Genomic DNA, 57,671 nt, shown 5'->3' with positions numbered 1-57,671 from the left:
CACGTCCGCTGCCGCCCGGCACCGGGCCCGCTGCGCGTGTCGATCACCACCCGCAACCTGGCCGGCGGCTTCCTGGAGGAGGACGCCGAGGTCTGGGACAGCGCCGACCGGCTGGTGGCCCAGTCCCGCCAGCTCGCGCGCGCACGGCTGGGCTGAGCCGCAGGCCTCCGGCCCGCCTCCCGCACGAGCCCGCACGACGGCCGTCCCGCTCCCGGGGCGGCCGTCGTCACGAGGCGGTGCGCGTCGTGGCGACGGCCGTCGTCAGGCAGCGGCGCGCGTCAGGAGGCGGCGAGGCCGTCCCCGGCCGGTCCGTCCAGCCAGTGCCGGCGGCCGATGCCGATCAACCGCAGCTGACGGGTCGCCAGCCGCGTCACACGCTCCCGCTCCTGTTCCCGCTTCCGCGGGCCCGCCTCCGCTTCCGTTCCCGCCTCCAGCGCCTCCAGGAAGAGCGAGGCCGTGACGAGCATCTGGTCGACGTAGAGCTGGGCCAGCATCAGCCGGTCGTCCTCGCTCCAGCCGGCGGAGACCGGGTCCTCGGCCAGCGCCTCCCCGACCTCCCCCGCGAACCGGGCGAGTTGCTCCCGTATCGCCTCCCGGACCGGCTGGACCCCGCCGTGCCGCTCCCGGGCGATGAAACGGACGTGCGCGGGATGTGCGTCCACGTGGTCGGCGATCAACTCGACGGCACGCGCGATGCGTTCCTCGCTGTCGCCGGTGGTGGACACCGTCGTCCGGATCGTCGGGTGCAGACTGCCCAGCGCCTCCTCGACCAGCGCCACACCCAGGTCCGCGGTGGACCGGAAGTGCCGGTAGAAGGCGGTCGGGGCGACCCCCACGGCGCGGGTGACCTCACGCAGGCCCAGGCTGCTCAGGCTCTGCCCCTCGAGGAGTCCCAGGGCCGCGTCGAGGAGCGCCCGCCGGGTCTTCTGCTTCTGGGCCTGCCGGACGCCGAGGGTGTGACTCATGCCATGCAGTTAACAACTGTTCTCCGGAATTGGAAAGGTGCGCAAACGGCTAGACTGGGTAGTCAGTGAACAGATGTAACCGCAACCGTTCACCGACACGTGGGGGATCCGACCCGTGCTGTTCCTCGTCGCCGCCCTTCTGCTGCTCGGCGTGCTCCTGGGCACCGTGGCCCACGCGCCGTTCTCCTTCTCCGCCGTCGCGGGTGCCGTCATCGCCGTCTGGCTCGGCGTCTTCGCCCTGCGCGAGCGCCACGGCCGCGGACGCGGCTCCTCGGCGCGCTGACCTCCCGGCCGCGAGGCCGCCCTCCGTCCGACCGCCCCGACCGTGGGAGTCGATCACCATGCAGCTCACCGCACCGGCGAACCGGCGCACCGGTCCCCGGGACGCCGACGGCATGGCCGTCGCGTCGTTCGTCCTGGGCCTGCTGGGCCTGCTCGTCCTCAACGTCGTCCTCGGCCCGATCGCCGTCGCGCTGGCGGGCGTGGCGCTGTGGCGGGGCACCGCCCGCCGCGGCCGTGCCCTCCTGGGGCTCGGCCTCGGCGTCGCCGACCTGCTGGTCCTGGCGGCGTTCGTCCAGGCCGACCACACGGTCTCCTGGAGTTTCTGAGCCCCGGAGCCCCCGAGCCGGCGTCGCATTCCGGCCGACCGCGGCCCGGAGCCGGTGCACCGGGGCCCGTAGAATCGGCCCCACCATGGCTTACCTCGACCACGCCGCGACCACCCCGATGCTTCCCGAGGCAGTCGAGGCACTCACCGCGCACCTGGGCGTCACCGGCAACGCCTCCTCCCTCCACGCGGCCGGCCGCCGGGCCCGCCGCACCGTCGAGGAGGCCCGCGAAACCCTCGCCGAGGCTTTCGGCGCCCGTCCCAGCGAGGTGGTCTTCACCTCCGGCGGCACCGAGGCCGACAACCTCGCCGTGAAGGGCCTGTACTGGTCCCGCCGTGACGCGGACCCGGCCCGCACCCGGGTCCTCGCCAGCCCCGTCGAGCACCATGCCGTCCTCGACGCCGTCCACTGGCTCGGCGAGCACGAGGGCGCCACCGTCGAGTACCTGCCGGTCGACTCCCACGGCCGGGTCCACCCGGACGCCCTGCGCGAGGCCATCGCCCGCGACCCCGACGACGTCGCCCTCGCCACGGTCATGTGGGCCAACAACGAGATCGGGACCATCCTGCCGGTCCGCGAACTCGCCGAGGCGGCCGCCGAGTTCGACGTCCCACTGCACTCCGACGCGGTCCAGGCCTTCGGTCAGGTCCCGGTGGACTTCGCCGCCTCCGGGCTCGCCGCGATGACGCTGTCTGGTCACAAGATCGGCGGCCCGTACGGCATCGGCGCGCTGGTCCTGGGCCGTGAGCACACCCCCGTGCCGGTCCTGCACGGCGGCGGCCAGGAGCGCCACGTCCGCTCCGGCACGCTGGACGTGCCCGCGATCGCCTCCTTCGCCGTCGCCGGGCGGCTGGCCGCCGAGCAGCAGGAGTGGTTCGCCCGCGAGATCGGCGCCCTGCGCGACGACCTGGTCGCCGCGGTCCGCGGCGCCGTCCCCGACGCGATCCTCGGCGGCGACCCCGCCCCCGGGGGACGACTTCCCGCCAACGCGCACTTCACCTTCCCCGGCTGCGAGGGCGACTCCCTGCTCCTGCTGCTGGACGCCCAGGGCATCGAGTGCTCCACCGGTTCGGCCTGCACCGCCGGCGTCGCCCAGCCCAGCCACGTCCTGCTGGCCACCGGCACCGATCCCGAGCTGGCCCGCGGCACCCTCCGCTTCTCCCTCGGCCACACGTCCACGGAGGCCGACGTGGAGGCCCTGGCCAAGGCCATCGGCCCGGCGGTGGAGCGGGCCCGGGCGGCGGGACTGACCTAGGGGCGGTCCGGCCGGGTGAGTCGCCCGGGGCGAGAGACCGGGCTCCCCCGGACACGACGAAGGACCCGGACACGACGAAGGACCTACGAGACGGGTTCCCTTCGCCGGTATGACCCGGATCAGGTGACTAGGGGTCGCCTTCCGGTCTTGCGACCTTCCGGCCTCTCAGCCCGACCGTCGACGTCGGCACCAGCGGAAGCCGAGACTTCTCGCCGAAGTCGGCTACTCCGGTCGAACTCCCTCACTCGTCCCGTAGGCCTGTTTCCAGGATAGAACGTCCAGTTCCGGATGGAAGGGGGTGAAGGATGATTTTTTGTCCGGATTATCCGGGTGGCGGTCTCAAGCCGTCCCCGTGCGCGCCCGACGCACGAGCTGCATGTAGCGGTCCCAGTCCCAGTGCGGGCCGGGGTCGGTGTGGTCCGTGCCCGGCACCTCGACGTGGCCGATGATGTGCTCCCGGTCGACCGGGATGTCGTAGCGCGCGCATATCCGGGCCGTGAGCCGTGCCGAGGCCTCGTACATCTCGTCCGTGAAGTCCTGGGGGCGGTCCACGAAGCCCTCGTGCTCGATGCCGACGCTGCGCTCGTTGTAGTCGCGGTTGCCCGCGTGGTACGCCACGTCCAGCTCGCGGATCATCTGGGTGACGCGCCCGTCCTGGCCGACGATGTAGTGCGTGGCCGCCTTGTGCCCCGGGTCCTGGAACGCCTTCACCGCGCTGTCGAAGCTGCCCTGGGTGACGTGGACGATCACCATGTCGATGCCGAAGTCGTCCGGCCGGTCCGCGCCGCGCCAGTTGGCGTCCGAGGCCGCCACCCAGCGGGCGCCCGCGTGGTCGACCGCACCCGGCTCACGCGGCTTCTCCACCCCGGGCACGCGCCACCACAGCCGGGCCAGCTCGTCCCGCGCCAGCACCGCCGTGCCCGCCGCGGCCGCCGCCCCGCCCACGATCAGGGCCCGCCGCCCGATGCGCCGGTCCCCGTCCTTGTTCCCGGATGCTCTTCTCGCCCCCATGCGATCTTCAACGCATACGCGGCGGCCCCGGTTCCCGCGCCCCGTACCCTGGAAGGGCTATGACTGACACCCCGCAGCCCTCCCGCCCCCTCCGCGTCCTGGCCGCCATGTCCGGTGGCGTCGACTCCGCCGTCGCCGCCGCCCGCGCGGCCGAGGCGGGCCACGACGTGACCGGCGTCCACCTCGCGCTCTCCGCGAACCCGCAGTCGTTCCGTACCGGCGCGCGGGGCTGTTGCACCATCGAGGACTCGCGCGACGCCCGCCGTGCCGCCGACGTCATCGGCATCCCGTTCTACGTGTGGGACCTCGCCGACCGCTTCCGCGAGGACGTCGTCGAGGACTTCGTCGCCGAGTACGAGGCCGGCCGCACCCCGAACCCCTGCCTGCGCTGCAACGAGAAGATCAAGTTCGCCGCGCTGCTGGACAAGGCGCTCGCGCTCGGCTTCGACGCCGTCTGCACCGGCCACTACGCCAAGGTGGTCCTGCGCGAGGACGGCACGCGCGAGCTGCACCGCGCCTCCGACATGGCCAAGGACCAGAGTTACGTCCTCGGCGTGCTGGACGACCGCCAGCTCGCCCACGCGATGTTCCCGCTCGGCGACACGGTCACCACCAAGGAGGAGATCCGAGCGGAGGCCGAGCGCCGCGGACTCGCCGTCGCCAAGAAGCCCGACTCGCACGACATCTGCTTCATCGCCGACGGCGACACCCAGGGCTTCCTCGCCGACCGCCTCGGCAGGGCGGAGGGCGACATCGTCGACGAGTCCGGCGCCAAGATCGGCACGCACGAGGGCGCGTACGGCTTCACCATCGGCCAGCGCAAGGGCCTCAGGATCGGCACCCCCGCCCCCGACGGCAAGCCGCGCTACGTCCTCGACATCTCCCCGGTGACCAACACGGTCACCGTCGGCCCGGCGGCCTCCCTGGACGTCGGCGCCCTGACCGCGGTCAAGCCCCGCTGGTGCGGCGCCGCCCCGGCCGGTCCCGGCACCTACACGGCCCAGCTGCGCGCCCACGGCGGCGAGACCGAGGTGACGGCGGAGCTCGTCGACGGCGAGCTCCGGGTCCGCTTCACCGAGCCCGTCCGCGGCGTCGCCCCCGGCCAGGCGATCGTGCTGTACGACGGCACGCGCGTGGTCGGCTCGGCGACCATCGCGTCGACGGTCCGCGCGACGGCGGACGCGGTCTGACGCCGGCCGGGCCCCCGCCCGGCGCCGGCCCGCCGCCTCACCGCGCGAAGAACTCCGCCAGCACCGGCGCCAGGACCTCCGGGTCGGCCATGTGGGTCTGCCCCTCCAGGACGCGGTACGCCCCCCGGGGCACCGCGTCCGCGACCGCCCGCGCGGCCTCGCGCATCCACGCCGGGCTCCCGTCGCCCGCGATCGCCAGCACCGGCACGCGGATCGACGACAGCAGCTCCCGGGGGACGCTTCCGTCGCCCATGACGGCGTCGTCGTACGCGAGGCTCGGGGCGAGGGACTCCATCCCGGCCCACAGGGGGGACTGCCGGGCGCCCTGGATCACCGCCTCGTCCAGTCCGGTCAGCCGCAGGAAGAGCTCCACCGCGTCCCCGCGCCGCCCCTCGGCCAGCGCCGCCGTCAGCCGCTCGGTGTACTGCGCACGCTCCCGCAGGGCGTCCCCGGACATCGCGTACGGCGTCTCGTACACGGCGACGTGGCGCACCGGCAGCCCGCTCGCCGCCGCCCTGAGCGCCAGCGCACCGCCCGAGGAGACGCCGTACAGCGACGCCTCGCCGCCCATCGCCCCGATCACCGCCGCCAGGTCCTCGACCTCGCGCTCCACCGCGTACGGCGCGGTGTCCCCGCTCGCACCGCGGCCCCGGCGGTCGTACACGGCGACCCGGAACCGCTCCGAGAGCGGCGCGGCCAGCGGCGCCACCGTGGCGCCCGTCGACATCGCACCGCTGACGAGGACGACCGCGGACCCCCGCCCGGCGCTCTCGTACCCGAGGGAGGTGCCGTCGCGCGAAAGGATGTTCTTGTCCATGCCTCACCAGACTGCCGCACGGCGCGGAATTAGTCGGTGAGGCGGACGGCGCGTCCGCCGATCGCAACCCTTCCACGCGATCAGCGCACTTCCACCTCGTAGAAGCAGAGGTGGTCCTTGATCTCCGCGACGTCCGGCTTCGGCTCCGGGTACGCCCAGACCAGATCGGCCGCGTCCGGCAGCGACCAGTAGGACGCGGTGCCCTTGAAGGGGCAGTGGGTGTGCGTACCGGAGGGCGTCAGCAGGTCGAGGCGCACGTCCTCCGGCGGGATGTAGTACCGGTCCGGGCAGCCCGTCTCCTTCAGCACCAGCGCCCGGTCGCTCTCCGCCAGCACCTGCCCGCCGTGCACCGCGCGCACGTGCCGGTCGCTCTCCTCGACGGTGATGCGGTGGCCTGTGGTCACGATCGAACCTCCTCGGGTGGCCGGGCTGCCTGATACAGCGCACGCTGAAGCCGAGTTCTTCCCGAGGAGGCCGGATGGGAACCACGCACACCGGCAGGAACCGCGGAACCCTCGCCCACCGGGTCCGTTACGCCCTGCGCCATCCGCGGCGCGTCCCCGCCCACGCGCGGCGCGCCCTGCGGGACGCCTGGCTGCGGCTGCTCCACCGCGACCACATCGCCTACTACCGCGCGGTGATGGCCTCCGACGCCGCCCGCAGCGCCGAGGCCGCGGTGGGCCACAACCCCTCGCGCGAGCAGTGGGCCAGGATCGGCCGGATGCAGTTCGACTACCTGGTGCGGCACGGCCTGGAACCCCACCACCGGATGCTGGAGATCGGCTGCGGCAACCTCCGCGCGGGCCGCCTGTTCATCGACCACCTGGAGCCCGGCCACTACTACGGCATCGACATCTCGCCGCACATCCTGCTCGCCGCCCAGGACACCCTCGTCCGCGAGGGACTCCAGGCCAAGCTGCCCCACCTGACGCTCGCGAACGACCTGACCCTCGCCTTCCTGCCCGACCACCACTTCGACGTCGTGCACGCGCACAGCGTCTTCTCGCACTCGCCCCGGCACGTCATAGAGGAGTGCTTCGCCCACGTCGGCCGGGTGCTCGCACCGGGCGGGTTCTTCGACTTCACCTTCGACCGCACGGAGGGGGAGGAGCACCAGGTGCTGCACGAGGACTTCTACTACCGGACGGAGACGCTCGTCGAACTGGCCGCGAAGCACGGCCTGGCGGCGCGGTTCATGGACGACTGGGAGGAGCTGCCGCACCGGCAGTCGAAGATACGGCTGACCGCGATGTCCGACCGGGCCCGTACTGTGGGGCCGTGAACATCTGTGTCTTCCTCTCCGCCGCCGACCTCGACGAACGCTACACACGCCCCGCGCGGGAGTTCGCGCGGCTCCTGGGCAAGGGCGGGCACACGCTCGTCTGGGGCGGTTCGGACACCGGCCTGATGAAGGTCGTCGCCGACGGGGCGCAGGAGGCGGGCGGCCGGCTCTGCGGGGTATCGGTGGAGTTCCTCGCGGCGAAGGCGCGCGACGGCGTCGACGAGATGGTGATCGCGAAGGACCTCGCCGAGCGCAAGAGGCTGCTGCTGGAGAAGGCCGACGCCGTGGTGATCATGGTGGGCGGCACCGGCACCCTCGACGAGGCCACCGAGATCCTGGAGCTGAAGAAGCACGGACACACCGACAAGCCGGTGGTCCTGCTCAACACGGCGGGCTTCTACGACGGGCTGAAGGAGCAGTTCCGCCGCATGGAGGACGAGGGCTTCCTGCCCCGCCCGCTGGCCGAGCTGGTGTTCTTCGCCGAGGAGCCGGTGGGCGCGCTGGCCTATCTGGAGGAGAGCCTGGGCGTGGAGTGACCGCGCGGTGATGCGAGCATGGCGGGCATGGCTACACATGTGATCACCGGGGCCGGCTCCGGCATCGGCGCGGCCGTCGCCCGCCGCCTGCACGCGCGCGGGGACGAGCTCGTGCTGCACGCGCGGGACGCGGGCCGCGCGAAGGAGCTGGCGGCCCAGTTCCCCGGCGCCCGCACCCTCGTCGGCGACCTGGCGGACCCCGACCGGCTCAGCTGGGCCTTCTCCCACCAGTCGCTCCCGGACCGGGTCGACTCCCTGCTGCACATCGCCGGCGTGGTGGACCTCGGTCCGGTCGGCGAGCTCACCCCGAAGACCTGGCGCCACCAGCTCGACGTCAACCTGATCGCCCCCGCCGAGCTGACCCGGCTCTTCCTGCCCCAGCTCCGCGCGAGCCGCGGCCACGTGGTCTTCGTCAACTCCGGCGCCGGTCTGAACGCCCACGCCGACTGGTCCGCGTACGCGGCCTCCAAGCACGGGCTGAAGGCCCTCGCCGACTCCCTGCGCCACGAGGAGCACGGCAACGGCGTCCGCGTGACCTCGGTCTACCCGGGCCGCACCGCCAGCCCCATGCAGGCCAAGGTCCACCGGCAGGAGGGCAAGGACTACGACCCCGCCCGGTGGATCGACCCCGAGTCGGTCGCCACGACCGTCCTCATGGCCCTCGACCTGCCCCGGGACGCGGAGGTCAACGACCTGACGGTGCGCCCGGGGCGATGAGCCGGGCCCGTCCGTTCCGTAGTCTTCTCGGGTGAGCGAAAACAGCCAGTTCAGGTTCGGGCCCGCCACCGGGATCGGGTCCATGCCGGGCGGGGACGCCCGCGAGGCCGCCAAGACCGTCACCGGGAGCTTCGAGGACTTCCCGTTCCTGCCCGAACTGCCCGCCCGGGGGCCCGGCGCGGACATGATCGGGCGGACCACCGGGATGCTCGTCGAGCTGTACGCGCGCGTGGAGCCCAGCGGCTGGCGGATCGGGGACCGGCCGGGACGGGACACCAGGCGGGCCCGCTCCTGGCTCGGCGAGGACCTCGACGCGCTGGAGGAGTTCACCCAGGAGTACCAGGGGCCGCTGAAGGTGCAGGCGGTGGGGCCCTGGACGCTCGCCGCCTCCCTCGAGCTCAGGAACGGCGAGGCCGCCCTGTCCGACCCGGGCGCCTGCCGCGACCTCGCCGCCTCCCTCGCCGAGGGGCTGCGCCTCCACCTCGCCGAGGTGGGGCGGCGCGTGCCCGGCGCGCAGCTCGTCCTGCAGCTCGACGAGCCCTCCCTCACCGCCGTCCTGCGCGGACGGGTGAGGACCGCCAGCGGCTACCGCACCCACCGCGCGGTGGACCGGCAGACCGTCGAGGCCACGCTCCGGGACGTCGTCGGGGTGCACGGGGGCGGGCCCGTCGTGGTCCACTCGTGCGCACCGGACGTCCCGTTCGCCCTGCTGCGCCGCGCGGGTGCGGCGGCGGTCTCGTTCGACTTCTCCCTCCTCACCGAGCGTGACGACGAGGCGATCGGGGAGGCGGTGGAGAACGGCACCCGGCTGTTCGCCGGTGTCGTCCCGGGCACGGACGCCCCGTTGTCAGACCCTGCCGGTAGCGTCATGGGGGTCAGGACGCTGTGGCGCAGGCTGGGGCTGCGGCCGGGACTCCTCCCGGAGGCGGTCACGGTCACCCCGGCGTGCGGACTCGCGGGGGCCTCCCCGGAGTACGCGCGCACGGCCTACGCCCACTGCGTCCGGGCGGCGAGATCCCTCGCGGACAACCCTGAGTAACGGGAGGACACACGGTGGCCGGCGACCAGCAGGCGGAGACGACGAGCGTGCCCGCCGAGGCACGGGAGAAGCACGCACAGCTCGCTGAGCAGATCGAGGAGCACCGCTTCCGGTACTACGTGAACGACGCCCCCGTCATCAGCGACGCGGAGTTCGACGAGCTGCTGCGCTCGCTCGAAGCGCTGGAGGAGGAGTACCCGGAGCTGCGCACCCCGGACTCGCCGACCCAGAAGGTCGCCGGGTCGTACGAGACGGAGTTCACCTCCGTCGAGCACCGCTCGCGCATGCTCTCCCTCGACAACACCTTCAACGACGACGACCTCGCCGCCTGGGCGGAGCGCGTCCAGCGGGAACTGGGCACGCAGAAGTACCACTTCCTGTGCGAGCTGAAGGTCGACGGCCTCGCCGTCAACCTCACCTACGAGCGCGGCCGGCTCGTCCGTGCGGCGACCCGCGGCGACGGCCGCACCGGCGAGGACATCACGCCCAACGTCCGCACCATCGCCGAGGTCCCGGACCGCCTGAGGGGCGACGAGGTGCCCGACCTCGTGGAGATCCGCGGCGAGGTCTACTTCCCGATGGAGAAGTTCGAGGAGCTCAACCGCCGCCTGGTGGAGGCCGGGGACAAGCCCTTCGCCAACCCCCGCAACGCGGCGGCCGGTTCACTGCGCCAGAAGGACCCGCGCGTCACCGCCACCCGCCCGCTGCACATGGTGGTCCACGGCATCGGCGCCCTGGAGGGCTTCGACGGCGTGACCCGCCTCTCCGAGGCGTACGGCCTCCTCAAGACCTGGGGTCTGCCGACCTCCGAGCACAACAGGGTGGTCGACGGCCTCGCCGGCGTACGCGAGTTCATCGCGCACTACGGCGAGCACCGCCACTCCGTGGAGCACGAGATCGACGGTGCCGTCGTCAAGCTCGACGAGATCCGCCTCCAGGGACGGCTCGGTTCCACGGCGCGCGCCCCGCGCTGGGCCATCGCGTACAAGTACGCCCCCGAGGAGGTCAACACCAAGCTGGTCAACATCCGCGTGGGCGTGGGCCGTACGGGCAGGGTCACGCCGTACGCCCAGGTCGAGCCGGTCACGGTGGCCGGCTCCGAGGTCGAGTTCGCCACGCTGCACAACCAGGACGTGGTCAAGGCCAAGGGCGTCCTCATCGGCGACACGGTGGTGCTGCGCAAGGCCGGTGACGTGATCCCGGAGATCCTCGGACCGGTCGCCGACCTGCGGGACGGCAGCGAGCGGGAGTTCGTGATGCCGGCCGAGTGCCCGGAGTGCGGCACGCCGCTCAGGCCGATGAAGGAGGGCGACGTCGACCTGCGCTGCCCGAACGCCCGCACCTGCCCCGCCCAGTTGCGGGAGCGCCTGTTCTACCTCGCCGGCCGCAAGGCGCTGGACATCGAGCACTTCGGCTATGTCGCCGCCGCCGCCCTCACCAAGCCGCTGGAGCCCGCGGAACCGCCGCTGAAGGACGAGGGCGACCTGTTCGACCTCACCGTCGACCGACTGCTGCCCATCAAGGCGTACGTGCTGGACCAGGACAGCGGTCTGCCCAAGCGCGACCCGAAGACCGGCGAGGAGAAGATCGCCACCGTCTTCGCCAACCAGGAGGGCAAACCGAGGAAGAACGCGCTCGCCATGCTGGAGAACATCGCGGCGGCCAAGGAGCGGCCGCTCGCCCGTGTCCTCACCAGCCTGTCGATCCGCCACGTCGGCCCCGTCGCCGCGGAGGCGCTGGCCCGCGAGTTCCGCTCGATCGACCGCATCGAACAGGCCACCGAGGAGGAGTTGGCCGGCACCGAGGGCGTCGGCCCGACCATCGCCGCCTCCCTCAAGCAGTGGTTCGCCGAGGACTGGCACCGCGAGATCATCCGCAAGTGGAAGGCGACCGGTGTCCGTATGGAGGACGAGGGGGCCGGAGAGGACGAGGGCCCGCGTCCGCTGGAAGGGCTCACCGTCGTCGTGACCGGCACCCTGGAGCACTTCACCCGGGATGGCGCGAAGGAGGCGCTGCAGAGTCGGGGAGCGAAGGTGACCGGTTCGGTTTCGAAGAAGACGTCCTTCGTCGTCGTGGGGGACAACCCCGGGTCGAAGTATGACAAAGCGATGCAGCTCAAGGTGCCGGTCCTGAACGAGGAAGGCTTCAACGTCCTTCTGGGGCAAGGGCCGGAGGCCGCGGCGGAGGTCGCCCTTTCGGCCGAGGAGTAGCGGTTGAAGCCCGTCCGATCGGCGCATACCAGATGCATACGGGTGACCGGGGCGCATTCGGGCAACCGTCGGCGACCGGTGCCCGTGGAAGCCTTCTGCGGCCTACTGTTGAGATGTGCGCCTGCCGTGCCCAGTTGCGGTCGGGGCAACTCCGCACTCGTGAAGGGTTCGGGGAAGGGCTTTCCACCGCGGAGCCGCTGAGGGTTGTCAGGCATCGGGCCGCGTGGCGTGGGCACCGCCGGCTGTGAGAGGGACGGGAATGGAACCGACCGAGAGCGCCGCCCCGGGCTCACGGCTGCGTCTGCGCCGCATGGCGGTCGTATGGCGGCGCGGCGGTGGGGACGGGCGGCCCGCGGGGCGGCCGGGCGCGCGGGAGCGCACCGCAGCGGGCTCCGCGGACGCGGCCGGCGCCGGGCGGCCGGCCGTCGGGCACGGCCCCGCGCTGTCCGAGGCGGACACGGAACGGCACCCGTCCTGGCCCGCGTTGCCCACGGCGGTCGTCGCGGCGGCCGGCTTCGTGCTGGGCGCCGGCTTCCTGCGGGCGTTCACCGGCGGCCACGCGCTCTTCCCCTCCGGAACCGTCGGCTGGTCCCTGGCCGTGCTGACCGGGATCATCGTCGGCCACCTGGTGATGCTGGGCCGCTCCCGCTGGTGGGGCGGCACCGGCTCGGGCGCCGCCCTCACCCTCGCCGTGCTGCTGCTGTACGGCTGGGTGCCGGCCGGCATGGTCAGCCTCACCGTCGTGGTGCTGGTCGGCGTGGCACGCAGGGGCCGCTGGCGGCAGGGCGTCCTGCACGGCTCGGTGGACCTGCTCGGCATCGGGGCCGGCGCCCTGGTACTGGCCGCCTTCGGCTGCGTACCGTCCGTCGAGTCCCCGGCCACCCCGGACACCTGGACGCCCTACACCGCCCCCGGCGTGGTGCTGGTCGCCGCCGCGTACCTCGCGGTGACCCGTTCCCTGCTCTGGTACCTGCACTCCCCGCGCACCGGGCTCCCCACGGTCGCCCGCACCGCACTGGTCAGACAGGGCCTGGTCGCGGTCGCCCTGCTCGGCATAGCGCCCCTGGTGTGCGTGGTCGCGGTCGCCAAGCCGGTGCTGCTGCCGCTGTTCTCCATTCCGCTGATCGCCCTCGACTCCACCCTGTGGATAGCCCGCGCCCGGGCGGAGGAGCAGCTGCGCGACCCGCTGACCGGGCTGCCCAACCGGCAGTGGCTGCTGGAGCGCATCTGGACCGCGCTCGACGACGCCGAGCGCATCGACGCCCGCGCCGCCCTGATGCTGATCGACCTCGACCGCTTCCGGTCGGTCAACGACACCCTCGGCCATCTCGCCGGCGACCGGTTGCTGCTCCAGATCGCCGACCGGCTGAGGGCGGCCCTGCCGCGCGGGGCGGAGGCCGCGCGGCTGGGCGGTGACGAGTTCGCCGTCTTACTGCCCGTCGCCGACTCCACGACGTCCGCGACCCGCATCGCCCGCAGCCTGGTCACGGCCCTCAGCTCCCCGCTCGACCTGGACGGACTCACCCTGGTCCTGGAGGCGAGCGCGGGCGTCGCCGTCTTCCCCGACCACGCGGTCGACGCGGAAGGACTGCTGCGGCGGGCGGACGTGGCGATGTACCAGGCCAAGCGGGACCGCACGGGCGTCGAGGTCTACGAGTCCAAGCGCGACTCCAACACCCCCGACCGGCTCGCCCTGCTGGGCGACCTGCGCCGGGCCCTGGACGCCCGCGAGGTCCAGCTCCACTACCAGCCCAAGGTCCGCTTCGACGGCCAGGTCGCGGGCCTGGAGGCCCTGGTCCGCTGGGTGCACCCGGAGCGGGGCAAGGTGCCGCCGGACGAGTTCATAGCGATCGCCGAGTCCTCGGGACTGATGCCGCACCTCACCGAGTACGTGCTGGAGACCGCGCTCGGACAGGTCGCCGAGTGGCGTGCGCAGGGCCTGTTCGTGCCGGTCGCGGTCAACGTCTCCCCGCGCGACGTCCACACCCCAGGCTTCGCCGGCTCCGTCGCGGCCCGGCTGGCCCGGCACGGCGTCCCGGCGGGAGCCCTCCAACTGGAGATCACCGAGCACGTCCTCCTGGAGGACCCGCAGCGCGCCGCCGACACCCTGAACGCCCTGACCGGGCACGGCGTGAAGATGTCCCTGGACGACTTCGGCACCGGCTACTCCTCCCTGGTGCACCTGCGGCGGCTGCCGGTCAGCGAGCTGAAGATCGACCGCTCCTTCGTGGCCCGGCTGGCCGTCGACACCGAGGACGCCGAGATCGTGCGCTGCACCGTCGACCTCGCCCACTCGCTCGGGCTGCTCGTCGTCGCCGAGGGCGTCGAGGACGACGAGACCTGGGAGCGCCTGCGCGACCTCGGTTGCGACGCGGTCCAGGGCTGGCTGGTCGCGGCCGCGATGCCGCCCGACGAGACCACGGCCTGGCTCCTCGCCCGCGGCTCCCGCGGCTGGCAGCGCCCCGCGGCGGCGCTGCCCGCCGCCGCGGGGGACGACACGGGACGGGTCGGCTGACGCCTCCGCCCCGCGGTGCGGACACCGCGAAGCCCGCCGCTTCGGTGGACGGAGTCCCCGGGGGACCGCGGTGTGCGCGGCCCGCGGGAAGAGGCCTTGCCGGCGCGGCCGGCCCCGTACGCTCCGCCGACCGGGCGGCTGCCGCAGGAGGCGGCCCGAAACCTCGGAACCCGCGATGCGCCACCGCGGTGCCCCCGGCAGCCCCGGCAGCCTCCCGGCGGGCCGGTGGCGGCCCTCGGCGGGTCCTGGCAGTCCTTTGGCGGGTCTCGGCGGGCCGGTGGCAGGCCCCTGGCAGCTCCCGGCAGGTCGGCGGCAGCCCTTCCGGCGGGCCGAGGCAGGGCGGTCGGCAGGCCGTCGGCGGACCCTCCCGCGCGACCCCGGGCAAACCGTTTCACGGGCACGGCCTCCCGCCCCATAGGATGGGAGGCTGGCATCACATTCCCGCCTGTCCCGCGACGCCCGGCACGCACGCTCGCCGCGGGACCCGCCCTCCGGGCGGACGGCGGGAGTGTGACGTCAGCCTCCGGCCAAACCACACACTCACCCCAGAGGATCGCTGCATGCCTGGCATCACGCGCGAGGAGGTCGCCCACCTCGCCCGGCTGGCGCGTCTGGAGCTGAAGCCCGAAGAGCTCGACCACTTCGCAGGCCAGCTGGACGACATCATCGGCGCGGTGGCCCGCGTCAGCGAGGTCGCCGACCAAGACGTACCGCCGACCTCGCATCCGCTCCCGCTGACGAACGTCATGCGCCCGGACGAGGTCCGTCCCTCGCTCACCCCCGAGCAGGCGCTCTCCGGCGCCCCGGCCCAGGAGCAGCAGCGTTTCAAGGTGCCGCAGATCCTGGGGGAGGACTAAGCAGTCATGACCGACATCATCAAGCTCACGGCCGCCGAGACCGCCGAGAAGATCGCCTCCGGCGAGCTCACGGCCGTCGAGGTCACCGAGGCGCACCTGGCCCGCATCGAGGCCGTCGACGAGAAGGTGCACGCCTTCCTGCACGTCGACCGCGAGGGCGCCCTCGCCCAGGCCCGCGCCGTCGACGCCAAGCGTGAGCGCGGCGAGAAGCTCGGCCCGCTGGCCGGCGTCCCCCTCGCGCTCAAGGACATCTTCACCACCGAGGGCGTCCCGACCACCGTCGGTTCGAAGATCCTCGAGGGCTGGATCCCGCCGTACGACGCGACGCTCACCAAGCGCCTCAAGGCCGCCGACGTCGTCATCCTCGGCAAGACCAACATGGACGAGTTCGCCATGGGGTCCTCCACCGAGAACAGCGCCTACGGTCCGACCGGCAACCCGTGGGACCTGACCAGGATCCCCGGCGGCTCCGGCGGCGGTTCCTCCGCCGCGCTCGCCTCCTTCCAGGCCCCGCTCGCCATCGGCACCGACACCGGTGGCTCCATCCGCCAGCCGGCCGCCGTCACCGGCACCGTCGGCGTGAAGCCGACGTACGGCGCGGTGTCCCGTTACGGCATGGTGGCGTTCTCCTCCTCCCTCGACCAGGGCGGCCCCTGCGCCCGCACGGTCCTGGACGCGGCCCTGCTGCACGAGGTGATCGCCGGTCACGACCCGCTCGACTCCACCTCCATCGACGAGCCGGTCCCGCCGGTCGTCGAGGCCGCCCGCAACGGCAGCGTCGCGGGCATGCGCGTCGGCGTCGTCAAGCAGTTCCGCGGCGAGGGCTACCAGGCCGGCGTCGTCCAGCGCTTCGACGAGTCCGTCGAGCTGCTCAAGGAGCTCGGCGCCGAGATCGTCGAGCTGGACTGCCCGTCCTTCGACCTCGCGCTGTCGGCGTACTACCTGATCGCCCCCTCCGAGTGCTCCTCCAACCTCGCCCGCTTCGACGGCCTGCGCTACGGCCTGCGGGCCGGCGACGACGGCACGCACTCCGCCGAGGAGGTCACCTCGCTGACCCGCGAGGCCGGCTTCGGCGACGAGGTCAAGCGCCGCATCATGCTCGGCACCTACGCGCTCAGCTCCGGTTACTACGACGCGTACTACGGCAGCGCGCAGAAGGTCCGCACGCTCATCAAGCAGGACTTCGACAAGGCCTTCGAGCAGGTCGACGTGATCGTCTCCCCGACGACCCCGACCACCGCCTTCCCGATCGGCGAGCGCGCCGACGACCCGATGGCGATGTACCTCGCCGACCTGTGCACCATCCCGACCAACCTGGCCGGAAACGCCGCCATGTCGCTGCCCTGCGGCCTCGCGCCCGAGGACAACCTGCCGGTCGGACTGCAGATCATCGCCCCGGTCATGAAGGACGACCGCCTCTACAAGGTGGGTGCCGCCGTCGAGGCCGCCTTCGTGGAAAAGTGGGGCCACCCGCTGCTCGAGGAGGCTCCGTCGCTGTGAGTGCACTGACCAAGGCCAAGGGCTTCAAGAAGTCCCGTTCCGGCCTGTACATCTCGATGGCCACGTCGGCGTTCGGCGCCGTCGGTGTCTACAAGCAGATCAAGAAGGCCCGTGGCGAGAACGACACGCTGCGGCTGCTCGACGCCGTGGTGACCGGCGCCGCGGTCGTCACCAACCTCGCCATTCTCTACCGCGAGCTGAAGCGGCTGGGCGACGACGACGTCCTGCTGGGCTGAGAGGGAAGTTTCACCGTGACCACCACGACCGACCTGGTGTCGTACGAGGAAGCACTCGCGTCGTACGACCCCGTCATGGGCCTCGAGGTCCATGTCGAACTCGGCACCAGGACCAAGATGTTCTGCGGCTGCTCGACCACGCTCGGCGCCGACCCGAACACCCAGACCTGCCCGGTCTGCCTCGGCCTGCCCGGCGCGCTCCCGGTCGTCAACGCGACCGGCGTCGAGTCGGCGATCAAGATCGGTCTCGCGCTGAACTGCGAGATCGCCGAGTGGTGCCGCTTCGCCCGGAAGAACTACTTCTATCCGGACATGCCGAAGAACTTCCAGACCTCCCAGTACGACGAGCCGATCGCCTTCAACGGCTACCTCGACGTGCAGCTGGAGGACGGCGAGACCTTCCGCGTGGAGATCGAGCGCGCCCACATGGAGGAGGACACCGGCAAGTCGACGCACGTCGGCGGCGCCACCGGCCGTATCCACGGCGCGTCCCACTCCCTGCTGGACTACAACCGCGCCGGCATCCCGCTCATCGAGATCGTCACCAAGCCGATCGTCGGCGCCGGCGAGCGCGCCCCCGAGGTCGCGCGGGCGTACGTCCGCGAGCTGCGCGAGCTCATCCGCGCCCTCGGCGTGTCCGAGGCCCGCATGGAGATGGGCCAGATGCGCTGCGACGTGAACCTGTCGCTGATGCCGAAGGGCGCCGACAAGTTCGGCACCCGCTCCGAGACCAAGAACGTGAACTCGCTGCGTTCCGTGGAGCGCGCCGCCCGCTTCGAGATCCAGCGGCACGCGGCCGTGCTCAGCGGCGGCGGCACGGTGGTGCAGGAGACCCGGCACTTCCACGAGGACACCGGGTCGACGACCTCGGGCCGCGTGAAGGAGGAGGCCGAGGACTACCGGTACTTCCCGGAGCCCGACCTGGTCCCGGTCGCCCCGTCCCGCGAGTGGGTCGAGGAGCTGCGGGCCGCGCTGCCCGAACTGCCGCTGGTGCGCCGCAACCGGCTCCGCGAGGAGTGGGGCGTCTCCGGCACCGACATGCAGGCGATCCTCAACGCCGGTGCGCTGGACCTGATCGTCGCCACGATCGACGCCGGTGCCGACGCGGCCTCCGCCCGCAAGTGGTGGATGGGCGAGCTGGCCCGCAGCGCCAACGAGTCGGGCAAGGCCCTGGACGAGCTGGCGATCACTCCGGAGCAGGTGGCCCGGGTGACCGCGCTGGTGGCCTCCGGCGACCTGAACGACAAGCTGGCCCGCCAGGTCATCGAGGGCGTCCTCGCGGGCGAGGGCACCCCGGACGAGGTCGTGGAGAAGCGCGGTCTGAAGGTCGTCTCCGACGAGGGCGCGCTCACCGCGGCCGTGGACGAGGCCATCGCCGGCAACCCGGCCGTCGCGGACAAGATCCGCGGCGGCAAGGTGGCCGCGGCCGGTGCGCTGGTCGGCGCGGTCATGAAGGCCACGCGCGGCCAGGCGGACGCGGCCCGGGTGAAGGAGCTGATCCTCCAGAAGCTGGGTGTCGCCGAGGGCTGACCCCCGTACGGAACCGCGAGGAGGGGGACGCATCGGACTCGATGCGTCCCCCTCCTCCCATCCGGTCGGGCTCTTCTCACCCGGTCACGAGCGACGCCCCACCACGCGTGCGAAGCCGAGCGTGCGGCCCTCGTCCACGCGCAGCATCCGCGCGCTCTCCCGGCTCATCCGCACGTGGAAGTCGTCCGTGCTCTCCTCGGCGACGACGTCGCACCACAGCAGCCACTCCCGCCAGCCGTCCGGCAGCCAGTCGGCCTCCTCGACCTCCACCGCCCCGCTGCGGGTCCAGTGGCGGCGCCACCAGCCGGGGGTGTGGAAGCACCAGAAGGCGGGGTCCCAGAAGGGCTTCAGGTGCTCCGGCGGCTCGCTGCCCTCGATCTCCTCGCGCAGCGCCGGGACGACGACACCGATCCGCCCGCCGGGCTTCAGCAGCCGGGTCAGCGTCGGCAGGTACAGGTCGTCGGTGCCGAAGTACTGGTACGCGTCGACGGAGACGATCGCGTCGAAGCTCTCCTCCCCGAAGGGCAGGTCGTGCGCCTCGGCGAGGACCGGCAGCACCCGGTCGGCGACGCCCGCCCCGGCGATGCGGCGCGCGTTCTCGTCGGGCTTGATCCACAGGTCGGCGGCGGTGACCTGGACGTCGTACTCCCTGGCCAGGAAGATCGACGTCATGGCACGTCCGCAGCCCAGGTCGAGCACGCGTGCGCCGGGGCGCAGGGCGTCGAGTCCGAGCGCCGGCGCCAGCCACTCCAGCAGCCACAGCGCGTGCGGGCCCATCTGGTTCTCGACGGTCCAGCGGGCGTCGTAGGCGCTGCTGCGCGGGTAGTGGGGCAGGGACAGGCGGCTAGCGAGGTCGTCGTGCGGGGTGTTCGGAGTGATGTCCGACATCGGTGAACGGGCTCCTTGGGTCCGTGAAGGGGTACAGGGGTGCGTCGGAGCTCGGTCGGACCGTCATCAAAGCACCTGCTTCGGCCGGGCGGCGGGCTGCCGCGGAACGTCGGACCGACGGACGCTAGCAGGCGGCCCAGCGCCCCCGCACCCGGATTTCCGATCCCGAAGCGCTACGCTCCCGCGCCATGAGTGGACGTGCTGATTCCGACACGCCCCCGGACACTCACGCCGAGGACCCGGAGGGTCTGGAGGGCCCGGAGGACCCGGAGGACACCGGGGAGGCCGACGACGCCGAGGGGGACGCGCGACGGGCCCGGTGAGGCGGAGCAGCGCCGCGGCCGGCGCCGGGGCCGTGCTGGCCCTGGCGGGCGCGGCCGCGGCGCTGCTCCGCCTCACCGGTCCCGCGCCGGTCCTCGTCCCCGCCGCCTACGCCTGCGGGGCCGCCGCCTGCGCCCTCGCCGCGCTCCTGGGCTCCCGGGGGCGCACCCGCAGGGCGCTGTGGCTGCTGGTCGCGGGGCTCATGGTCATGGCACTGGGGGACCAGTTCGACTGAACGACCCCGAGGAGCTCCCGGCGCGGCGCCCGGCCCGGGTGAGGGACGCCACATCCGGCGAGAGGGCTGACGCGACCGTCGTGCGATGTGCCTGTCGTCACTGTGAATAAGCCCACGAATCAGGCAAACGATCACTCTTGCCTGCAAGAGTGGCAGTGCATTGCTCATGCGTTCTTTGCGGGTCGTACGGTCCATGCTCGACTGTTCCCGATCAAAGATCCACACGCAGTCACTCCGGGAGCACGTTCGTGGCAGCCCTCGCACGCTGGTGTGTCCAACGCCGTCTCATCACGGTCCTCCTCTGGCTCCTCGCCCTCGGCGGGGCCGCGGCCGGTGCCGTCGCCGCCGGGTCCGCCTACTCGAACGACTACGAGGTCCCCGGCACCGAGTCCGGACGGGCCACCGAGCTGCTGCGCGAGGGCTTCCCCGGCCTCGGCGGCGACAGCGGCACCGTGGTGTGGCACACCGCGTCCGGCACCGTCCGGGACGCCGACGTCGAGCAGGCGATGACCCGCACCCTGGACCGGATCGAGGACCTGCCCGGGGTCACCGCCGTGACCGGTCCGTACGACGATCACGGGGCCGGCCGGATCAGCGGGGATGGCCGTACCGCCTACGCCACCGTCACCTTCGCCGACCAGGCCGAGGACATCGACACCGGTGAGGTCGCGGCCGTCGTGAAGGCCGCCGAGGCCGCCGAGACCGACGGGCTCCGGGTCGAGCTGAGCGGCAGCGCCGTCGGGCTCACCGAGTCCCCCGGCGGGCACCTCGCCGAGGCCGTCGGCGTACTGGTCGCCGCCGTCGTCCTCTTCCTCGCCTTCGGCTCGCTCGCCGCCTCGCTGCTGCCCATCGCCACCGCCCTGGTCGGCGTCGGCACCGCCTACGCCGGGATCGTGCTGCTCGGGCACGCCATGACCGTCGCCGACTTCGCGCCCATGCTCGGCATGCTGGTCGGGCTCGGCGTCGGCATCGACTACGCGCTGTTCATCGTCACCCGGCACCGGCGCGGACTGAAGCGCGGCCTCACCGTCACCGAGGCCGCCACCCACGCCGTCGCCACCACCGGACGCGCGGTCGTGTTCGCGGGTGCCACCGTTTGCATCGCCCTGCTGGGCATGCTGATCCTCCGGCTGAACTTCCTCAACGGCGTCGCCGTCGCCGCCTCGCTCACCGTGGTGCTGACCGTCGCCGCCTCCGTCACCCTGCTGCCCGCCCTGCTGTCGTTCATCGGCGTGCGCGCGCTCAGCCGCCGCGAGCGGCGCCGACTGGACGAGTACGGACCCGAGCCGGAGCTGCCGACCGGGTTCGCCGCCCGCTGGTCGGCGTTCGTGGAGCACCACCCCAAGCTGCTCGGTGCGATCGCGGTGGTCGTCATGGCCGTCCTCGCGCTGCCCACCCTCTCCCTCCACCTGGGCACCTCCGACCAGGGCAACAACCCGGAGACCTCCACCACCCGCCAGGCCTACGACCTCCTCGCCGAGGGCTTCGGCCCCGGCGTGAACGGTCCCCTCACCCTCGTCACCGAGGTCGACGGCGCCGCGGACCGGCTCGCCCTGGGCAACCTCGACACCACCCTGCGCGAGACCGAAGGCGTCGCGTCGGTCTCCCCGGTGGCCTACGGTGCGGGCGGCGACACCGCGTACCTCACCGTCGTACCGGAGTCGTCCCCGCAGTCCGAGCGGACCAGCGACCTGGTCGACCGGCTGCGCGCCGACGTGCTGCCCCGGGCCGAGGCGGGCACCTCGCTCGACGTGCAGGTCGGGGGTGTGACGGCCGGCTACGACGACTTCGCCGACGTCATCGTCGCCAAGCTGCCCCTCTTCGTCGGCGTCGTGATCGGCCTGGGCTGTCTGCTGCTCCTGCTCGCCTTCCGGTCCATCGGCATCCCGCTGAAGGCCGCCGCGATGAACGTGGCCGCCGTCGCCGCCGCCTTCGGCGTCGTCGTGGCGATCTTCCAGTGGGGCTGGGGCAGCGAACTGCTCGGTCTCGGCCGGGCGGGTCCCATCGAACCCTTCCTGCCCGTGATCATGGTCTCGGTCCTCTTCGGGCTCTCCATGGACTACCAGGTCTTCCTGGTGAGCCGGATGTACGAGGAGTGGCTGGAGACCGGCGACAACCGGCGCGCCGTCCGCGTCGGCCTCGCGGAGACCAGTCGGGTGATCAACTCCGCGGCCGTGATCATGATCTCGGTCTTCCTGGCCTTCGTGCTCAGCGGCGACCGCGTGATCGCCATGTTCGGCATCGCGCTCGCCGCGGCCGTCGCCCTCGACGCCTTCGTGCTGCGCACCCTGCTCGTTCCCGCCCTGATGCACCTGCTCGGCGGCGCCAACTGGTGGCTGCCGCGCTCGCTGGACCGGATCCTGCCCCGGATCAGCATCGAGCCGCCCGAGGCCCGCGCCGCCCATGAGAGGCTGGCCGCCGCCACGGACGCCGAGGTGGCGGACGTGCTCGCGAAGGAGGAGCGGCAGCGGGATGTACGCGATACGACTGGGTGACGACGGAGCCGAACTGCGCCCCCTGGAGCCCTGGCACGCCGAGGAGTTCCTCGCCCACCTGGACCGGGGCCGGGAGTTCATCAACCAGTACGTCCCCTTCGGCTCCAAGGCCACGGACCTGACCGGAGCCCGCGAGGTGCTCCAGCGCTACGCCGACCGGCGCGCGGCCGACACGGCCTCGCTGCACGGACTGTGGCTGGACGGCACGCTGGTGGGCGGGGTGCTCACCCTGAACTTCGACGCCGGGAACGGCACCTGCGAGGTCGGCTGCTGGCTGGAGCCCGCCGCCACCGGACGCGGGCTCGTCACGCGCGCGATGCGGGTGCTCATCGACTGGGCGGTCGAGCAGCGCGGCATCCACCGGGTCGAATGGGTCGCCGCCGCCGGCAACCGGCCGAGCATCGACGTCGCCCGCAGGCTCGGCATGACCCGGGACGGGGTGCGGCGCGCGGCCCACCTCCACCACGGTGTGCGACACGACCTGGAGGTGTGGTCCGTCCTGGCCCCCGAGTGGCGTGCGGCGCGGGCCGCCGCCGACGGCGGGTGACCGACCGCCCGCGACGACCGTCAGGGGCGACCGTCGAAACCGTCGAGCGGTCTCTCGGACGGTGTCCGTACGGCGCGGGACACGGGAACCAGGACAGAGGACGAGACCGCGGCCGAGAACGAGACCGGGGCCGTCGGCCCCGAGCGCGGCAAGGAGGCGCCGGACGCCCCCGGGGCCCCGAGGGGACGGCGACCGACGAGGAGACCGAGGCCGGGCCGGATTCGGTGCCGGAGCCCGGAGCCGAGAAGGAGAGCGCCCCCGGAGCCGGTCAGGGTGTCGGCGCGGTCGTCTCCGCCGCGCTCGGCCTCGTCTCGCTCACCGGCGGCTGGCCGGGCACGGTGGCCGCCGCGCGCGGAGACCCTCGTCGGCCAGCTGGAGACGGCCGCCGACGCGGGCGTCGCGACGCAGGTCAAGGAGGTGTACGGCGATGCCCGGCACACCACCGCGCTGTGGGGCGGCCTGTTCGCGCTGACCGCGCTGATCGTCGGTGTGGCGGTGCTCGCCCGGCCCGCGTTCGGCGCCCCGGGCCGGCCGCGGACGCCCTGGATCAAGCCGGTCGCCCGGGCGGGCGTCTCGCCCGGCGTGATCGGGCTGCTGCCGGCCGTCCTCACGTACACCGACGTGCTCCTGGGCCTGCCCGCCACGGGCTGAGGGGGCCTTAGGGCATCCGGTGAGGTGCTTACGGCACCGCCCGAGACCCCTCACGCACGTCTAAGGCCCTCCGGGCCGCCGAAGATGCGGAACTCTCCCGATGTGGCCGGACCACCCGACGGACGAAGGTGGAGGCATCGCGGAAAGCGATGTCCGACACCGACTCCTCCAGGGAGACCCGCCATGTTCGAGCACCAGCTCCAGCAGTTCCGCCACGACGACCTCGTCCGCCGGGCCGAGCAGGAGCGGCAGGCCCGTGAGGCGGTCCGCCTCCGCCGCGCCGCCCGCCGCGAAGCCGCCGCAGGGGGTGCCGGACCCGAGAGCCATACCCGCCGCCACCGCCGCGACCGGTTCATCCGGGCCGCATGAGCCCGGACGCCGGGGACGGCGGCGGAACCGGCCCCGTCCGCCGTCCCCGGGGCGTCGACCGCACGGGAACGGACCGCCGTCCCCGGGACACCGGCGCCCCGGCACCCGCCACCCGCGCACCCCACCCGACGGCGCCCGTCCCCGTGAAAACCGGTGCCCGGCCGCCGGAGCCCCGTGGGATGCTCGGGACCGTGGAGACCAAGTCCGTCAGTCCCGTGTTCGTCGGCCGCACCACGGAACTCGACACGCTGAACGACGCGCTCGCCCGGGCCGCCGACGGTGCGGGCGAACCGCAGGCGCTGCTGATCGGCGGTGAGGCCGGCGTCGGCAAGACCCGCCTCCTCGAGGAGTTCGCCGCGGCGGCCCGCCGCCGGGGCGCGGTCGTCGCGCTCGGCGGCTGCGTCGAGATCGGTGCCGACGGGCTGCCCTTCGCCCCCTTCTCCACCGCCCTGCGCCAACTGCGCCGCGAACTGCCCGGGCAACTCGCCGCCGCTGCCGCCGGGCAGGAGGAGGAACTCGCCCGCCTGCTGCCCGAGCTCGGCACCGCGGCCGCCCGCGAGGCCCGCCGGGACGAGCAGGGCACGGCCCGCCTCTTCGAACTCACCGCCCGCCTGCTGGAACGCGTCGCCGCCGAACACACCGTCGTCCTCGTCCTGGAGGACCTGCACTGGGCCGACGCCTCCACCCGCCACCTGCTCGCCTACCTCTTCCGCACCCTGCGCACCGGCCGCCTCGTCGTCCTCGCCACCTACCGCTCCGACGACATCCACCGCCGCCACCCCCTGCGCCCGTTCCTCGCCGAACTCGACCGGCTGCGCACGATCCGGCGCATCGAACTCGACCGCTTCACCCGCGACGAGGTCGGCCGGCAGATCGCCGGCATCCTCGCCCGGGAACCCGAACCCGACCGCGTCGACGAGATCTTCGAGCGCTCCGACGGCAACGCCTTCTTCGTCGAGGAACTCGCCGTCGCCGCCCACGAGGGGTGCTGCACCGGCCTCACCGACTCGCTGCGCGATCTGCTCCTGGTCCGGGTCGAAGGCCTGCCGGAGAGCGCCCAGCAGGTCGCGCGGCTCGTCGCCGAGGGCGGCTCCACCGTCGAGTACCGGCTGCTGGCCGCCGTCGCCCGGCTCACCGAGGACGACCTCATCGAGGCCCTGCGCGCCGGCGTCAACGCCAGCATCCTCAACCCCGCGCCCGACCGCGACGGCTACCGCTTCCGCCACTCCCTGGTCCGCGAGGCCGTCAGCGACGACCTGCTGCCCGGCGAACGCTCCCGCCTCAACCGCCGTTACGCCGAGGCACTGGAGGCCGACCCGACCCTGGTGCCCGCCGAGGAGCGCGTGACCCGCCTGGCCAGCTACTGGTACCACGCCCACGACGCCGCCAAGGCGCTGCCGGCCGTCCTCGACGCCTCCGCCGAGGCCCGCCGCCGACATGCCTACTCCGAGCAACTGAGGCTGCTGGAGCGGGCGATGGAGCTGTGGGACTCCGTCCAGGACAGCGTCCGCGCCACTCTGCGTCCCGCCGACTACACGGAGGCCTATCCCCCCTGCGGCTGCGACCCCGAGACGGCCCCCCTGCGCTACCTCGACCTGATGGCCGAGGCCGCCGTCGCCGGACGGCTCTGCGGGGAACGAGAACGCGCCATGAAGATCACCAAGCGGGCGCTGCGCCTCCTGGACGAGGACCCCGACCCGCTGCGCGCCGCCTGGTTCTGGGAGCAGCGCTCCCGGCTGACCCAGGCCCTCGCCCGCGGTGACGGCTGGGCGGAACTCGGCATCGCGCAGGACCTGGTGCGCGGCCTGCCGCCCTCGGAGGTGCACGCCGAGGTGCTCGCCTCCGCCGCCAGCTGGTCGATGCTGCACCGGCCGGGCCCGGAGGCCATGGCCGCCGCCGAACGCGCCGTCGAGTACGCGCGCATGGTCGGCGCCCACGACATCGAGCTCAACGCCCGCCTCACCCTCGGCGGCCTCTTGGTCGACGCCGGTGACATCGAGACCGGCCTCGCCGAGATGCACGAGGTCAGGGACCGGGCCGTCGAACTGGGCGTGGACACGGTGGTGAGCCGCAGCTACGTGAACCTCCCCTCGGTCCTCGAAGGCGTCGGCCGCTCCCAGGAGGCGGTCGGCCTGCTCCGCGAGGGCATCGAGGTCACCCGCAAGCTCGGCCTGCCGGACGCGGAGGGCTGGGTGTGGGGCAACCTCGCCGAATCGCTCCACTCCCTCGGACACTGGGACGAGGCGGCCGAGGCGGCGGCCAACGCGCAGCGCCTCGAGCAGAGCGCCAAGCCGCGCGCCGGAGGCTCGGTGCGCCTGGCGCATCTCGCCTACGACCGGGGGAACCTGACCGAGGCGGCCCGCCATCTCGCCGCCGCCCACACGTTCTCCGGCACGCACGACCCCATGCCGCAGTACTCCCTGCCGATGACCCGGGTCGCCATCGGCATCGCCGCGGCCGAGGGCCGGCTCCCCGACGCCCGGGCCCGACTGCTCGCCGCCCTCGACACCGGTCTCCCGCCCGGCACCCAGCGCTACGGCTGGCCCCTGCTGCTCGCCGCCGCGACCGCCGAGGCCGACGCCTTCGGCGACCCCGTCACCGAACCCGACCGTCCGCGCATCCTCGAACGCCTCCGCAGGGCCGCCAAGACCCTGGCGACCGGCGTGCCCGTGTGGCAGGCGTACGACGTCTGGCTGCGTGCCGAGCTGCTGCGTGCCGAGGGCGTGCCCACACCGGAGGAGTGGAGCGCGGCGGTCACCGCCCTGGAACCCCTGGAACGCCCCTACGACCTCGCACGTGTCCGCTTCCGGCTCGCCGAGGCACTGCTCGCCTCCGGCGCCGACGAGGACGAGCGGGCCCGGGCCACGGAGCTGCTCCGGTTGTCCAGGGCGGTCGCCGATCACCTCGGCGCCGCTCCGCTGGCCCGCTCCGCCGTCCTGCTGGCCCAGCGCGCCCGCCTCGTCCTGAGCCCGGCCACCCGGGTGCCGGCCCCGGCCGTTCCCGTCGATCCGGCCGACGCCCTCGGTCTCACCGGCCGGGAGCGCGACGTCCTGCGTCTGGTGGCCGCCGGTCACACCAACCGCCGTATCGCCGAGGAACTGTTCATCTCGCCGAAGACGGCCAGCGTCCACGTCTCCAACATCCTCGCCAAGCTGGGCGTCTCCGGCCGCGGGGAGGCGGCGGCGGTGGCCCATCGGCTGGGCCTGTTCCCGGCGGAGGCCGGGAGCAGGCAGGCGGCGGGATAATGGCTGTGTCACCCACGCGGCCCTGGAAAGGGGAGCGATGTTCAACGCTTTCGAGGAACTGTTCGCTCCCGGCCGCAAGCACACCCGGGACGAACAGAACCGGCTGGAGCTGACCCGCGAGGACGTCGGCGACGCCGACCCCGGACGCGGGCCGATAGACCTCGCCTCCGGGAAGGTGGTCGTACGCCAGCCGGCGCCGGACGAGGAGGAGACCGCCGGGGACTGAGGCCCCGCGGCCCGGCTCAGCTCACCTGCAGCTCCAGGATCCGGTCGTCGCCGTCCTTCGGCTCGCCGCGGCCGTCCGTGTTGCTGGTGACCAGCCACAGCCTGTCGCCGCCCGCCGGGACCACCGTGCGCAGCCGGCCGTACTCGCCCTTCAGGAAGGCCTGCGGTTCCGCCGAGGCCGCGGTGTCCTTCAGCGGTATGCGCCACAGACGCTCACCGAGCAGGCCCGCCATCCAGATCGAGCCCTCGGCGTGGGCGATGCCGCTGGGAGAGGCCTCGTCCGTGCTCCACTGGTCGATCGGGTTGTGGAAGCCGCCCTCGTCGGACCTGCCCTCCGCCTCGGGCCAACCGTAGTTGTCACCCGGCTTGATCGCGTTCAGCTCGTCCCAGGTGTTCTGGCCGAACTCCGAGGCGAACAGCCGCTGCTCACGGTCCCAGGCCAGGCCCTGCACATTGCGGTGGCCGTACGAGTACACCGGGGAGTCGGGGAACGGGTTGCCCGGAGCGGGCTCGCCCTCCGGGGTCAGCCGCAGGATCTTGCCGCCCAGGGAGTCCTTGTCCTGGGACAGGCCCGTGTCACCGCTCTCGCCCGTGCCCACGTACAGCATCCTGTCCGGGCCGAAGGCGATCCGGCCGCCGTTGTGGACCACGCCCTTGGGGATGCCCCGGAGGATCGTGTCGGGCGCGCCCAGCTGCTCGCCGGGAGGCTTCTGCTCGTCGTACAGCATCCGGACGATGCGGTTGTCGGAGGCCGAGGTGAAGTAGGCGTAGATCATGTGGTCCGAGGCGTACTCGGGGGAGAGCGCGATGCCGAGGAGGCCGCCCTCGCCGGACGGGGACACCCCCGGTACCTCGCCCAGCTCCGTCTTCTCGCCGGTCCTCCCGTCGACCCGCGTGATCGTCGCCTCGTCCCGGGAGGACACCAGCAGGTCGCCGTCGGCCAGGGGCGCCAGGCCCCAGGGGGTGCTCAGTCCCGTGGCGACCGTGCGCACCACCTTCACCGAGCCCTCGGCGGGGGGTGTCTCCTCGGCGGTCCGCTCCGACGGGGACGACTTCGCCGGCGTGTCGCTCGGGGAGGCGCTGCCGTTTCCGCGCGCTGCTCCTCCGTCGTCGGAGGAGCAGCCGGCGGTGAGCAGGAGCGCGGCGGCGGCCAGTACGGCCGTCACGGCTCGACGTTGCACGATCTCGTCCCTTCGACGCGGCGGGTCCTACCTGTCATACACCGCTCGCGCCTCCCAGGTTCCCGATCACGGGGACTCCAACCGCGGCTCAGTCCCACGACCCCTGCGCCGCGGGCAGCTCCGCGATCTCCGCGAGGTCCCGCTCCGTCAGGCGCAGCCGGGCCGCCGCCGCGTTCTCGGCGACCCACCGCTCCCGCTTGGCGCCCGGGACCGGGACCACGTGGCGGCCCCGGGTCAGCACCCAGGCCAGGGCCACCTGGGCCGGGGTGACGTGCTCGCCGTGCCGGCGGGCGACGCGGCGCAGACCGACCACGATCGGCTGGTTCGCGGCCATCATCTCGGCCGTGAAGCGGGGGTGGCGGGCGCGCAGGTCGTCCGGCTCGAAGCCCATGCCGGGCGTCAGCGTCCCGGTCAGGAAGCCGTTGCCCAGCGGCATCGCGGCCAGGAAGCCGACGCCCCGCGTCTCGCACCACGGCAGCAGCGTCTCCAGCGCCTCCGGCGACCACACCGACAGCTCGGCCTCCACCGCGCTCACCGGGAAGACCTGCTGCACCCGCTCCAGCTGCCGGACCGTCGCGTCGTGCAGCCGCGCCCCCGGCCGCCGGGCCGAGCGCGCCCCGACCGCGCACAGTCCCAACGCCCTCACCTTCCCGGCCCGTACGAGGTCCGCCATCGCCCCCCAGGTCTCCTCGATCGGGACCTCCGGGTCGGCGCGGTGCAACTGGTACAGGTCGATGACGTCGGTCTGGAGCCGGCGCAGCGACGCGTCGCAGGCCCTCCTCACGTACCCGGGGCGGCCGTTGGCCACGATGTGCTGGTCGCCCACCAGCAGGCCGACCTTCGTGGACACGAAGGCGTCGGAGCGCCGTTCCTTCAACACCCGTCCGAGCAGCAGTTCGTTGGTGAACGGGCCGTACATGTCGGCGGTGTCGAGCAGCGTCGAGCCCAGATCCAGCGCCCGGTGCACCGCCCTGAGCGACTCCTCGCCGCGCTGCCGGGACGTGCTGTAGGCCCAGCTCATCGGCATGCACCCGAGTCCGACGGCCCCCACCGCGAGCGCCGCCGCGCCGATCGTCCTGCGCTCCACCTGGTCGTGACCCTCCCTCTCCCGGCCCCCCAACCTAACCTCTGCGGTCGCGGACTCCTGAACTAGCCTCCGGAGCATGACTGCTGACGTGTGGCTCCCCGTCCCGCCGGACCAGATCGAGGGCCTCCCCGAAGGACCGGACTACCGTTTCTGGGACGGCGGTGAGGATTTCCCCGCCGACCCGGCCGACTGCGTCTTCTACGTCGTGCCCTACATGAAGCCCGGCGGGGTCGGCGTGCGGCCGATGCCGCTGATGCGCTCCGTGCGGGTCGTGCAGACCCTGTCGGCCGGCACCGACCACGTGGAGCCGGGCCTGAAGCACCTGCCTCCCGGGGTACGGCTGTGCAACGCGCGCGGAGTGCACGAGGCCAGCACCGCCGAGCTCACGCTCGCGCTGATCCTCGCCTCCCTGCGCGGCATCCCCGATTTCGTGCGGGCCCAGGACAAGGGGGAGTGGCGCGGCGGGTTCCGGCCGGCGCTCGCCGACAAGAACGTGCTCATCGTGGGGTACGGCTCGATCGGAGCGGCCATCGAGGACCGGCTCGTTCCGTTCGAGCTCGCGCGGGTGGCGCGCGTCGCGCGCTCTGAGCGCACCACGGCGCGCGGCCCGGTGCACCCGCTCACCGAACTGCCCTCCTTGCTTCCGGAGGCGGACGTCGTCGTCCTCTCCACCCCGCTGACCGAGGCCACCCGCCATCTCGTGGACGCGGGTTTCCTGGCCCGCATGAAGGACGGCGCCCTGCTCGTGAACGTGGCCCGCGGGGCCGTCGTCGACACCAAAGCCCTGCTCACCGAGGTGGAGAGCGGTCGCATCACCGCGGCCCTCGACGTGACCGATCCCGAGCCGCTGCCGGCGGGGCACCCCCTGTGGCGGGCGCCGGGCGTCCTCATCACCCCGCACGTCGGCGGACCCACCTCCGCCTTCCTGCCGCGCGCCAAGCGGTTGCTGGTGGACCAGTTGCGCCGTTTCCTGAACCAGGAGGAGCTCGGCAACGTGATCCTGGTGACGGGAGCGGAATCCTCGTAGTCCGCTTCGAGTACCGCCTGCGACCACCCGGGCGCGGTGGGTACTCGTACGTCAACTGATCGTTACGCAGAGTAGAGGACCTATGTCCCTGAGTGACGAGACTGGTGTATCGTCCCGACAGGGGCTGCGCCGCTGACCGACGGCGCCGGGGACGGACTTGCGGATGGACAAAGGGGGGCGACGGGCGATGCACGGCCTATGGGCGAGCGATCCGACGCGGCGGAGCCGTCGGCGGCGACCGTGGTGCACGGCCACGCGCAGCCGCGGTCATCACGGCGGCCATCACATCCGACACGGCGGCCGCCACGGCCGCCCCGCCCCCGACCACCACCACGGGCACGCCGGCCACAGGAGGCATGCACACCCGGCGCAGCAGGGGACCAGGGACCCGGGCGTGGCGCAAACCGGGAGGTACCGGTGAGCGCGCCCACCCCCACGTCCACGCTCGACGAGGCGGCGCTGCCGCAGTCCGCTCAGGGGGCGCTGCTGCCCTGTGCGCCGTCCGCCGTCCGCCGGCCCGGTCCGCTCGCGCAGCTCGTCCTGGCCCTCGCCTGCGCGTCCTACGCCGTCGGCGCCGCGTTCGGCTGGGGTTCGGAACGACTCGCCCTCATCATGGGCGACTTCGGTCTGAGCGCCGCGGCAGCGGCCGCCGCCGTGTCCTGTTTCGTCTACGCCCGCAGCCCGCGCGTCCGGTTCCGCCCCGCCTGGCTGCTGTTCGGCCTCTCCTCGGCCATGGCGTCCCTGGGCAACCTGGTCTGGGGGTGGTACGAGGTGGTCCTCGGGCTCCCTGTGCCCACTCCCAGCTACGCCGACCTGTTCTTCCTGTGCTTCGCGCCGCCCGCCATCGTGGGCCTGCTGGTGCTCGCCAAACGGCCCGTGACCAAGGCCGGCTGGGTCTGTCTCGCCCTGGACGCCTGGCTGATCGGCGGCTCCCTGCTCACCCTGGCGTGGAGCCTCGCGCTCGCCCAGGCCGCGCGGGCCGAGGGCCCGGACGTCGCGCACACCGCGCTGTCGCTGGCCTACCCGCTGCTCGACATCGCCCTGGTCAGCATGGTGCTGGCGCTGCACTTCCGGCGTTCGGCGGTGAACCGCTCCGCGGTCAACACCGCGATCGGCGCGCTGGCGCTGACCGTCATGTGCGACGCCCTGTTCACCTCGCCGCTGGTGCACAGCAGCTACCGCTCCGGGCAACTGCTGGACGCGGGCTGGTTCGCCGGTTCGCTGCTCCTGGCGTACGCCCCCTGGACCGCGCCCCGCGACGGCCGGCCCGAGGACGAGGGACGCACGCGCGTGGTCCGCGGGCACCTGCCCGGGCGGCGCGGCGGCCCGGTCCACGACCACCCGCCCGCGCCCGGCGGCGAGCACAGCCGGTACCCGGCCACCCGCCCCATCGCCGGCTCCCTCGCCGCCCTCACGCCGTACCTCGCCGCGGCCGTGTGCACCCTGGGGATCCTCTACAACGTCCTCAACGGCCGCAGCGTCGACCGCGTCGTCCTGCTCACCGGGGGCACGGTGGTGCTCGCGCTCGTCGTGCGCCAGGGCATCATGCTGCTCGACAACATCACCCTCACCCAGGAACTGGCGCAGAAGGAGAACCACTTCCGCTCCCTGGTGCAGGGGTCCAGCGACGTCATCATGATCGCGGCGCCCAGCGGCATCCTCCGCTACGTCTCCCCGGCCGCCGCCGGGGTGTACGGCCGCCCCGCGGAGGAACTGGTGGGGACGGAACTGGCCGACCTCATCCATCCGGAGGACCTGGGCCGCGTGGTGCACGAGGTACGCCGTTTCCTCGCCGCCGACCCGGTCGAGGAACCCACCACGCGCATCGAGTGCCGTTTCCGTTCCGGCGGTGGGGGCACCTCCCGCTCATGGGGGTCCCCCCGCCCGCGCGGAGCCGGGGGTGGGGGAGAAGCCGAGAGCGGGGGAGGCTGGCTCAACGTCGAGTCGACCGTCAACCGGCACCACGGCGGCCTCATCTTCAACAGCCGCGACGTCACCGAAAGGGTGCGGCTGCAGGCGCAGCTCCAGCACAACGCGGAGCACGACCCGCTCACCGACCTGCCCAACCGCGCCCTGTTCACCCGGCGCGTCCAGCAGGCGCTGTCCGGCCGCCGCGCCCTGGACCGCGGGGCCGCCCTGAGGGGCACGGCCGTGCTCTTCATCGACCTCGACGGCTTCAAGGGCGTCAACGACACGATCGGCCACCAGGCCGGGGACGAACTGCTCGTCCAGGCCGCCCGCAGACTCCAGGAGGCGGTCCGCAAGGGCGACACCGCCTCCCGGCTGGGCGGCGACGAGTTCGCGGCCCTGATCGTCGGAGACGGCGTCCGCGACCGGGACGCCCGGGAGCGCCACATCCTGGAACTCGCCGACCGCCTCAGGGTGACCCTGTCCCAGCCCTACCTCATCGACGGCAACGATGTCCGCGTCAACGCCTCCATCGGCGTCGCCTTCGCCGAACCCGGCCTCGGCGCGGGCGAGCTGCTGCGCAACGCCGACCTCGCCATGTACCGGGCCAAGGCCGCCGGCAAGGGCCGCGTGGAGCTGTACCGGCCGCAGATGCAGCAGGACGTCGTCCGCAGGGCGGAGCTGGCCACACGGCTGCGCGCGGCGTTGCACGACGGCGAGTTCTCGCTGCTGCACCAGCCGGTGGTGTGTCTGGAGGACGGCCGGATCACGTCGGTCTGCGCACAGGCGCGCTGGCGCTCCTCCCAGGGGGCGCTCTTCTCCCCCGCGGAGTTCCTGCGGGCGGCCGAGGACAGCGAGAAGACCGCCGAGCTGGGCCGGTGGGTGCTGGAGGAGGCGGTCGAGCAGGCCGCCGAACGGCACGCGACCGGGCTGGCGGTGCCCGTGGCCGTACGGCTCGGCGCGCGCCGGCTGCTGGACCGGTCGCTGCCGCTCGGCTCGATCGAGGCCCTGCTCACCCGGCACGGGCTGCCGTCCGGTTCCCTGGTCATCGAGCTGGCCGACACCGACCCCCGGGTCGGCCTGGACGAGCTGGAGCGCCGCCTGGCGGCGCTCAGGCGGGTCGGCGTCCGGATCGCCCTCGACGGCTTCGGCAGCGGCTACGCGGCGATCACGGCCCTCAGACGGCTCCCCGTCGACGTGCTGAAACTCGACCGCGGTCTGGTCGACGGCGTGGTGGAGTCCGCCCGGCTGCACAAGATCACCAGCGGGCTGCTGCGCATCGCCTCCGACCTCGGGCTGCAGTCCGTGGCGGACGGAGTGGACCTGCCCGAGCAGGTCGTGGCCCTGCGCGCGATGGGCTGTACGCACGGCCAGGGTCTGGCCTTCTCCGGGCCGCTGGACGAGTACCGGCTGCGCCGGGCGCTGGGCACGGGGCGGTACCCGGTGCCGCACGGGCCGACCGAACCCGTGTTCGCCGGCGGGGGCTCCGGGGTGTACTCCACGGGAGTGACCGCTGTCCTCAGGGGCGGTACGACCCTTCGCTCACATAATGAGACTCCCGTCCCACCCACTTGACAGTGGGTGCGTGCCGGGGGGAGGGTCAGTGCCATGCGCACCCGAATTCTCGTACTTGGACAGCGCGTCGGCTGACGCTGAGCCTCGACCGCTCAGCGACCACCTCCCGGCGCGCTCCCCTCGCTTGCCTTATGGCACGAGGGGTTTTTTGTTGCACAGGCACCTGCCGAGCAGCACGCGTAACCCGCACAAACCTCGCAAAAACCCTCAGCATCGAGAAGAGAAGCCGATGACCGAGCAGGCCACCGGGGCCCATCACCCGCAGCCGCGGCCCCGATCCGGAGGACAGACCGCCCCCGTCGAGCACGTCACGGGTGCGCAGTCCCTCATTCGCTCTCTCGAGGAGGTCGGCGCCGACACGGTATTCGGCATTCCCGGCGGTGCGATCCTTCCGGCGTACGACCCGCTGATGGACTCCACCCGGGTGCGCCACGTCCTGGTCCGGCACGAGCAGGGCGCCGGTCACGCGGCCACGGGCTACGCGCAGGCCACCGGCAAGGTGGGCGTCTGCATGGCGACCTCCGGTCCCGGCGCCACCAACCTGGTCACCCCGATCGCCGACGCGCACATGGACTCCGTGCCGCTGGTCGCGATCACCGGCCAGGTCGCCTCCAAGGCGATCGGCACGGACGCCTTCCAGGAGGCGGACATCGTCGGCATCACCATGCCGATCACCAAGCACAACTTCCTCGTCACCAAGGCCGAGGACATCCCGCGGGTCATCGCGCAGGCCTTCCACATCGCCTCCACCGGCCGCCCCGGCCCGGTGCTGGTCGACATCGCCAAGGACGCCCTCCAGGCGAAGACCACCTTCTCCTGGCCGCCCACCATGGACCTGCCCGGCTACCGGCCCGTCACCAAGCCGCACGCCAAGCAGATCCGCGAGGCCGCCAAGCTGATCACCGGCGCCAGGCGGCCGGTCCTCTACGTCGGCGGCGGTGTCCTCAAGGCCGGCGCCACCGCCGAGCTGAAGGTCCTCGCGGAACTCACCGGAGCGCCCGTCACCACCACCCTGATGGCGCTCGGCGCATTCCCCGACAGCCACCCGCTGCACGTGGGGATGCCGGGCATGCACGGTGCGGTCACCGCCGTCACCGCGCTGCAGAAGGCCGACCTGATCGTCGCCCTCGGAGCCCGCTTCGACGACCGCGTCACCGGCAAGCTGGACAGCTTCGCCCCGTACGCCAAGATCGTCCACGCCGACATCGACCCGGCCGAGATCGGCAAGAACCGCGCCGCCGACGTGCCGATCGTCGGCGACGCCCGCGAGGTCATCGCCGACCTCGTCCAGGCCGTCCAGAAGGAGCACGCCGAGGGCAACCGCGGCGACTACACCGCCTGGTGGAACGACCTCAACCGCTGGCGCGAGACCTACCCCCTCGGTTACGACCTGCCCGAGGACGGCTCGCTCTCCCCGCAGCAGGTCATCGAGCGCATCGGGCAGCTGGCGCCCGAGGGCACGGTCTTCGCGGCGGGCGTCGGCCAGCACCAGATGTGGGCCGCGCACTTCATCGAGTACGACAAGCCCGCCACCTGGCTGAACTCCGGCGGCGCCGGAACCATGGGCTACGCGGTCCCGGCCGCCATGGGCGCCAAGGCCGGCGTGCCCGAGCGCACCGTCTGGGCGATCGACGGCGACGGCTGCTTCCAGATGACCAACCAGGAGCTCACCACCTGCGCCCTGAACAACATCCCGATCAAGGTCGCCGTCATCAACAACGGCGCCCTCGGGATGGTCCGCCAGTGGCAGACCCTCTTCTACAACCAGCGGTACTCCAACACGGTGCTGCACTCCGGGCCCGACGACGTCAACCCGGAGGCGAGGGGCACCCGCGTCCCCGACTTCGTGAAGCTGTCGGAGGCCATGGGCTGCTACGCGATCCGCTGCGAGGACCCGGCCGACCTCGACAAGGTCATCGAGGAGGCGAACTCCATCAACGACCGTCCCGTCGTCGTCGACTTCATCGTCCACGAGGACGCGATGGTCTGGCCGATGGTCGCCGCCGGCACCTCCAACGACGAGATCATGGCCGCCCGGGACGTCCGCCCCGACTTCGGCGACAACGAGGACGACTGAGAGCCGCAGGCACGTCGAACAGGTAAAGGAAGCAGCCCCATGTCCAAGCACACGCTCTCCGTCCTGGTGGAGAACACCCCCGGCATCCTGGCCCGGATCGCCGCCCTGTTCTCCCGCCGCGGCTTCAACATCGACTCGCTCGCCGTCGGCGTCACCGAGCACCCCGACATCTCCCGCATCACCATCGTGGTGAGCGTGGACGAGTTCCCGCTGGAGCAGGTCACCAAGCAGCTCAACAAGCTCGTCAACGTGCTGAAGATCGTCGAGCTCGAACCCGGGCAGGCGGTCCAGCGCGAACTCGTTCTGGTGAAGGTGCGCGCCGACAACGAGACGCGCTCCCAGATCGTCGAGATCGTCCAGCTGTTCCGCGCCAAGACCGTGGACGTCTCCCCGGAGGCGGTCACCATCGAGGCCACCGGCAGCAGCGACAAGCTGTCCGCCATGCTCAAGATGCTGGAGCCCTTCGGCATCAAGGAGCTCGTCCAGTCCGGCACGATCGCGATCGGACGTGGTGCCCGTTCGATCACGGACCGATCGCTGCGTGCTCTGGACCGGTCGGCCTGAGGCCCGAAACGGGCGGCCGGGACACGACCGGCCGCCCGTATCCCGAGATCCCCAACCTTCCCCTCCCCCCATCGTCATACGGTGGGACGCAACACCTGCACTCAAGGAGAGAACCCAAAGTGGCCGAGCTGTTCTACGACGCCGACGCCGACCTGTCCATCATCCAGGGCCGCAAGGTCGCGGTCATCGGTTACGGCAGCCAGGGCCACGCCCACGCGCTGTCGCTCCGTGACTCGGGTGTCGACGTGCGCGTCGGTCTGCACGAGGGCTCCAAGTCCAAGGCCGGGGCCGAGGAGCAGGGCCTGCGCGTGGTGACCCCGTCCGAGGCCGCCGCCGAGGCCGACGTCATCATGATCCTCGTCCCGGACCCGATCCAGGCCCAGGTCTACGAGGAGCACATCGCCCCGAACCTGAAGGACGGCGACGCCCTGTTCTTCGGTCACGGCTTCAACATCCGCTTCGGCTTCATCAAGCCCCCGGCCGGCGTGGACGTCTGCATGGTCGCCCCCAAGGGCCCGGGCCACCTGGTGCGCCGTCAGTACGAGGAGGGCCGCGGCGTCCCCTGCATCGCCGCCGTCGAGCAGGACGCCTCCGGCAACGCCTTCGCGCTGGCCCTCTCGTACGCGAAGGGCATCGGCGGCACCCGCGCCGGCGTCATCAAGACGACCTTCACCGAGGAGACCGAGACCGACCTGTTCGGCGAGCAGGCCGTCCTGTGCGGTGGCACGGCCGCGCTGGTGAAGGCGGGCTTCGAGACGCTGACCGAGGCCGGCTACCAGCCGGAGATCGCCTACTTCGAGTGCCTGCACGAGCTGAAGCTGATCGTGGACCTCATGTACGAGGGCGGCCTGGAGAAGATGCGCTGGTCGATCTCCGAGACCGCCGAGTGGGGCGACTACGTCACCGGCCCGCGCATCATCACCGACGCCACCAAGGCCGAGATGAAGAAGGTCCTCGCCGAGATCCAGGACGGCTCCTTCGCCCAGCAGTGGATGGACGAGTACCACGGCGGCCTGAAGAAGTACAACGAGTACAAGCAGCAGGACTCCGAGCACCTGCTGGAGACCACCGGCAAGGAGCTGCGCAAGCTCATGAGCTGGGTGAACGAGGAGGCGTGAGCCTCACCGCCGGAGGGCCGGAGCGAACTGCTCCGGCCCTCTCGGGCGAACTCGGGGTAACGTCGGTAGTACGACGTTGTCCATCCCGTCCTGCCACGGACGGGTGATCCTTCCGAAGCGGCGTAAGACGACGCCCTCGGCGCCACTACACTGCTGCACTACATACGCGTCAGGCCCACAGCGTCGTGCGTCTTCCACGCGGCTAGCAACCCTCCACCGCCTGCGGCCGTCGGGACGGCCGTCCGCATTGGACTTGTGAGGACTCACGTGAGCTCGAAACCCGTCGTACTCATCGCTGAAGAGCTGTCGCCCGCCACCGTCGACGCACTCGGTCCGGACTTCGAGATCCGCCACTGCAACGGCGCGGACCGCGCCGAACTGCTGCCGGCCATCGCCGACGTGGACGCGATCCTCATCCGCTCGGCGACGAAGGTCGACGCCGAGGCGATCGCCGCCGCGAACAAGCTCAAGGTCGTCGCCCGCGCCGGCGTGGGCCTCGACAACGTCGACGTCTCCGCCGCCACCAAGGCCGGCGTGATGGTCGTCAACGCCCCCACCTCGAACATCGTCACCGCCGCCGAGCTCGCCTGCGGTCTGATCCTCGCCACCGCGCGCAACATCCCGCAGGCCAACGCCGCACTGAAGAACGGCGAGTGGAAGCGGAGCAAGTACACGGGCGTCGAGCTCGCCGAGAAGACCCTCGGCGTCGTGGGCCTGGGGCGGATCGGCGCCCTCGTCGCGCAGCGCATGTCCGCCTTCGGCATGAAGGTCGTCGCCTACGACCCCTACGTGCAGCCCGCGCGGGCCGCGCAGATGGGCGTCAAGGTGCTGTCGCTGGACGAACTGCTCGAGGTCTCCGACTTCATCACCGTCCACCTGCCCAAGACCCCCGAGACCCTCGGCCTGATCGGGGACGAGGCGCTGCGCAAGGTCAAGCCGAGCGTGCGCGTCATCAACGCCGCGCGCGGCGGCATCGTCGACGAGGAGGCGCTGTACTCGGCGCTCAAGGAGGGCCGGGTCGCCGGCGCAGGCCTGGACGTGTACGCCAAGGAGCCGTGCACCGACTCCCCGCTGTTCGAGTTCGACCAGGTCGTCTGCACCCCGCACCTCGGCGCCTCCACCGACGAGGCCCAGGAGAAGGCCGGCATCGCCGTCGCCCGCTCGGTGCGCCTCGCGCTCGCCGGCGAACTGGTCCCGGACGCGGTGAACGTGCAGGGCGGTGTCATCGCCGAGGACGTCAAGCCGGGCCTGCCGCTCGCCGAGCGCCTCGGCCGGATCTTCACCGCGCTCGCGGGCGAGGTCGCGGTCCGCCTCGACGTCGAGGTGTACGGCGAGATCACCCAGCACGACGTGAAGGTGCTGGAGCTGTCCGCGCTCAAGGGCGTCTTCGAGGACGTCGTCGACGAGACGGTGTCCTACGTCAACGCGCCGCTGTTCGCCCAGGAGCGGGGCGTCGAGGTACGGCTGACCACCAGCTCGGAGTCGGCCGACCACCGCAACGTGGTCACCGTGCGCGGCACCCTTGCCGACGGCGAGGAGATCTCGGTCTCCGGCACGCTGGCCGGCCCCAAGCACGTCCAGAAGATCGTCGCGGTCGGCGACTACGACGTGGACCTCGCGCTCGCCGACCACATGGTCGTCCTGCGCTACGAGGACCGTCCCGGTGTCGTCGGCACCGTGGGCCGCATCCTCGGCGAGGCGGGCATCAACATCGCCGGCATGCAGGTCGCCCGTGCGACGGTCGGCGGGGAGGCGCTCGCCGTGCTGACGGTGGACGACACGGTGTCCGCCACGGTGCTGGGCGAGCTCGCCTCGGAGATCGGCGCGACGTCGGCGCGGTCGGTCAACCTGGTCTGAGGTGACCGTCCCTCCGGGGGCTGCCTCCCCCGGGCCCCCGCCCTGAGAGGGGCCTCGTCCTCAAACGCCGGACGGGCCGACGCGATCGGCCTGTCCGGCGTTTCGCGTGTCCGCCTCCTCGCGAACGCGCACCCGGCGCAGCGTCGCCGATGCCAGGAGCGCCGCCGTGGTCAGGACCACCGCGCCCGCGATGGCCGCGCCGTGCATCCCGGAGGTGAACGCCTCCCTGGCCGTCGTGGCCAGGGCGTCCCCCGCGTCCTCCGGCAGCCGCCCGGCCACCGCCAGGGCGCCGCCCAGGGTCTCCTGGGCCGTGGCCGGGGCGGAGTCCGGCATCTCCTGGCGGTAGATCGCCGTGCCGACGGAGCCGAGGACCGCCATGCCCAGCGCCCCGCCGAACTCCGCGCCGGTCTCCATCAGGGAGGACGCGGAGCCCGCCCGCTCCACCGGTGCGGCGCCCAGCGCGAGGTCCATGATCTGGGACATCACCACCGTGACGCCCGAGGCGAGGACACCGGAGGCGACCAGGCCCAGAGCCAGGGCGTCCGTGTCCACGAACGTGAGCAGGACGTAGCCGCACGCGGCGATGGCGAACCCCGCCGTCACCACGTGCGCGCGGTTGACGCCCCGCTGCACCAGGTGGGCGGCGAACGGGGCCGCGAAGCCGATCGGCACCGACGGCAGCAGTGCCCACAGGGCCGCCTCCAACGCGCTCTTGCCCAGGACCGACTGGATGTACTGGGTGGTGAAGAACGCCGAGCCCATCATCGCGAACATGGTGACCAGGTTGAGGGCGACGGCCGGGCCGAAGCCGCGCCCCCGGAACAGGGCCGGAGTGATCATCGGTGAGGCGGTCGTCCGCTGCCGGTGCACGAACAGGGCCGCGAAGAGCAGGCCCAGGGTGACCGACATGACGTACCGGACGTTCCAGCCCTCGGCCGCGATCTCCTTCAGGCCGTAGACGACCGGCAGCACCGCGGCCGTCGAGAGCGGGACGCTCGGCCAGTCGAAGCGGCCCGGGGCGGGGTCCTTCGACTCCGGCAGCAGGAGCGGGCCGAGGACCAGCAGCAGAGCCATCGCCGGCAGGTTCACCAGGAAGACCGAGCCCCACCAGAAGAACTCCACCAGCACGCCGCTCAGGACCGAGCCGAGCGCCACGCCCGCCGTCATCACACCGGACCAGACAGCGATGGCGTGCGCCCGCTGCGCGGGGTCCTTGAAGATCGTGCGGACCAGCGCCAGCGTCGAGGGCATCAGGGTCGCGCCGCCGATGCCGAGGAGGGCGCGGGCCGCGATCAGCACCTCGGCGCTGTTCGCGTACGCCGCGGCCAGGGAGGCGGCGCCGAAGGCCGCGGCGCCGATCAGGAGCAGCCTGCGGCGGCCGATGCGGTCGCCCACCGATCCCATGGTGATCAGCAGGCCGGCCACGGCGAAGGCGTAGCTGTCGAAGATCCACAGCTGCTGGGTGCCGGTCGGCTCCAGGTCGGCGCCGATCGCCGGGATCGCGAAGTAGAGGACGGACACGTCCATCGAGACCAGCAGCAGCGGAAGCATCAGCACGGCGAGCGCGGTCCATTCGCGCCGACCGGCCCGGGGCGGTTTCGTCGTCATGCCGGTGACTGTACAAACGTCTTACACGCTTGTCTATGACGCTTGTATAAGACGGATGTCCGAGCGGCGGTAGGGTGACTCCATGGGACACCGCGAAGACCTGCTCGAAGGCGCCAAGCGCTGCCTGCTGCAGAAGGGGTTCATGCGCACCACGGCGCGCGACATCGTCAAGGAGTCGGGCACCAACCTGGCGTCCATCGGCTACCACTACGGCTCGAAGGACGCGCTGCTCGTGCAGGCCTACATCGAGCTGGTGGAGGCGATGTCCGACGCCTTCGAAGGCGGCGCGGAGGGCGAGCTCCGCGGTGAGCCGGGATCGCTGGAACGGTTCACCGAGGTGTGGTCGAACATCATCGGAACCATGCGCGACCCGGGGTCGTTGTGGCGGCTCAGCATGGAGATCGTGGCCATGGGCGACGAGCTGCCCGAGGTGCGGGACCACCTGGTGCGGGCCCAGCGGGAGGGCGCGCGCGGTCTGGTCACGCTGTTCATGGGCGGCCGCGAGGAGGACGTCCCGGAGGAGACCGTGGACACCCTCGGCCAGTTCTACGTCACGCTGCTGATGGGCCTGATGGTCCAGTGGTCCTTCGGCCCGCAGGGCGCCCCCGAGGCCGACCGGATCACCGAGGGGCTGCGCCGGGTGATCGAGGGCGTCGGGAAGAGCTGACCGGGTTCACAGCCGCGCGCCCTTCAGCGCCATGTGCAGCAGCAGCCGGTCCTCCCCGTCGTCCAGGTCCAGTCCGGTGAGCTGTTCCACCCGGGACAGGCGGTAGTACAGGGTCTGGCGGTGGATGCCCAGCTCCGCCGCCGCGCGGCCGGCCTGCCCGGCGCAGTCGAGGTACACCTCGGCGGTCCGGGCCAGCTCCCGGTGGGCCGGGGAGAGCAGGGACCGCACGACGGGGTCGTGGGCCGCCCCCGGGGGCAGCCCGGTCAGCAGGCGGAACGGACCGATCGACGCCCACTCGGCGACCGGCCCGAACCGCCGCTCCGCCAGCGCCGCCCGGGCCGCCGCCGACGCCTCCCGCCAGGCCGCCCCCAGCTCCGCGAGCCCGGTCCGTGCGGCGGCGACGCCCGCGGCCGGGACGGGGCCGAGGGGGGCGCCCGGCACCCCGAGGCTCCGCGCCCGCTCCAGCAGCCGCCCCGCCGCGGAGACCGCGGGGGCCGGCGCGTCCGCCGAGCGCAGCCTGACGAGCAGCGCCAGGCACTGGGCCGAGGTCCCCCACGGCAGCGTGCACAGCGCCGTCGCCCCCGGCACCGTGCGCACCGACGGCGCGTCGTCCGGATCGGCGGACGGCCAGGGGGCCACGCACACCATGGTGTGGAGGAGGTCCGCGCGCGCGCCGAGGGCGGTGCGCAGCTCCGCGACCGCCATGTCCTGCTGCCAGCCCCGCTCGGCGGTGAGCACCGCCCGCAGCTCCCGGCTGAGGTCGGCGCCGTGCTGCGCCTCGTCCGCCAGCAGCGCCCCGATCCGCACGGTGACCTCCATCGCCGCCGCCAGCTGCCGCTCGGTCGGGCCCGGCTCGGTGTCCAGCAGCCACACGTAGCCGAGCACGACACCCCGGTGGCGTACCGGCAGGCAGATGCGGCCCCGGTACACCCCCGCCTCCGGGGTCGGCGGGATGCGGACCGGTCCGGTGGCGTGGGTGATGCCGAAGCCCTCGAACCAGGAGCGGACGGCCGCCGTGGAGCGACGGGTCAGGATCGAGCGGGTGCGCACCGGGTCCAGGGCCGAGGGGTCGAGGTCGCCCTCGCTGTCGTAGGCGCCGAAGGCGATCAGTTCGAAGTCGCGGCTCTCCAGCGTCGCGGGTGCGCCCAGCAGCTCCGAGAGCTCGTCGACCAGCTCCTGATAGTCACCCGTGAAATCCGACGTCACCCGGGCATTCTGCCGCATGGGTGCGCGGCCTTCATACATCTGTCTGAGATCTGCGGCACGGATGCGTGACAGCTGTCGATGGCCGACGATCGGAGCGGTCCATAGATTTCACGGTGGTTCTCCGTGCCGTCCCCGGATCGTCGGGCTGCGGCCTTGTGTTGCTCTGTAAGTGGAGGTGCCCCGTGCTGGGTCCCGTGATTCTCGCCGCGTCGCGCAGCGACCGGATGCGACGCCTGGTCTCGGCGGCTCCCGTGACCAAGCAGGTCGTCGACCGTTTCATCCCCGGCGAGACCGTCGACGAGATCCTGCCGATCATCCGGGAGCTCACCGGCCGGGGCCTGGAGCTGACGATGGACGTCGTCGGCGAGGACATCACCACCCCCGAGCAGGCCGAGGCAGCCCGGGACGCCTACCTGGAGCTGATCGGCCGGCTGGGGCCGCTGGAGCTCGGCACGCGCGCGGAGATGTCCGTCAAGCTGTCGATGTTCGGCCAGGCGCTGGACGGCGGCCACGAGCTGGCCCTGAAGAACGTCCGCCCGGTCGTCGAGGCCGCCGCCGCGATCGGCACCACGGTCACCCTCGACGCGGAGGACCACACCACCCTCGACTCGATGTTCGCCATCCACGAGGAGCTGCGGAAGGACTTCCCGCAGACCGGCTGCGTCATCCAGGCCTACCTCTTCCGCACGGAGGAGGACGCGCGCCGCCTCGCCGCGAGCGGCAGTCGCGTACGGTTGGTGAAGGGCGCCTACAAGGAGCCCGCCGAAGTCGCCTACCAGCAGAAGCACGAGATCGACAAGGCGTACGTACGCATCCTCAGGACGCTGATGGAGGGCGAGGGCTACCCGATGATCGGGTCCCACGACCCGCGCCTGATCTCCATCGCCCAGGAACTCGCCCACCGCGCCGGGCGCAAGCTCGACGAGTACGAGTTCCAGATGCTGTACGGCATCCGCGGCGACGAGCACCTGCGGCTGGCCGCCGAAGGCCACCGGATGCGCGTCTACACGGCCTACGGCACCGACTGGTACGGCTACTTCATGCGCCGTCTGGCGGAGAAGCCGGCGAACCTCCGGTTCTTCGTCCGCTCGATGGTCACCAAGGGCTGAGCCGCCCGCACCACGCTCGCAAGACCGCTCAAGCCAAGGAGTTCACCACCCATGGACGCTGTGACCCAGGTCCCCACCCCCGTCAACGAGCCGGTGCACGGCTACGCCCCCGGCTCGCCCGAGCGCGCCCGGCTGGAGGCCAAGCTCAAGGAGCTGGCCGACAACCCGATCGACCTGCCCTGCACCATCGGCGGCGTCAAGCGGATGGGCGGCGGCGAGCGCTTCGACGTGGTGCAGCCGCACAACCACAAGGCGCGCCTGGGCACCTACGCCAACGCCACCCAGCAGGACGCGCAGGACGCCATCGACGCCGCCCTGGCCGCGGCCCCGGCCTGGCGCGCGATGTCCTTCGACGACCGCGCGGCGATCATCCTGCGCGCCGCCGAGCTGCTGTCCGGCCCGTGGCGCGAGACCATGGCCGCCTCCACCATGCTGGGCCAGTCCAAGACCGCCCAGCAGGCCGAGATCGACACGCCCTGCGAGCTGATCGACTTCTGGCGCTTCAACGTCTCCTACGCCCGCAGGATCCTGGCCGAGCAGCCCCCGGCCAACTCCCCGGGCGTCTGGAACCGCCTGGACCACCGCCCGCTGGAGGGCTTCGTCTACGCGATCACGCCGTTCAACTTCACGGCCATCGCCGCCAACCTGCCCACCGCCCCCGCCCTGATGGGCAACGTGGTGGTCTGGAAGCCGTCCCCGACGCAGACCCACGCCGCCGTGCTGATGATGCAGCTGCTGGAGGAGGCGGGCCTGCCCAAGGGCGTCATCAACCTCGTCACCGGCGACGGCATCGAGGTCTCCAAGGTCGCCCTGGAGCACCGGGACCTCGCGGGCATCCACTTCACCGGCTCGACCAAGACCTTCCAGTACCTGTGGAAGACGGTCGGCAACAACATCGAGAAGTACCGCACCTACCCGCGCCTGGTCGGCGAGACCGGCGGCAAGGACTTCCTGGTCGCCCACCCGTCGGCCGACCGCGCGGTGCTCAAGACCGCCCTGACCCGCGGTGCCTTCGAGTACCAGGGCCAGAAGTGCAGCGCCACCTCGCGCGCGTACATCCCGGCGTCGATCTGGAACGACGGCTTCAAGGAGGAGTTCGCCGCCGAGGTCGACTACCTCACCATGGGTGACGTCACCGACCTGTCGAACTTCATCGGCGCCGTCATCGACGAGCGGTCCTTCGCCAAGAACAAGGCCGCCATCGACCGCGCCAAGGAGGACGACTCCTGCACGATCGTCGCGGGCGGCACCTACGACGACTCGGTCGGCTACTTCGTCCGCCCGACCGTCATCGAGTGCACCGACCCGGAGAACGAGGTGTTCCGCACCGAGTACTTCGGCCCGATCCTCGCCGTGTACGTCTACGAGGACGACAAGTACGACGAGATGCTGACCCAGATGGAGTCGGTGTCCGACTACGCCCTGACCGGCTCGGTCATCGCCAACGACCGCGCGGCCGCGGCGTACACGATGGAGAAGCTGCGCTACGCGGCCGGCAACTTCTACATCAACGACAAGTCGACCGGCGCCGTCGTCGGCCAGCAGCCCTTCGGCGGCGGCCGTGCCTCCGGCACCAACGACAAGGCCGGCGCCCCGCAGAACCTGATGCGCTGGACCCTGACCCGCGCCATCAAGGAGACGCTGGTCCCGCCGACCGACTACACGTACCCGCACATGGGCTGACGCCCACCCGATCCCGGACGGGCCAGGTCTCCCCCCGACCTGGCCCGTTCGTGCGTCCACGGGCCCGGCCGCCCCGATACTGGGCGGATGACCACCGCCAGGGGCGTCCGCACCGCCCACACCTGCGAACTCGCCCCCCTCGAACTGGCCGCCGTGCGCTCCCTGTTGTTCGAATCCTTCGACGGTGACTTCGGCCGGGAGGACTGGGACCACACGCTGGGCGGCGTCCACGCCCTGGTCCACGACGCGCGAGGGCTCGCCGCGCACGGCGCGGTGGTGATGCGGCGGGTGCGGTACGGGGGGCGCTGGCTGCGCACCGGATACGTCGAGGGGGTCGCCGTCCGGCACGACGTACGGCGGCAGGGGCTCGGCGGCGAGGTCATGGCCGCCCTGGAAGGCGTCATCACCCGCGCCTACGACCTCGGCGCGCTGTCCGCCAGCGACGAGGGCGCGGCGCTCTACGCGTCGCGCGGCTGGCGGGCCTGGGAGGGACGGATCCACGCACTCGGCCCCGACGGCGTGGTCCGGCTGCCGGAGGAGGAGGGCTCGACCTATGTGTGGCCGGTGCCCGCCGACCTCGCCGGCGAGCTGGTCTTCGACTGGCGGGACGGCGACGTCCTCTGAGTGCGACAGGGAAAAGCCCAGGCCGGAGAGGTGTGATGCACTCCACCGTCTCAGATAGTAGGAAGCCCAAGTAATTGTGCAGACAGACGCTCGGCGCCCCCTTATTTTTGTAGGAGCCGAACGTCTCGCTCGATCAAGCGAATGGCGGTCGTGAGCCGGGCCCCGTGCAGGCAATCCCTGCGGCCACCGCTCCCCGCCCCTTCCGGCGTCTCGTAGTCCCTTTCCGCACTCCCGGTATGTCGAAGGAGTCGATGCACCATGTCCGAGACGACCGTCCGCCGCCGCGTCCGCCACACCTCCCGCACGAGCGAGTCCGACCGCCAGAACGCCGCCGCCGCCCTCCAGCGCGCCCTCGACCGCCGGGACAACGGCGGTTCCACCGGTCACTGAGCGACCGTGCGGGTGTCCGTATCCCGGACATGGCGTGTCAGAGCCTGGGACGAGGAGTAGGGTGCCCGCATGTCTCGCAGCATCAATCTCGCAGTGATCCCCGGTGACGGCATCGGCCAGGAGGTCGTGGCCGAAGGCCTGAAGGTCCTCTCCGCCGTCCTTCCGCAGGATGTGAAGCTGGAGACCAAGGAGTACGACTTCGGCGCCAGGCGCTACCACGCCACCGGTGAGACCCTCACCGACGCCGACCTCGACGAGCTCAGGCGGCACGACGCCATCCTGCTCGGTGCCATCGGGGACCCCAGTGTGCCCTCCGGCGTCCTCGAGCGCGGCTTCCTGCTCAAGCTCCGCTTCGCCTTCGACCACCACGTCAACCTGCGGCCGAGCAAGCTCCTGCCCGGCGTGGCCACCCCGCTCGCCGGACAGCCGGAGATCGACTTCGTCGTGGTCCGCGAGGGCACCGAGGGCCCGTACACCGGCAACGGCGGCACCATCCGCAAGGGCACGCCGCACGAGGTCGCCACCGAGGTGTCCGTGAACACGGCCTTCGGCGTCGAGCGCGTGGTCCGCGACGCCTTCGCCCGTGCCCAGGCCCGCCCGCGCAAGAAGCTCACGCTGGTCCACAAGAACAACGTGCTGACCTTCGCCGGCCACCTGTGGACGAACGTCTTCGACAAGGTGGCCGAGGAGTACCCCGAGGTCACCACCGACTACGTCCACGTCGACGCCGCGACCATCTACCTGGTCACCCAGCCCGAGCGCTTCGACGTCATCGTCACCGACAACCTCTTCGGCGACATCATCACCGACCTCGCCGCGGCCGTCTCCGGCGGCATCGGCGTCGCCGCGAGCGGGAACATCAACCCCTCCGGCGAGTTCCCGTCCATGTTCGAGCCGGTGCACGGCTCGGCCCCGGACATCGCCGGCCAGGGCAAGGCCGACCCCAGCGCCACGGTCCTGTCCGTCGCCCTCCTGCTGCGCCACCTCGGCCACGACACCGAGGCGACCCGCATCGAGGACGCCGTCTCCGCCGACCTCGCGGAACGCGGCGGCCTGCCCGCCCGCAGCACCTCGCAGATCGGCGACGCGCTCGCCGCACGAGTAGCCGGCTGACCCGGCGCGTTCCCTCGAGAACATTCGAAGCCGCCGGGTCGCATCCGCGCCCGGCGGCTTCCGCATGTCCCCGCCGGGTGCCACCATCGACCACCGGGCCGCATTCACCCCGTTCCTTCCGCCGCCGCCCCCGGGCGATAATCGAACACGGAGCCGCGGAATGAGGGAATGCTCGGACGTCCTAGCACTGGCCACCGGCCGTACGGGCGTGTGCGCGGCCCGTCACTACAACCGGTGAAGGACAACCACTCATGACGACGCCCACGATCGAGCTCAAGCCCTCGGCCAATCCGCTCTCGGACGCAGAGCGCGAGGCGATCCTGGCCAACCCCGGGTTCGGCCGCCACTTCACCGATCACATGGTGACGATCAAGTGGACCGAGGGCCGGGGCTGGCACGACGGCCAGCTCGTCCCGTACGCGCCGATCTCCCTCGACCCGGCCACCACCGTCCTGCACTACGCCCAGGAGATCTTCGAGGGCCTGAAGGCCTACCGCCGGCCCGACGGGTCCGTCGCCACCTTCCGCCCCGAGAAGAACGCCGAGCGCTTCCAGCGCTCCGCCCACCGTCTCGCGATGCCCGAGCTGCCGGTCGAGACGTTCATCGAGGCGTGCGACGCCCTGGTGCAGCAGGACAAGGCGTGGGTGCCGGCGCACGGCGGCGAGGAGTCCCTCTACCTGCGCCCGTTCATGATCGCGACCGAGGTCGGCCTGGGCGTCAAGCCCGCCAACGAGTACCTGTTCCTGGTCATCGCCTCCCCGGCGGGCGCCTACTTCCCCGGCGGGGTCAAGCCGGTCTCCATCTGGGTCTCCGAGGACCGCGTCCGCGCCGTCCCCGGCGGCATGGGCGACGCGAAGACGGGCGGCAACTACGCGGCCTCCCTGCTCGCCCAGGCCGAGGCCGCCGCCAAGGGCTGCGACCAGGTCTGCTACCTCGACGCCGTGGAGCACACCTGGGTCGAGGAACTGGGCGGCATGAACCTGTACTTCGTGTACGGCGACAAGATCGTCACGCCCACCCTCAGCGGTTCCATCCTGGAGGGCGTCACCCGCGACTCCCTGCTGACCGTCGCCCGCGACCTCGGCTACGAGGCCGTCGAGGAGCGCGTCTCCGTCGAGCAGTGGCAGCGCGACTCCGAGAACGGCAGCCTCACCGAGGTCTTCGCCTGCGGCACGGCCGCCGTCATCACCCCGGTCGGTACCGTCAAGCGGGCCGGCGCCGAGTGGCGGCAGAGCGGCGGCGAGCCCGGCGAGGTCACCATGCGCCTGCGCCAAGCCCTCCTCGACATCCAGCGCGGCACGGTGGAGGACAAGCACGGCTGGATGCACACGCTGGGCTGATCCGCTGATCCGCTGATCCGCTGATCCACAGGGCCGTGAGGGCGGTGAGGCGCCCCCGGACGCGGGGACCCGGCGCGCTCGGGCACCCCCACGGCCCTTCCTCCGCACGCACCCGGCCCCGGTGCCCGGCGACAGCGCCTCCGCCCGCACCGGCGGCCCCGCCGGCTCAGGCCCCGGGTCCCGGCCCCACCGCGCCGCCGCTCTTCCCGGCGGGACGGCGGCGCTCGGCGTCCCGGCCACCGAGGGGTGCGGGGACGCGGGCACCGTCAGGAGCGGGCGCTCTCGGCGGGTGAGGCGACCGGCGCCGCCGGGCCGGAAGGCACCGGACCACGAGGGGCCAGCGCCAGGTGGAGCAGCCCGCCCACCGCGCCCGACAGCAGGAAGCTGCAGTCCACCCCGCCGGTCAGTGCCAGCAGCGGGCCCTCGTACGACGGCAGGGACACCGCCAGGACGCCGACGACCGCGCCCGCCGCCCAGGAGACCGTCGCCGGGATGTTCCAGCCCGCGTGGTACCAGTAGATCCCGCCCCGCGCGCGGCGGTTGAAGACCTGGAGCGCGTCGGCGTCGTACTCCCCGCCGCAGCGGGCGAAGCCGATCAGCGTGATCACCGCCCACGGCGTGCCGATCGCGGTCAGCAGCAGCACGAAGGACGTCATCGCGGACTGCGCGTCCCAGGCGTAGTGCCCCACGAAGACGCAGACGGTGGCGACCACGGCGACGGTGTACGTCGCCCGGGCGCGGGAGGCGCGCGGCAGGATGGCGTCCAGGTCCAGGCCCATCGAGTACAGCATCAGCCCCGCGTTGCCGACCGAGCCCGCGGAGGCGGCGAGCAGCAGCGGAAGCAGGTACCAGCCGGGCGAGGCGTCCACCAGCGGGCCGGCGTAGTCGAGCGCGGCGCGGGCGGCGTACGAGGTGAAGGTGCCGAAGAGCTGCGGCACCAGCAGGCCCAGCGACAGTCCCAGCCAGGTCGCGCGCAGCACCCGGCGGGAGGAGTGGCGGGCGGGGGAGACGTAGCGGGTGTAGTCGCCGAGCAGGGTGATGAAGGCGATCGGGCCGGAGAGGCCGGCGGCCACCGCCGCGAGCAGCCAGGTCGGCCAGTACCCGTCCAGCAGGTAGCCTCCGGTTCCGGGGAGCGCGTCCGTGGTGAAGCCGGGGGCGTAGGCGACCACGCCGAGCACCAGCAGGGCCGTCATGCCGAACGCCAGCACCCGGGACATGGCGAGCAGCACCCGGTAGCCGTACACCGCGCCCGCGACCGTCGCCGCGGCGAGCAGTCCGTAGACGATGCCGTACGACAGCTCGCTCTGCGCCATCCCGAACAGCCGCCCGAGGACGCCCACCATCACGTCGCCGCCGATCCACACGGTCAGCGCCGTGTAGCCGAGCGCCAGCAGCAGGCCGACCACCGAGCCGACCAGCCGGCCGCGCACGCCGAACTGGGCGCCGGACGAGGTCGACAGATTGGTGCCGGTGCGCAGCGAGACCAGCGCCAGCGGTGCCGTGAACACCACGCCGACCACCGTGCCCGCCACCACGGCGCTGACCGACGACCACCAGTCCAGGCCGAAGGACGGCGGCAGCCAGCCGAAGACGATCACGCCGAGGCAGAGGTTGGAGCCCAGCAGGATCGAGACGAGGTCCCGCGGTCCGCTGGTGCGTTCCTCCTCGGGGATGGTGTCGACTCCGCGCTGTTCGATCGGCATGGCTGGTCCCCTTCGACGGCCGCCAGAAGTATTGAGCGACGCTCAATGTGACGCTTCGCCTGTTCCCTCGTCAATGGTTGGCGTGTGGCCTTCTCGTGTTTAGAGTGGTGCTCTAACTCTGGGGAGACAAGGAGGTGACGCGCCGTGCGGCTGACACCCACGGAACGTGACCGGCTGCTGCTGTTCTCGGCCGCCGAGTTGGCCCGGGCCCGCAGGGCGCGCGGCCTGCGGCTCAACGTGCCGGAGGCGACCGCGCTCATCGCCGACGCGGTGTGCGAGGCGGCCCGCGACGGCGCCCGGCTGGCCGAGGCGGTCGAGCGCGCCCGGTCGGTGCTGGGCCCGGACGACGTGCTGCCGGGCGTCGCCGACGTGGTCACCGAGGTGCACGTCGAGGCGGTCTTCGACGACGGCTCCCGGCTCGCCGTGGTCTCCGACCCGATCGCCGGCGGCTCACTGGCCGAGCGGGCGCCGGGGGCGCTGCTGCCGGGGCCGGAGCACGACGAGCCCGAGGCGGCGGTGCGGCTCCCGGTCACCAACACCGCGACCGTGCCCGTCTCCGTCACCTCGCACTTCCACTTCTTCGAGGCCAATCCGCGCCTGGACTTCGACCGCGAACGGGCCTACGGCATGCGCCTGGCCGTCCCCGCCGGTTCCTCGGTCCGCTTCGGCCCCGGGGAGAGCCGCGAGGTCGGTCTCGTGCCGATCGGCGGGCGGCGGGTCGCGATCGGGTTCGCCGGTCTGGTCGACGGGCCGCTGGACGCGCCGGGCGCCAGGGAAGAGGCCATGCGCCGGGCCGCGGCCTGCGGATACCTCGGAGTCGCGGAAACCGCCGGAGTCACAGGGAGCACGCAAGCCGCGCAAGGCACGGAGGCCGCGTCGGAAGGAGACGGGCGATGAGCCGCTCGAAGGGGCGGGAGGCCAGCGAGTCGATCCACATCGACCCGCACGCCTACGCCGCCGCCCACGGCCCCCGCGCCGGCGACCGCGTCCGCCTCGGCGACTCGGGGCTGGTGATCCGCGTCGAGTCCGACGCCCAGCGCCACGGCGACGAGTTCCTGGCCGGCTTCGGCAAGACCGCCCGCGACGGCCTGCACCTGAAGGCCGCCGCCGTGCGCGAGACCTGCGACGTCGTGATCAGCAACGTCGTCGTGATCGACGCCGTGCAGGGCGTCCGCAAGGTGTCCATCGGCATCCGCGAGGGCCGGATCCACGCGATCGGCCGGGCCGGGAACCCCGACACCCTCGACGGGGTGGACGTCGTGGTCGGCACCGGCACGTCCATCGTGTCCGGGGAAGGGCTGATCGCCACCGCCGGAGCCGTCGACACCCACGTCCACCTGCTGTCGCCGCGCATCATGGAGGCCTCGCTCGCCTCCGGGGTGACCACGGTCATCGGGCAGGAGTTCGGGCCCGTGTGGGGCGTCGGGGTCAACTCCCCCTGGGCGCTCAAGCACGCGTTCGGCGCCTTCGACGCCTGGCCCGTCAACATCGGTTTCCTCGGCCGGGGTTCGTCGTCGCACGAGGCGCCCCTGATCGAGGCGCTCGCCGAGGGCGGCGCCTGCGGCTTCAAGGTGCACGAGGACATGGGCGCCCACACCCGGGCCCTGGACACGGCGCTGCGCGTCGCCGAGGAGCACGACGTCCAGGTCGCCCTGCACAGCGACGGGCTGAACGAGTGCCTGTCGGTCGAGGACACCCTGCGGGTGCTGGAGGGCCGCACCATCCACGCCTTCCACATCGAGGGCTGCGGCGGCGGGCACGTCCCCAACGTCCTGAAGATGGCGGGCGTGCCGAACGTCATCGGCTCCTCCACCAACCCCACCCTGCCCTTCGGCCGGGACGCGGTCGCCGAGCACTACGGCATGATCGTCTCCGTCCACGACCTCAAGACCGACCTGCCCGGCGACGCCGCCATGGCCCGTGACCGCATCCGCGCCGGGACCATGGGCGCCGAGGACGTCCTGCACGACCTGGGCGCGATCGGCATCACCTCCTCCGACGCGCAGGGCATGGGCCGCGCCGGCGAGACGGTCCGCCGCACCTTCGCCATGGCCGGGAAGATGAAGGCCCAGTTCGGCGCCGACGGGGACGACGACAACGAGCGCGTCCTGCGCTACATCGCCAAGCTGACGATCAACCCGGCCATCGCGCACGGCCTGTCGCACGAGGTCGGCTCGATCGAGACCGGCAAGCTCGCCGACATCGTGCTGTGGCGGCCGGAGTACTTCGGCGCCAAACCGCAGCTCGTGCTGAAGGCGGGCTTCCCGGCGTACGGGGTCGTCGGCGACCCCAACGCGGCCACCGACACCTGCGAACCCCTCGTGCTCGGGCCGCAGTTCGGGGCGCACGGGGCCACGCCCGCCGACATCTCCGTCGCCTTCGTCGCCCAGGCCGCCCTCGACCGGGGCAACGACACGATGCCCACCCGGCGCCGCAGGGTCGCCGTCCGCGGCACCCGCGGCATCGGCCCGGCCGACCTGCGCCGCAACTCCCGTACCGGAGCCGTCGACGTCGACCAGCGCACCGGGCTGGTCACCCTCGACGGCGAACCGCTGCGCTCCGAGCCCGCCGACTCGGTCTCCCTCAACCGCCTCTACTTCCTCTGAGGACCCTCATGAACACGCCCGCAGCCGACGGCTTCCGCATGCCCGCCGAATGGACCCCGCACGAACGCACCTGGATGGCCTGGCCCGGCACCAACCACACCTTCGCCGATCCCGGGGAGCTGGCCGCCGCGCGGTCCGCCTGGGCGTCGGTGGCCCGCGCGGTCCGCCGGTTCGAGCCGGTGACGGTGGTGTGCGGCCCCGGGCAGTCCGCCGGGGCGCGGGAGCTGCTCGGCCCCGGCGTCGACACCGTCGAGCGGGACCTGGACGACGCCTGGATGCGCGACATCGGGCCCACCTTCCTCACCGACGGCCGGGGCGGACTGGCCGCCGTCGACTGGACGTTCAACGGCTGGGGCGCCCAGGAGTGGGCCCGCTGGGAGCACGACGCGAAGATCGCCGCGCACGTCTCGGACCTCGCCGGGGCACGGACGTACACCTCGGGACTCGTCAACGAGGGCGGCGGGATCCACGTCGACGGCGAGGGCACCGTCCTGCTCACGGAGACGGTCCAGCTCGGCCCCGAGCGCAACCCCGGCTGGACGAAGGAGCAGGTCGAAGCGGAGATCCACGCCCACCTCGGCACCCGCAAGGCCGTCTGGCTGCCGCGCGGGCTCACCGCCGACTACCCCCCGCACGGCTTCGGCACCCTCGGCCACGTCGACATCGTGGCCGCGTTCGCCCGTCCCGGTGTGGTCGTCGCCCACCACCAGCCGGACCCGGCGCACCCCGACCACGAGCTGAGCCGGGAGGTCATCGGCATGCTCAGGGCGCAGACGGACGCACGCGGCCGCCGCCTGGAGGTGGTCGAGGTGCCCGCGCCGACCGTCCTGGAGGCCGACGGTCACTGGGCCGACTACTCCTACATCAACCACTACCTCTGCAACGGCGGCGTGGTGCTCTGCGGGTTCGACGACCCCCGCGACGAGGTCGCCGCCGGCATCTTCCGCCGCCTCTTCCCCGAGCGGACGGTGACGCTCGTCGACGCGCGCACGATCTTCGCGGGCGGCGGCGGCATCCACTGCATCACGCAGCAGCAGCCCAGGGCGGCGGTCCGGTAGAACGGACGGGTGAACGTACTGCTCTGCGCCGCCTGCGGCCGTCGACTGACCGAGCCGGTCCGCCGACTCGACGAGATGCCCGAGCACCCGGGCCCGGACGGCCGGCGCCACGGCCCGCCCAGCGTGCCGCGCGGGACCTATGTGACAGACCCCCGGCCGTTCGGTGCCCCGTTCGTGCCCCACGAGGGGGACGACGACGCGTACGACGGCATCGTGCCCGGCGGCACGTGGATGTCCGACGAGCGCGGCTTCCTCGTCTCCGCCGGCCCGCGCGGCACGTACGTGCTGCACCCCGAGGACGTCGTGGAGCTCGACTTCCACCCCGACACCGCCCGCCTGGGCGGCTGCTGCGGCGCGAGCCCGTACCGGGGCGTCAACCGCGTCTGTTCCTGCGGGGCCGAGGTCGCCGTCGAGGCGTCGGACTGCTCGGGCGGCTACGAGACCCGGCTCGTCCCGGACGCGGTACGGCTGGAGGCCGCTGCGTGACCACCCGCCGCCGCACCCCCGCGCCGCCCCGCGAGGACGTCCTCGCCGCCGCCATGGCGATGATCGCCGAGCGCGGCCTGGAGCAGCTCACCATGGCCGCCCTCGGCCGGGAGGTCGGCATGAGCAGCGGCCACCTGGTCTACTACTTCCGCTCCAAGGACGAGCTGCTGCTGCAGACCCTGGAGTGGAGCGAGGGCCGCCTCGGCGCCGAGCGTTCCCGTCTGCTCGCCCGGCCGGCCACCGCCCGCGAACGCCTCGACGCCTACGTGGAGCTGTACGTCCCCGACGGCCACCGCGATCCGCACTGGACGCTGTGGCTGGAGGTCTGGAACCGCTCGCAGAACGCCGGCGCGGACGCCCGCGACCGTCAGGCCGCCATCGAGGGCGCCTGGCACCGCGACCTGGTGGCCCTGCTGGCCGAGGGCGTCTCGCGGGGCGAGTTCCGCCGCGTCGACCCCGACCGGTACGCGACCCGCCTCCGCGCCCTGCTCGACGGCCTCGCCATCCACGTGGCGATCGGCCTGCGCGGCACGGACCGACCGCACGTTCTCGGCCACGTGCGGGAGTTCCTCACCCAGACCCTCCTCACGGACGCCTGAACCGCCGCCCGGGTTGTACTGAATCCATCGGATTGACCGGCGACCGGCGGTGCGCTTGGCTCTGGGCAGCCTCGGCACGGGGCCGGGGGAGAAGCGCCCACGGGGAAACGTGGAGACGCGGAAGAGAAGAGGGGGAACCATGCACAGAGCCATGCGGGGGGCGTCCGTCGCGGTGATCGCGGGGGCGATGGTGGCGACGGCGGCGCTGTCCGCGTCGGCCGCCCCGGAGCGGGGGGAGACCGAGCGCGTCAACGTCTCCGCGACCGGCGCACAGGCGTCCGCGGATTCGCGGACGGTGTCGATGAGCGGCGACGGCCGCTACGTCGTCTTCGAGTCGGACGCGGACAACCTGGTGCCGGGGGACGCCAACGGCCGGGTCGACGTCTTCCTGCGCGACCTGCGCCGGGGCACCGTCGAGCGGGTCAGCGTCCGTGACGACGGCGGTGAGTACACGATGCACGCCTATGCGCCGCAGATCAGTGCCGACGGGCGGTACGTCACGTTCACCGCGGACACGGGATCCATCGAGGAGGGCACCTACTACTCCGGACGCTTCCTCTGGGACCGGGTGAAGGACCGGACCGAGGTGGTGAGCCTCACCGACGACGACCGGCCCGTCGCGGGGGCGTACGGGGACACCGAGGTCAGCCGCGACGGCCGGTACGTGGCGTTCGTCTCGGACCTCGCCGACCACGGCGACGAGCGCACCGACACCATGTGGGCCGGCCTCTACCTGCGGGACCGCAAGGAGGGCACCACACGTCTGGTGAGCCTGACCACGGCTCCCTCGTCCGGGGGCACCTCGTGGTACTTCGCCGGCTTCACGATGAGCGCCGACGGCAGCCGTGTCGCCTACAGGATCTTCCAGAACCGTCCGGGCACCGGCTCCGCCGTCTACGTCCACGACCGGGACAGCGGGCGCACGGAGCGGTTCGACCCGGAGGGCCAGGGATCCACGCTGCCCACCTTCAGCGGGAACGGCCGGTACGCCGCCTTCGCCTCGGCCGGGTCCGGCCTGGTGCCGGGCGACACCAACGGCAAGGACGACGTCTTCGTCCGCGACCTGCGCACCGGCGCCACCGAGCGGGTCTCGCTCACCGCGGCCGGGGGACAGACGGACGGCGACTCCGGGGGGCCCGTGATCAGCGAGGACGGCCGGCACGTCGTCTTCCGTTCGGACGCGAGCGGCCTGGTCGCCGGTGAGACGGCGCGCGGCCCGCTGTTCGTCCGCGACCTGCGCACGGGGGTCAACCAAAGGGTGACCGTCGCCCACGACGGCGGCGAGAGCGACAGCCAGTCGTGGGCGGACGTCGCGCTGAGCCGCGACGGACGCGTGGTGGCCTTCGAGAGCTGGGCCACCAACCTGGTCCCGGACGACACCAACGGCCTGCGGGACGTCTTCGTCCGCCGTCTGCGCTGAACACCCACCGCCCGCATCCTGAGACGGACGGTGAGCGCGGGGGCGGCTTGTGCCAGACTGCCCCCGTGCTCTCGTTCGCCACGATTATTGGCAGCAGGCGCGCCGGTCCGCAGTGACCGCACGTACGACACCGTACGGGCGGACACCGTCGTCCTCGACCCGCGCGCAGACCTCTCGCACCCGCGAGGGGTTTTTCTGTTTCCCGGCCCCACCCACCGCCGGGAACCTGGCGCGGGGGACCATGGGGGGACGGTGGAACCGGTCATTCCGGTAGGCCGAGATCAACACAGGAGTCTTGAGACCATGACCGCAACCAGCGAGCCCGACGACTCGTTCCACGTCTTCGACACCACCCTGCGCGACGGTGCCCAGCGCGAGGGCATCAACCTCACGGTCGCCGACAAGCTGGCCATCGCACGGC

General features: G+C 72.5%; 49 protein-coding genes and 2 pseudogenes (1 of these 51 running past the window's edge). 41 read left to right on the top strand and 10 right to left on the bottom strand.

Annotated elements, in window-relative coordinates:
• Positions 1 to 156, top strand: partial view of a thioesterase family protein gene (locus FHS37_RS34570; protein WP_184828585.1) — the end only. Its footprint begins 705 nt before the window's first position; only the last 156 of its 861 coding nucleotides appear in the window; its start codon lies off the left edge, out of view; the stop codon is at positions 154 to 156.
• 122 nt (positions 157 to 278) lie between these two features.
• Here FHS37_RS34570 and FHS37_RS34565 read toward each other — a convergent pair whose 3' ends face one another.
• Positions 279 to 965, bottom strand: a complete 687-nt coding sequence (locus tag FHS37_RS34565; protein WP_184828583.1) for a TetR family transcriptional regulator — start codon at positions 963 to 965, stop codon at positions 279 to 281.
• Between the two features lie 115 nt (positions 966 to 1,080).
• On the opposite strand from FHS37_RS34565, the gene FHS37_RS34560 reads away from it, so the two are divergent.
• From FHS37_RS34560 to FHS37_RS34550, 3 genes are all read left to right on the top strand, one after another.
• Positions 1,081 to 1,248: a hypothetical protein gene (locus FHS37_RS34560; protein ID WP_184828582.1), complete on the top strand. Its 168-nt coding sequence runs from the start codon at positions 1,081 to 1,083 to the stop codon at positions 1,246 to 1,248.
• A 58-nt stretch (positions 1,249 to 1,306) separates the two neighbouring features.
• A complete protein-coding gene (locus FHS37_RS34555) occupies positions 1,307 to 1,573 on the top strand; it encodes a DUF4190 domain-containing protein (protein ID WP_184828580.1) in 267 nt (88 codons plus the stop codon).
• An 85-nt stretch (positions 1,574 to 1,658) separates the two neighbouring features.
• Positions 1,659 to 2,828: a cysteine desulfurase family protein gene (locus tag FHS37_RS34550; protein ID WP_184828578.1), complete on the top strand. Its 1,170-nt coding sequence runs from the start codon at positions 1,659 to 1,661 to the stop codon at positions 2,826 to 2,828.
• Positions 2,829 to 3,167: 339 nt separating this feature from the next.
• Here FHS37_RS34550 and FHS37_RS34545 read toward each other — a convergent pair whose 3' ends face one another.
• Entirely contained in the window at positions 3,168 to 3,839 is a 672-nt protein-coding gene (locus FHS37_RS34545) for an N-acetylmuramoyl-L-alanine amidase (protein WP_184828577.1), read from the bottom strand.
• A 59-nt stretch (positions 3,840 to 3,898) separates the two neighbouring features.
• On the opposite strand from FHS37_RS34545, the gene mnmA reads away from it, so the two are divergent.
• On the top strand, positions 3,899 to 5,029 hold the full coding sequence (gene mnmA, locus FHS37_RS34540; protein WP_184828574.1) for a tRNA 2-thiouridine(34) synthase MnmA: 1,131 nt from the start codon (positions 3,899 to 3,901) through the stop codon (positions 5,027 to 5,029).
• Between the two features lie 37 nt (positions 5,030 to 5,066).
• Here mnmA and FHS37_RS34535 read toward each other — a convergent pair whose 3' ends face one another.
• Positions 5,067 to 5,846, bottom strand: coding sequence for an alpha/beta fold hydrolase (locus FHS37_RS34535; RefSeq protein WP_184828573.1), 780 nt, complete (start codon positions 5,844 to 5,846; stop codon positions 5,067 to 5,069).
• A gap of 80 nt (positions 5,847 to 5,926) precedes the next feature.
• On the bottom strand, positions 5,927 to 6,250 hold the full coding sequence (locus tag FHS37_RS34530; protein WP_184828571.1) for a DUF427 domain-containing protein: 324 nt from the start codon (positions 6,248 to 6,250) through the stop codon (positions 5,927 to 5,929).
• Between the two features lie 74 nt (positions 6,251 to 6,324).
• On the opposite strand from FHS37_RS34530, the gene FHS37_RS34525 reads away from it, so the two are divergent.
• From FHS37_RS34525 to gatB, 10 genes are all read left to right on the top strand, one after another.
• Complete coding sequence (locus tag FHS37_RS34525; protein WP_184828569.1) at positions 6,325 to 7,128, top strand: class I SAM-dependent methyltransferase; 804 nt, start codon at positions 6,325 to 6,327, stop codon at positions 7,126 to 7,128.
• The gene (locus tag FHS37_RS34520; RefSeq protein WP_184828567.1) at positions 7,125 to 7,664 is read left to right on the top strand and encodes an LOG family protein; all 540 of its coding nucleotides are present in this window, start codon (positions 7,125 to 7,127) and stop codon (positions 7,662 to 7,664) included. Before FHS37_RS34525 ends, FHS37_RS34520 begins: the two co-directional genes overlap by 4 nt.
• Positions 7,665 to 7,682: 18 nt before the next feature.
• Positions 7,683 to 8,381, top strand: coding sequence for an SDR family oxidoreductase (locus FHS37_RS34515; protein WP_184828565.1), 699 nt, complete (start codon positions 7,683 to 7,685; stop codon positions 8,379 to 8,381).
• 31 nt (positions 8,382 to 8,412) lie between these two features.
• Positions 8,413 to 9,420 carry a methionine synthase gene (locus FHS37_RS34510; protein ID WP_184828563.1) on the top strand — a complete coding sequence of 336 codons (1,008 nt, stop codon included), beginning with the start codon at positions 8,413 to 8,415 and terminating at the stop codon, positions 9,418 to 9,420.
• Positions 9,421 to 9,434: 14 nt separating this feature from the next.
• Positions 9,435 to 11,630, top strand: coding sequence for an NAD-dependent DNA ligase LigA (gene ligA, locus FHS37_RS34505; RefSeq protein WP_184828561.1), 2,196 nt, complete (start codon positions 9,435 to 9,437; stop codon positions 11,628 to 11,630).
• Positions 11,631 to 11,889: 259 nt separating this feature from the next.
• Positions 11,890 to 14,145, top strand: coding sequence for a putative bifunctional diguanylate cyclase/phosphodiesterase (locus tag FHS37_RS34500; protein WP_184828559.1), 2,256 nt, complete (start codon positions 11,890 to 11,892; stop codon positions 14,143 to 14,145).
• 560 nt (positions 14,146 to 14,705) lie between these two features.
• Positions 14,706 to 15,002: an Asp-tRNA(Asn)/Glu-tRNA(Gln) amidotransferase subunit GatC gene (gene gatC, locus FHS37_RS34495; RefSeq protein WP_031117542.1), complete on the top strand. Its 297-nt coding sequence runs from the start codon at positions 14,706 to 14,708 to the stop codon at positions 15,000 to 15,002.
• A gap of 6 nt (positions 15,003 to 15,008) precedes the next feature.
• Entirely contained in the window at positions 15,009 to 16,502 is a 1,494-nt protein-coding gene (gene gatA, locus FHS37_RS34490; protein ID WP_184828557.1) for an Asp-tRNA(Asn)/Glu-tRNA(Gln) amidotransferase subunit GatA, read from the top strand.
• Entirely contained in the window at positions 16,499 to 16,738 is a 240-nt protein-coding gene (locus tag FHS37_RS34485) for a hypothetical protein (protein ID WP_184828555.1), read from the top strand. Before gatA ends, FHS37_RS34485 begins: the two co-directional genes overlap by 4 nt.
• Positions 16,739 to 16,753: 15 nt before the next feature.
• A complete protein-coding gene (gene gatB, locus FHS37_RS34480) occupies positions 16,754 to 18,268 on the top strand; it encodes an Asp-tRNA(Asn)/Glu-tRNA(Gln) amidotransferase subunit GatB (RefSeq protein ID WP_184828553.1) in 1,515 nt (504 codons plus the stop codon).
• Positions 18,269 to 18,352: 84 nt separating this feature from the next.
• Here gatB and FHS37_RS34475 read toward each other — a convergent pair whose 3' ends face one another.
• Positions 18,353 to 19,156 (bottom strand): SAM-dependent methyltransferase, encoded by an 804-nt coding sequence (locus FHS37_RS34475; RefSeq protein ID WP_184828551.1) that lies wholly within the window; start codon positions 19,154 to 19,156, stop codon positions 18,353 to 18,355.
• A gap of 188 nt (positions 19,157 to 19,344) precedes the next feature.
• Here FHS37_RS34475 and FHS37_RS34470 point away from each other — a divergent pair.
• The 7 genes and pseudogenes from FHS37_RS34470 (at position 19,345) to FHS37_RS34440 (ending at position 27,245) form a co-directional block, all read left to right on the top strand.
• A pseudogene (locus FHS37_RS34470) lies at positions 19,345 to 19,712 on the top strand (hypothetical protein).
• 248 nt (positions 19,713 to 19,960) lie between these two features.
• Positions 19,961 to 22,207 (top strand): MMPL family transporter, encoded by a 2,247-nt coding sequence (locus tag FHS37_RS34465; protein ID WP_184828549.1) that lies wholly within the window; start codon positions 19,961 to 19,963, stop codon positions 22,205 to 22,207.
• Complete coding sequence (locus tag FHS37_RS34460) at positions 22,185 to 22,754, top strand: GNAT family N-acetyltransferase (RefSeq protein WP_184828547.1); 570 nt, start codon at positions 22,185 to 22,187, stop codon at positions 22,752 to 22,754. Before FHS37_RS34465 ends, FHS37_RS34460 begins: the two co-directional genes overlap by 23 nt.
• A gap of 75 nt (positions 22,755 to 22,829) precedes the next feature.
• Positions 22,830 to 23,405 (top strand): annotated as a pseudogene (locus FHS37_RS34455) (hypothetical protein); the annotation flags it as partial.
• A gap of 183 nt (positions 23,406 to 23,588) precedes the next feature.
• Positions 23,589 to 23,774, top strand: a complete 186-nt coding sequence (locus tag FHS37_RS34450; protein WP_184828545.1) for a hypothetical protein — start codon at positions 23,589 to 23,591, stop codon at positions 23,772 to 23,774.
• A 179-nt stretch (positions 23,775 to 23,953) separates the two neighbouring features.
• A complete protein-coding gene (locus FHS37_RS34445) occupies positions 23,954 to 27,019 on the top strand; it encodes a helix-turn-helix transcriptional regulator (RefSeq protein ID WP_184828543.1) in 3,066 nt (1,021 codons plus the stop codon).
• A gap of 37 nt (positions 27,020 to 27,056) precedes the next feature.
• Positions 27,057 to 27,245: a DUF6191 domain-containing protein gene (locus tag FHS37_RS34440; RefSeq protein ID WP_184828541.1), complete on the top strand. Its 189-nt coding sequence runs from the start codon at positions 27,057 to 27,059 to the stop codon at positions 27,243 to 27,245.
• Positions 27,246 to 27,261: 16 nt separating this feature from the next.
• Here the strand turns inward: FHS37_RS34440 and FHS37_RS34435 are convergent, their stop codons facing one another.
• Together FHS37_RS34435 and FHS37_RS34430 are read right to left on the bottom strand one after the other, a co-directional pair.
• Complete coding sequence (locus tag FHS37_RS34435; protein WP_184828539.1) at positions 27,262 to 28,410, bottom strand: PQQ-dependent sugar dehydrogenase; 1,149 nt, start codon at positions 28,408 to 28,410, stop codon at positions 27,262 to 27,264.
• Between the two features lie 103 nt (positions 28,411 to 28,513).
• Positions 28,514 to 29,512 carry an aldo/keto reductase gene (locus FHS37_RS34430; RefSeq protein WP_184828537.1) on the bottom strand — a complete coding sequence of 333 codons (999 nt, stop codon included), beginning with the start codon at positions 29,510 to 29,512 and terminating at the stop codon, positions 28,514 to 28,516.
• Between the two features lie 76 nt (positions 29,513 to 29,588).
• Here FHS37_RS34430 and FHS37_RS34425 point away from each other — a divergent pair, with 76 nt between their 5' ends.
• The 6 genes from FHS37_RS34425 to serA all read left to right on the top strand — a co-directional run bounded on the left by FHS37_RS34425 (position 29,589) and on the right by serA (position 39,638).
• Complete coding sequence (locus FHS37_RS34425) at positions 29,589 to 30,539, top strand: 2-hydroxyacid dehydrogenase (protein ID WP_184828535.1); 951 nt, start codon at positions 29,589 to 29,591, stop codon at positions 30,537 to 30,539.
• Between the two features lie 417 nt (positions 30,540 to 30,956).
• Complete coding sequence (locus FHS37_RS34420) at positions 30,957 to 34,022, top strand: putative bifunctional diguanylate cyclase/phosphodiesterase (RefSeq protein ID WP_184828533.1); 3,066 nt, start codon at positions 30,957 to 30,959, stop codon at positions 34,020 to 34,022.
• A gap of 229 nt (positions 34,023 to 34,251) precedes the next feature.
• Entirely contained in the window at positions 34,252 to 36,099 is a 1,848-nt protein-coding gene (locus tag FHS37_RS34415) for an acetolactate synthase large subunit (RefSeq protein ID WP_184828531.1), read from the top strand.
• Between the two features lie 39 nt (positions 36,100 to 36,138).
• Positions 36,139 to 36,663, top strand: a complete 525-nt coding sequence (gene ilvN / locus FHS37_RS34410; RefSeq protein ID WP_042167943.1) for an acetolactate synthase small subunit — start codon at positions 36,139 to 36,141, stop codon at positions 36,661 to 36,663.
• A 119-nt stretch (positions 36,664 to 36,782) separates the two neighbouring features.
• Positions 36,783 to 37,781 carry a ketol-acid reductoisomerase gene (ilvC, locus tag FHS37_RS34405; protein ID WP_184828529.1) on the top strand — a complete coding sequence of 333 codons (999 nt, stop codon included), beginning with the start codon at positions 36,783 to 36,785 and terminating at the stop codon, positions 37,779 to 37,781.
• A gap of 267 nt (positions 37,782 to 38,048) precedes the next feature.
• Positions 38,049 to 39,638: a phosphoglycerate dehydrogenase gene (gene serA, locus FHS37_RS34400; protein WP_184828527.1), complete on the top strand. Its 1,590-nt coding sequence runs from the start codon at positions 38,049 to 38,051 to the stop codon at positions 39,636 to 39,638.
• Between the two features lie 60 nt (positions 39,639 to 39,698).
• On the opposite strand, the gene FHS37_RS34395 is transcribed toward serA, so the two are convergent.
• The gene (locus FHS37_RS34395) at positions 39,699 to 41,246 is read right to left on the bottom strand and encodes an MFS transporter (protein WP_184828525.1); all 1,548 of its coding nucleotides are present in this window, start codon (positions 41,244 to 41,246) and stop codon (positions 39,699 to 39,701) included.
• Positions 41,247 to 41,328: 82 nt separating this feature from the next.
• Between FHS37_RS34395 and FHS37_RS34390 the strand changes: the two genes are divergently transcribed.
• On the top strand, positions 41,329 to 41,913 hold the full coding sequence (locus FHS37_RS34390; protein WP_184828523.1) for a TetR/AcrR family transcriptional regulator: 585 nt from the start codon (positions 41,329 to 41,331) through the stop codon (positions 41,911 to 41,913).
• Between the two features lie 6 nt (positions 41,914 to 41,919).
• Here the strand turns inward: FHS37_RS34390 and FHS37_RS34385 are convergent, their stop codons facing one another.
• Complete coding sequence (locus FHS37_RS34385) at positions 41,920 to 43,137, bottom strand: PucR family transcriptional regulator (protein ID WP_184828521.1); 1,218 nt, start codon at positions 43,135 to 43,137, stop codon at positions 41,920 to 41,922.
• A 164-nt stretch (positions 43,138 to 43,301) separates the two neighbouring features.
• On the opposite strand from FHS37_RS34385, the gene FHS37_RS34380 reads away from it, so the two are divergent.
• The 6 genes from FHS37_RS34380 (at position 43,302) to FHS37_RS34360 (ending at position 49,378) form a co-directional block, all read left to right on the top strand.
• Positions 43,302 to 44,228, top strand: a complete 927-nt coding sequence (locus tag FHS37_RS34380; RefSeq protein ID WP_184828519.1) for a proline dehydrogenase family protein — start codon at positions 43,302 to 43,304, stop codon at positions 44,226 to 44,228.
• 51 nt (positions 44,229 to 44,279) lie between these two features.
• On the top strand, positions 44,280 to 45,911 hold the full coding sequence (gene pruA / locus FHS37_RS34375; protein WP_184828517.1) for an L-glutamate gamma-semialdehyde dehydrogenase: 1,632 nt from the start codon (positions 44,280 to 44,282) through the stop codon (positions 45,909 to 45,911).
• An 87-nt stretch (positions 45,912 to 45,998) separates the two neighbouring features.
• On the top strand, positions 45,999 to 46,535 hold the full coding sequence (locus FHS37_RS34370; RefSeq protein ID WP_184828515.1) for a GNAT family N-acetyltransferase: 537 nt from the start codon (positions 45,999 to 46,001) through the stop codon (positions 46,533 to 46,535).
• A 258-nt stretch (positions 46,536 to 46,793) separates the two neighbouring features.
• Positions 46,794 to 46,925 carry a hypothetical protein gene (locus FHS37_RS40665; RefSeq protein WP_268254606.1) on the top strand — a complete coding sequence of 44 codons (132 nt, stop codon included), beginning with the start codon at positions 46,794 to 46,796 and terminating at the stop codon, positions 46,923 to 46,925.
• A gap of 69 nt (positions 46,926 to 46,994) precedes the next feature.
• Positions 46,995 to 48,038, top strand: a complete 1,044-nt coding sequence (locus FHS37_RS34365; protein WP_184828513.1) for a 3-isopropylmalate dehydrogenase — start codon at positions 46,995 to 46,997, stop codon at positions 48,036 to 48,038.
• A 251-nt stretch (positions 48,039 to 48,289) separates the two neighbouring features.
• Positions 48,290 to 49,378 (top strand): branched-chain amino acid aminotransferase, encoded by a 1,089-nt coding sequence (locus tag FHS37_RS34360; RefSeq protein WP_184828511.1) that lies wholly within the window; start codon positions 48,290 to 48,292, stop codon positions 49,376 to 49,378.
• 266 nt (positions 49,379 to 49,644) lie between these two features.
• Here FHS37_RS34360 and FHS37_RS34355 read toward each other — a convergent pair whose 3' ends face one another.
• On the bottom strand, positions 49,645 to 51,081 hold the full coding sequence (locus tag FHS37_RS34355) for a cytosine permease (RefSeq protein ID WP_184828509.1): 1,437 nt from the start codon (positions 51,079 to 51,081) through the stop codon (positions 49,645 to 49,647).
• A 144-nt stretch (positions 51,082 to 51,225) separates the two neighbouring features.
• On the opposite strand from FHS37_RS34355, the gene ureA reads away from it, so the two are divergent.
• The 6 genes from ureA to FHS37_RS34325 all read left to right on the top strand — a co-directional run bounded on the left by ureA (position 51,226) and on the right by FHS37_RS34325 (position 57,250).
• Positions 51,226 to 51,978: an urease subunit gamma gene (gene ureA / locus FHS37_RS34350; RefSeq protein WP_184828507.1), complete on the top strand. Its 753-nt coding sequence runs from the start codon at positions 51,226 to 51,228 to the stop codon at positions 51,976 to 51,978.
• Positions 51,975 to 53,687, top strand: coding sequence for an urease subunit alpha (locus tag FHS37_RS34345; RefSeq protein ID WP_184828505.1), 1,713 nt, complete (start codon positions 51,975 to 51,977; stop codon positions 53,685 to 53,687). The genes ureA and FHS37_RS34345 overlap by 4 nt, the downstream gene beginning before the upstream one ends.
• A gap of 8 nt (positions 53,688 to 53,695) precedes the next feature.
• Complete coding sequence (locus tag FHS37_RS34340; RefSeq protein WP_184828503.1) at positions 53,696 to 54,745, top strand: agmatine deiminase family protein; 1,050 nt, start codon at positions 53,696 to 53,698, stop codon at positions 54,743 to 54,745.
• Positions 54,746 to 54,754: 9 nt separating this feature from the next.
• Positions 54,755 to 55,231 carry a hypothetical protein gene (locus tag FHS37_RS34335; protein ID WP_184828501.1) on the top strand — a complete coding sequence of 159 codons (477 nt, stop codon included), beginning with the start codon at positions 54,755 to 54,757 and terminating at the stop codon, positions 55,229 to 55,231.
• Positions 55,232 to 55,284: 53 nt separating this feature from the next.
• On the top strand, positions 55,285 to 55,830 hold the full coding sequence (locus tag FHS37_RS34330) for a TetR/AcrR family transcriptional regulator (protein ID WP_184828655.1): 546 nt from the start codon (positions 55,285 to 55,287) through the stop codon (positions 55,828 to 55,830).
• A gap of 139 nt (positions 55,831 to 55,969) precedes the next feature.
• Positions 55,970 to 57,250 carry a TolB family protein gene (locus tag FHS37_RS34325; RefSeq protein WP_184828499.1) on the top strand — a complete coding sequence of 427 codons (1,281 nt, stop codon included), beginning with the start codon at positions 55,970 to 55,972 and terminating at the stop codon, positions 57,248 to 57,250.
• Positions 57,251 to 57,671: the final 421 nt, after the last annotated feature.

Origin of the sequence: Streptomyces griseomycini, from assembly GCF_014203535.1 — a bacterium.
Lineage (GTDB): Bacteria > Actinomycetota > Actinomycetes > Streptomycetales > Streptomycetaceae > Streptomyces > Streptomyces griseomycini.
The sequence above is the reverse complement of the archived record's forward strand: the minus strand, read 5'-3'. Positions and strand labels throughout refer to the sequence as shown.

Coding starts and splice junctions, on each gene's coding strand:
- FHS37_RS34565 (WP_184828583.1), bottom strand. CDS start 965: ATGAGTCACACCCTCGGCGTCCGGCAGGCCCAGAAGCAGAAGACCCGG.
- FHS37_RS34555 (WP_184828580.1), top strand. CDS start 1,307: ATGCAGCTCACCGCACCGGCGAACCGGCGCACCGGTCCCCGGGACGCC.
- FHS37_RS34550 (WP_184828578.1), top strand. CDS start 1,659: ATGGCTTACCTCGACCACGCCGCGACCACCCCGATGCTTCCCGAGGCA.
- FHS37_RS34545 (WP_184828577.1), bottom strand. CDS start 3,839: ATGGGGGCGAGAAGAGCATCCGGGAACAAGGACGGGGACCGGCGCATC.
- mnmA (WP_184828574.1), top strand. CDS start 3,899: ATGACTGACACCCCGCAGCCCTCCCGCCCCCTCCGCGTCCTGGCCGCC.
- FHS37_RS34535 (WP_184828573.1), bottom strand. CDS start 5,846: ATGGACAAGAACATCCTTTCGCGCGACGGCACCTCCCTCGGGTACGAG.
- FHS37_RS34525 (WP_184828569.1), top strand. CDS start 6,325: ATGGGAACCACGCACACCGGCAGGAACCGCGGAACCCTCGCCCACCGG.
- FHS37_RS34515 (WP_184828565.1), top strand. CDS start 7,683: ATGGCGGGCATGGCTACACATGTGATCACCGGGGCCGGCTCCGGCATC.
- FHS37_RS34500 (WP_184828559.1), top strand. CDS start 11,890: ATGGAACCGACCGAGAGCGCCGCCCCGGGCTCACGGCTGCGTCTGCGC.
- gatC (WP_031117542.1), top strand. CDS start 14,706: ATGCCTGGCATCACGCGCGAGGAGGTCGCCCACCTCGCCCGGCTGGCG.
- gatA (WP_184828557.1), top strand. CDS start 15,009: ATGACCGACATCATCAAGCTCACGGCCGCCGAGACCGCCGAGAAGATC.
- FHS37_RS34475 (WP_184828551.1), bottom strand. CDS start 19,156: ATGTCGGACATCACTCCGAACACCCCGCACGACGACCTCGCTAGCCGC.
- FHS37_RS34460 (WP_184828547.1), top strand. CDS start 22,185: ATGTACGCGATACGACTGGGTGACGACGGAGCCGAACTGCGCCCCCTG.
- FHS37_RS34450 (WP_184828545.1), top strand. CDS start 23,589: ATGTTCGAGCACCAGCTCCAGCAGTTCCGCCACGACGACCTCGTCCGC.
- FHS37_RS34445 (WP_184828543.1), top strand. CDS start 23,954: ATGCTCGGGACCGTGGAGACCAAGTCCGTCAGTCCCGTGTTCGTCGGC.
- FHS37_RS34440 (WP_184828541.1), top strand. CDS start 27,057: ATGTTCAACGCTTTCGAGGAACTGTTCGCTCCCGGCCGCAAGCACACC.
- FHS37_RS34425 (WP_184828535.1), top strand. CDS start 29,589: ATGACTGCTGACGTGTGGCTCCCCGTCCCGCCGGACCAGATCGAGGGC.
- FHS37_RS34415 (WP_184828531.1), top strand. CDS start 34,252: ATGACCGAGCAGGCCACCGGGGCCCATCACCCGCAGCCGCGGCCCCGA.
- ilvN (WP_042167943.1), top strand. CDS start 36,139: ATGTCCAAGCACACGCTCTCCGTCCTGGTGGAGAACACCCCCGGCATC.
- FHS37_RS34395 (WP_184828525.1), bottom strand. CDS start 41,246: ATGACGACGAAACCGCCCCGGGCCGGTCGGCGCGAATGGACCGCGCTC.
- FHS37_RS34390 (WP_184828523.1), top strand. CDS start 41,329: ATGGGACACCGCGAAGACCTGCTCGAAGGCGCCAAGCGCTGCCTGCTG.
- FHS37_RS34385 (WP_184828521.1), bottom strand. CDS start 43,137: ATGCGGCAGAATGCCCGGGTGACGTCGGATTTCACGGGTGACTATCAG.
- pruA (WP_184828517.1), top strand. CDS start 44,280: ATGGACGCTGTGACCCAGGTCCCCACCCCCGTCAACGAGCCGGTGCAC.
- FHS37_RS34370 (WP_184828515.1), top strand. CDS start 45,999: ATGACCACCGCCAGGGGCGTCCGCACCGCCCACACCTGCGAACTCGCC.
- FHS37_RS40665 (WP_268254606.1), top strand. CDS start 46,794: ATGTCCGAGACGACCGTCCGCCGCCGCGTCCGCCACACCTCCCGCACG.
- FHS37_RS34365 (WP_184828513.1), top strand. CDS start 46,995: ATGTCTCGCAGCATCAATCTCGCAGTGATCCCCGGTGACGGCATCGGC.
- FHS37_RS34360 (WP_184828511.1), top strand. CDS start 48,290: ATGACGACGCCCACGATCGAGCTCAAGCCCTCGGCCAATCCGCTCTCG.
- FHS37_RS34355 (WP_184828509.1), bottom strand. CDS start 51,081: ATGCCGATCGAACAGCGCGGAGTCGACACCATCCCCGAGGAGGAACGC.
- FHS37_RS34345 (WP_184828505.1), top strand. CDS start 51,975: ATGAGCCGCTCGAAGGGGCGGGAGGCCAGCGAGTCGATCCACATCGAC.
- FHS37_RS34340 (WP_184828503.1), top strand. CDS start 53,696: ATGAACACGCCCGCAGCCGACGGCTTCCGCATGCCCGCCGAATGGACC.
- FHS37_RS34330 (WP_184828655.1), top strand. CDS start 55,285: ATGGCGATGATCGCCGAGCGCGGCCTGGAGCAGCTCACCATGGCCGCC.
- FHS37_RS34325 (WP_184828499.1), top strand. CDS start 55,970: ATGCACAGAGCCATGCGGGGGGCGTCCGTCGCGGTGATCGCGGGGGCG.